Source organism: Paenibacillus glufosinatiresistens (genome assembly GCF_031470375.1).
GTDB classification, from domain to species: domain Bacteria; phylum Bacillota; class Bacilli; order Paenibacillales; family Paenibacillaceae; genus Paenibacillus_AQ; species Paenibacillus_AQ glufosinatiresistens.
In genome coordinates, this window is the sequence record NZ_JAVFHT010000003.1 from 230,245 (window position 1) to 287,915 (window position 57,671).

General features: G+C 57.8%; 46 protein-coding genes and 1 pseudogene (2 of these 47 only partly in view). 34 read left to right on the forward strand and 13 right to left on the reverse strand.

Annotated elements, in window-relative coordinates; translation table 11 throughout:
* The 9 genes from pdhA to RBI05_RS06085 form a co-directional block, all read left to right on the forward strand.
* On the forward strand, nt 1–533 hold the end of the coding sequence (pdhA, locus tag RBI05_RS06045; RefSeq protein WP_150457355.1) for a pyruvate dehydrogenase (acetyl-transferring) E1 component subunit alpha. 535 nt of this gene lie to the left of the window's left edge; the window shows 533 of its 1,068 coding nt (coding positions 536–1,068); its start codon lies beyond the left edge, outside the window; the stop codon is at nt 531–533.
* 15 nt (nt 534–548) lie between these two features.
* Nucleotides 549–1,526: an alpha-ketoacid dehydrogenase subunit beta gene (locus tag RBI05_RS06050; RefSeq protein WP_150457356.1), complete on the forward strand. Its 978-nt coding sequence runs from the start codon at nt 549–551 to the stop codon at nt 1,524–1,526.
* Nucleotides 1,527–1,565: 39 nt separating this feature from the next.
* Complete coding sequence (locus RBI05_RS06055) at nt 1,566–2,906, forward strand: dihydrolipoamide acetyltransferase family protein (protein WP_310550423.1); 1,341 nt, start codon at nt 1,566–1,568, stop codon at nt 2,904–2,906.
* A 4-nt stretch (nt 2,907–2,910) separates the two neighbouring features.
* Complete coding sequence (lpdA, locus tag RBI05_RS06060) at nt 2,911–4,323, forward strand: dihydrolipoyl dehydrogenase (RefSeq protein ID WP_150457358.1); 1,413 nt, start codon at nt 2,911–2,913, stop codon at nt 4,321–4,323.
* A 227-nt stretch (nt 4,324–4,550) separates the two neighbouring features.
* Entirely contained in the window at nt 4,551–5,345 is a 795-nt protein-coding gene (locus tag RBI05_RS06065) for a thymidylate synthase (protein ID WP_310550424.1), read from the forward strand.
* 45 nt (nt 5,346–5,390) lie between these two features.
* A complete protein-coding gene (locus RBI05_RS06070; protein ID WP_150457360.1) occupies nt 5,391–5,882 on the forward strand; it encodes a dihydrofolate reductase in 492 nt (163 codons plus the stop codon).
* 208 nt (nt 5,883–6,090) lie between these two features.
* Nucleotides 6,091–7,578 carry a glutamate synthase subunit beta gene (locus RBI05_RS06075; RefSeq protein ID WP_310550425.1) on the forward strand — a complete coding sequence of 496 codons (1,488 nt, stop codon included), beginning with the start codon at nt 6,091–6,093 and terminating at the stop codon, nt 7,576–7,578.
* A 461-nt stretch (nt 7,579–8,039) separates the two neighbouring features.
* Nucleotides 8,040–9,812, forward strand: a complete 1,773-nt coding sequence (locus RBI05_RS06080) for a proline--tRNA ligase (RefSeq protein WP_310550426.1) — start codon at nt 8,040–8,042, stop codon at nt 9,810–9,812.
* A gap of 55 nt (nt 9,813–9,867) precedes the next feature.
* Nucleotides 9,868–12,237, forward strand: a complete 2,370-nt coding sequence (locus RBI05_RS06085) for a type IA DNA topoisomerase (RefSeq protein WP_310550427.1) — start codon at nt 9,868–9,870, stop codon at nt 12,235–12,237.
* Between the two features lie 136 nt (nt 12,238–12,373).
* Here RBI05_RS06085 and RBI05_RS06090 read toward each other — a convergent pair whose 3' ends face one another.
* Nucleotides 12,374–13,147, reverse strand: coding sequence for an HAD family hydrolase (locus RBI05_RS06090; protein WP_310550428.1), 774 nt, complete (start codon nt 13,145–13,147; stop codon nt 12,374–12,376).
* A 40-nt stretch (nt 13,148–13,187) separates the two neighbouring features.
* On the reverse strand, nt 13,188–14,111 hold the full coding sequence (locus RBI05_RS06095) for an ArsR/SmtB family transcription factor (protein WP_310550429.1): 924 nt from the start codon (nt 14,109–14,111) through the stop codon (nt 13,188–13,190).
* A gap of 167 nt (nt 14,112–14,278) precedes the next feature.
* On the opposite strand from RBI05_RS06095, the gene RBI05_RS06100 reads away from it, so the two are divergent.
* From RBI05_RS06100 to RBI05_RS06120, 5 genes are read left to right on the forward strand one after another with little or no spacing between them, the layout of a single operon-like run.
* Entirely contained in the window at nt 14,279–15,007 is a 729-nt protein-coding gene (locus RBI05_RS06100) for a phosphonate ABC transporter ATP-binding protein (RefSeq protein WP_310550430.1), read from the forward strand.
* Between the two features lie 45 nt (nt 15,008–15,052).
* Complete coding sequence (locus tag RBI05_RS06105; RefSeq protein ID WP_191089495.1) at nt 15,053–16,348, forward strand: hypothetical protein; 1,296 nt, start codon at nt 15,053–15,055, stop codon at nt 16,346–16,348.
* Complete coding sequence (locus RBI05_RS06110; RefSeq protein WP_310550431.1) at nt 16,341–17,039, forward strand: response regulator transcription factor; 699 nt, start codon at nt 16,341–16,343, stop codon at nt 17,037–17,039. Before RBI05_RS06105 ends, RBI05_RS06110 begins: the two co-directional genes overlap by 8 nt.
* Nucleotides 17,036–18,475 (forward strand): sensor histidine kinase, encoded by a 1,440-nt coding sequence (locus RBI05_RS06115; RefSeq protein ID WP_191089503.1) that lies wholly within the window; start codon nt 17,036–17,038, stop codon nt 18,473–18,475. Before RBI05_RS06110 ends, RBI05_RS06115 begins: the two co-directional genes overlap by 4 nt.
* Nucleotides 18,472–19,563 (forward strand): GNAT family N-acetyltransferase, encoded by a 1,092-nt coding sequence (locus tag RBI05_RS06120; RefSeq protein WP_310550432.1) that lies wholly within the window; start codon nt 18,472–18,474, stop codon nt 19,561–19,563. The genes RBI05_RS06115 and RBI05_RS06120 overlap by 4 nt, the downstream gene beginning before the upstream one ends.
* Nucleotides 19,564–19,690: 127 nt before the next feature.
* On the opposite strand, the gene RBI05_RS06125 is transcribed toward RBI05_RS06120, so the two are convergent.
* Nucleotides 19,691–20,908 carry a glucose-1-phosphate adenylyltransferase gene (locus tag RBI05_RS06125; protein ID WP_150457370.1) on the reverse strand — a complete coding sequence of 406 codons (1,218 nt, stop codon included), beginning with the start codon at nt 20,906–20,908 and terminating at the stop codon, nt 19,691–19,693.
* Nucleotides 20,909–21,214: 306 nt separating this feature from the next.
* On the opposite strand from RBI05_RS06125, the gene glgB reads away from it, so the two are divergent.
* Both glgB and glgA read left to right on the forward strand, forming a co-directional pair.
* Entirely contained in the window at nt 21,215–23,242 is a 2,028-nt protein-coding gene (glgB, locus tag RBI05_RS06130; protein ID WP_310550433.1) for a 1,4-alpha-glucan branching protein GlgB, read from the forward strand.
* Nucleotides 23,243–23,278: 36 nt separating this feature from the next.
* The gene (gene glgA / locus RBI05_RS06135) at nt 23,279–24,793 is read left to right on the forward strand and encodes a glycogen synthase GlgA (RefSeq protein ID WP_310550434.1); all 1,515 of its coding nucleotides are present in this window, start codon (nt 23,279–23,281) and stop codon (nt 24,791–24,793) included.
* Nucleotides 24,794–24,920: 127 nt separating this feature from the next.
* On the opposite strand, the gene RBI05_RS06140 is transcribed toward glgA, so the two are convergent.
* Nucleotides 24,921–26,672, reverse strand: coding sequence for an alpha-glycosidase (locus tag RBI05_RS06140; protein WP_310550435.1), 1,752 nt, complete (start codon nt 26,670–26,672; stop codon nt 24,921–24,923).
* Nucleotides 26,673–26,868: 196 nt separating this feature from the next.
* On the opposite strand from RBI05_RS06140, the gene RBI05_RS06145 reads away from it, so the two are divergent.
* The 4 genes from RBI05_RS06145 to RBI05_RS06160 all read left to right on the forward strand — a co-directional run bounded on the left by RBI05_RS06145 (nt 26,869) and on the right by RBI05_RS06160 (nt 30,826).
* Nucleotides 26,869–27,696 carry a transporter substrate-binding domain-containing protein gene (locus tag RBI05_RS06145; protein WP_310550436.1) on the forward strand — a complete coding sequence of 276 codons (828 nt, stop codon included), beginning with the start codon at nt 26,869–26,871 and terminating at the stop codon, nt 27,694–27,696.
* Between the two features lie 89 nt (nt 27,697–27,785).
* Complete coding sequence (locus tag RBI05_RS06150; RefSeq protein WP_310550437.1) at nt 27,786–28,460, forward strand: amino acid ABC transporter permease; 675 nt, start codon at nt 27,786–27,788, stop codon at nt 28,458–28,460.
* Nucleotides 28,447–29,169, forward strand: coding sequence for an amino acid ABC transporter ATP-binding protein (locus RBI05_RS06155; protein ID WP_150457376.1), 723 nt, complete (start codon nt 28,447–28,449; stop codon nt 29,167–29,169). The genes RBI05_RS06150 and RBI05_RS06155 overlap by 14 nt, the downstream gene beginning before the upstream one ends.
* 127 nt (nt 29,170–29,296) lie before the next feature.
* Nucleotides 29,297–30,826 carry a Ppx/GppA phosphatase family protein gene (locus tag RBI05_RS06160; RefSeq protein ID WP_310550438.1) on the forward strand — a complete coding sequence of 510 codons (1,530 nt, stop codon included), beginning with the start codon at nt 29,297–29,299 and terminating at the stop codon, nt 30,824–30,826.
* On the opposite strand, the gene ppk1 is transcribed toward RBI05_RS06160, so the two are convergent.
* Nucleotides 30,774–32,900 (reverse strand): polyphosphate kinase 1, encoded by a 2,127-nt coding sequence (ppk1, locus tag RBI05_RS06165; RefSeq protein WP_310550439.1) that lies wholly within the window; start codon nt 32,898–32,900, stop codon nt 30,774–30,776. The genes RBI05_RS06160 and ppk1 overlap by 53 nt on opposite strands.
* A gap of 283 nt (nt 32,901–33,183) precedes the next feature.
* On the opposite strand from ppk1, the gene RBI05_RS06170 reads away from it, so the two are divergent.
* Complete coding sequence (locus tag RBI05_RS06170; RefSeq protein ID WP_310550440.1) at nt 33,184–33,846, forward strand: 3D domain-containing protein; 663 nt, start codon at nt 33,184–33,186, stop codon at nt 33,844–33,846.
* 97 nt (nt 33,847–33,943) lie between these two features.
* Here the strand turns inward: RBI05_RS06170 and RBI05_RS06175 are convergent, their stop codons facing one another.
* Nucleotides 33,944–34,807, reverse strand: coding sequence for a polysaccharide deacetylase family protein (locus RBI05_RS06175; protein WP_310550441.1), 864 nt, complete (start codon nt 34,805–34,807; stop codon nt 33,944–33,946).
* Nucleotides 34,808–34,992: 185 nt separating this feature from the next.
* On the opposite strand from RBI05_RS06175, the gene RBI05_RS06180 reads away from it, so the two are divergent.
* From RBI05_RS06180 to RBI05_RS06210, 7 genes are all read left to right on the forward strand, one after another.
* Complete coding sequence (locus RBI05_RS06180; protein ID WP_310550442.1) at nt 34,993–36,027, forward strand: NADH:flavin oxidoreductase/NADH oxidase; 1,035 nt, start codon at nt 34,993–34,995, stop codon at nt 36,025–36,027.
* A gap of 79 nt (nt 36,028–36,106) precedes the next feature.
* On the forward strand, nt 36,107–36,811 hold the full coding sequence (locus RBI05_RS06185; protein ID WP_310550443.1) for a dihydroorotate dehydrogenase electron transfer subunit: 705 nt from the start codon (nt 36,107–36,109) through the stop codon (nt 36,809–36,811).
* Entirely contained in the window at nt 36,804–37,742 is a 939-nt protein-coding gene (locus RBI05_RS06190) for a dihydroorotate dehydrogenase (protein WP_310550444.1), read from the forward strand. The genes RBI05_RS06185 and RBI05_RS06190 overlap by 8 nt, the downstream gene beginning before the upstream one ends.
* Before the next feature lie 38 nt (nt 37,743–37,780).
* Complete coding sequence (gene lpdD / locus RBI05_RS06195) at nt 37,781–38,122, forward strand: prenylated flavin chaperone LpdD (protein WP_150457384.1); 342 nt, start codon at nt 37,781–37,783, stop codon at nt 38,120–38,122.
* A gap of 70 nt (nt 38,123–38,192) precedes the next feature.
* Nucleotides 38,193–38,864, forward strand: a complete 672-nt coding sequence (locus RBI05_RS06200) for a PspA/IM30 family protein (RefSeq protein ID WP_150457385.1) — start codon at nt 38,193–38,195, stop codon at nt 38,862–38,864.
* A 24-nt stretch (nt 38,865–38,888) separates the two neighbouring features.
* Complete coding sequence (locus tag RBI05_RS06205) at nt 38,889–39,395, forward strand: DUF4178 domain-containing protein (protein ID WP_310550445.1); 507 nt, start codon at nt 38,889–38,891, stop codon at nt 39,393–39,395.
* A 128-nt stretch (nt 39,396–39,523) separates the two neighbouring features.
* Nucleotides 39,524–40,798 carry a molybdopterin molybdotransferase MoeA gene (locus RBI05_RS06210; RefSeq protein WP_310550446.1) on the forward strand — a complete coding sequence of 425 codons (1,275 nt, stop codon included), beginning with the start codon at nt 39,524–39,526 and terminating at the stop codon, nt 40,796–40,798.
* A 386-nt stretch (nt 40,799–41,184) separates the two neighbouring features.
* Here the strand turns inward: RBI05_RS06210 and xerS are convergent, their stop codons facing one another.
* Nucleotides 41,185–42,267, reverse strand: a complete 1,083-nt coding sequence (xerS, locus tag RBI05_RS06215) for a tyrosine recombinase XerS (protein WP_310550447.1) — start codon at nt 42,265–42,267, stop codon at nt 41,185–41,187.
* 161 nt (nt 42,268–42,428) lie between these two features.
* Between xerS and RBI05_RS06220 the strand changes: the two genes are divergently transcribed.
* A complete protein-coding gene (locus tag RBI05_RS06220; protein ID WP_310550448.1) occupies nt 42,429–42,938 on the forward strand; it encodes a GNAT family N-acetyltransferase in 510 nt (169 codons plus the stop codon).
* Nucleotides 42,939–42,954: 16 nt separating this feature from the next.
* Nucleotides 42,955–43,728 (forward strand): annotated as a pseudogene (locus tag RBI05_RS06225) (SDR family NAD(P)-dependent oxidoreductase).
* Nucleotides 43,729–44,039: 311 nt separating this feature from the next.
* On the opposite strand, the gene RBI05_RS06230 reads toward RBI05_RS06225, so the two are convergent.
* Nucleotides 44,040–45,290 carry an MDR family MFS transporter gene (locus tag RBI05_RS06230; RefSeq protein WP_310550449.1) on the reverse strand — a complete coding sequence of 417 codons (1,251 nt, stop codon included), beginning with the start codon at nt 45,288–45,290 and terminating at the stop codon, nt 44,040–44,042.
* Nucleotides 45,291–45,444: 154 nt separating this feature from the next.
* Between RBI05_RS06230 and RBI05_RS06235 the strand changes: the two genes are divergently transcribed.
* From RBI05_RS06235 to thrS, 3 genes are all read left to right on the forward strand, one after another.
* Nucleotides 45,445–47,238 (forward strand): ABC transporter substrate-binding protein, encoded by a 1,794-nt coding sequence (locus tag RBI05_RS06235; RefSeq protein WP_310550450.1) that lies wholly within the window; start codon nt 45,445–45,447, stop codon nt 47,236–47,238.
* Between the two features lie 367 nt (nt 47,239–47,605).
* Nucleotides 47,606–47,983: a hypothetical protein gene (locus tag RBI05_RS06240; RefSeq protein ID WP_310550451.1), complete on the forward strand. Its 378-nt coding sequence runs from the start codon at nt 47,606–47,608 to the stop codon at nt 47,981–47,983.
* Nucleotides 47,984–49,534 (forward strand): threonine--tRNA ligase, encoded by a 1,551-nt coding sequence (gene thrS, locus RBI05_RS06245; RefSeq protein ID WP_310550452.1) that lies wholly within the window; start codon nt 47,984–47,986, stop codon nt 49,532–49,534.
* A gap of 61 nt (nt 49,535–49,595) precedes the next feature.
* Here thrS and RBI05_RS06250 read toward each other — a convergent pair whose 3' ends face one another.
* The 5 genes from RBI05_RS06250 to RBI05_RS06270 form a co-directional block, all read right to left on the reverse strand.
* Nucleotides 49,596–53,690, reverse strand: a complete 4,095-nt coding sequence (locus tag RBI05_RS06250) for an S-layer homology domain-containing protein (RefSeq protein ID WP_310550453.1) — start codon at nt 53,688–53,690, stop codon at nt 49,596–49,598.
* Between the two features lie 125 nt (nt 53,691–53,815).
* On the reverse strand, nt 53,816–55,684 hold the full coding sequence (locus RBI05_RS06255; protein ID WP_310550454.1) for an ABC transporter ATP-binding protein: 1,869 nt from the start codon (nt 55,682–55,684) through the stop codon (nt 53,816–53,818).
* On the reverse strand, nt 55,672–56,166 hold the full coding sequence (locus RBI05_RS06260; RefSeq protein WP_310550455.1) for a MarR family winged helix-turn-helix transcriptional regulator: 495 nt from the start codon (nt 56,164–56,166) through the stop codon (nt 55,672–55,674). Before RBI05_RS06260 ends, RBI05_RS06255 begins: the two co-directional genes overlap by 13 nt.
* 144 nt (nt 56,167–56,310) lie before the next feature.
* Nucleotides 56,311–56,484: a hypothetical protein gene (locus RBI05_RS06265; protein ID WP_310550456.1), complete on the reverse strand. Its 174-nt coding sequence runs from the start codon at nt 56,482–56,484 to the stop codon at nt 56,311–56,313.
* Nucleotides 56,485–56,600: 116 nt separating this feature from the next.
* On the reverse strand, nt 56,601–57,149 hold the full coding sequence (locus RBI05_RS06270; protein ID WP_310550457.1) for a TetR/AcrR family transcriptional regulator: 549 nt from the start codon (nt 57,147–57,149) through the stop codon (nt 56,601–56,603).
* Nucleotides 57,150–57,319: 170 nt separating this feature from the next.
* On the opposite strand from RBI05_RS06270, the gene RBI05_RS06275 reads away from it, so the two are divergent.
* Nucleotides 57,320–57,671: the 5' portion of an NAD(P)H-binding protein gene (locus tag RBI05_RS06275; RefSeq protein ID WP_150457397.1), read on the forward strand. 236 nt of this gene lie beyond the right edge of the window; 352 of the gene's 588 nt are visible here — the first part of the coding sequence; the start codon lies at nt 57,320–57,322; the stop codon falls past the right edge of the window.

The window sequence follows — 57,671 nt, forward strand, 5'->3', positions numbered from 1 at the left end:
ACTATGCGGGCCGCTTCAAGCTGCCGGTTATTTTCTTTGTGCAGAACAACGGCTATGCGATCACCACTCCTTTTGCGAAGCAGACGGCTGCCAAGTCGATTGCTCATAAAGCGGTTGCCGCCGGCATCACGGGCGTTAAGGTGGACGGCATGGACGTGTTCGCCGTTATCCGCGCCGTACAGGAAGCCGCAGAACGCGCCCGCAATGGCGAAGGCGCTACCTTGATCGAAGCGGTTACCTACCGTTTCCGTCCGCACTCCCTCTCCGATGATGCGAGCAAGTACCGGACGAAGGAAGAAGAAGGACAATGGAGCGAGAAGGACCCGATCGCGCGTGTAGTCAAGTATCTGGAAGCCAAGGGCCTCTGGAGCGACGAAGAGACGCAGCGCGTGAAGGACGAAGCGAAAGCGACCGTGAACGAAGAGATCAAGAAAGCGGAGAAGACCGAAAAAATGACGATTGCCGGCCTGCTCGACTCGATGTTTGAAAAGACACCGCAGCATCTCGAAGAGCAGAAAGCCGATTTTCAATAAGGGGGATGTCTCGCAATGGCACAAATGAACTTGAAAGAAGCGATCCGCGACGCGATGCGCGTCGAATTAAAGCGTGACCCGAACGTTCTGGTCTTCGGCGAAGACGTCGGCAATGTCGGCGGCGTGTTCCGCGCGACGGAAGGACTTCAGAAGGAATTCGGCGAAGACCGCGTATTCGATACGCCGCTTGCGGAATCCGCGATTGGCGGCCTGGCCGTCGGTCTGGGCATTCAGGGCTTCCGTCCGGTTGCCGAGATTCAGTTTGTCGGTTTTATCTTTGAAGCCTTGGACCAGATCGTGGTACAGGCTGCGCGTCTCCGGTACCGTACCGGCGGCAAATATAACGCTCCGATCGTATTCCGCACCCCGTTTGGCGGCGGCGTGAAGGCGGCCGAGCTGCATACCGACTCCCTGGAGGGCCTGATTGCGCAGAGCCCTGGCATCAAGGTTGTCGTTCCTTCCAATCCGTATGACGCCAAGGGTCTGATGATTGCCGCCATCCGCGATAACGACCCGGTCTTCTTCATGGAACACCTGAATCTCTACCATGCTTTCCGCGCCGAAGTGCCGGAAGAAGACTATGTTGTAGAGATCGGCAAAGCCAATGTCGTTCGCGAAGGCAGCGACGTGACCATCATTGCCTACGGTCTGATGGTTCATACCGCAACCAAAGCCGCCGATGAGCTGGCCAAAGAAGGCATCAGCGCCGAAATTATCGACCTGCGCACGATCAGCCCGATCGACATCGACACCATCGTGGCTTCGATCAAGAAGACGAACCGTGCCGTAATGGTTCAGGAAGCGCAGAAGAGCGCCGGCGTTGCCGCCGAAGTGATTGCCCAGATCAACGAGAAGGCGCTGCTGCACCTCGAAGCTCCTGTGCTGCGCGTAACCGCGCCCGATACGGTGTATGCCTTTGCCCAGATCGAGGATGCCTGGCTTCCGAGTCCCGCCCGCGTCGTTGCAGGCGTGAAGAAAGTGCTGGAATTTTAATTATCCGTACTACCATTTATATAGAGGAGGTTGTCGAACGTGGCAAAATATAATTACCCGTTCCCGGAACTGGGCGAAGGCCTGCATGAAGGCGAAATTATTAAAGTGCTCATTAAAGCCGGCGACAAAGTAACAGACGAAGATATCATCATGGAAGTGCAGAATGACAAGGCAGTGGTGGAAGTTCCCTGCCCGGTCAACGGTACGGTGCTGGAAGTATTGGCGAAGGACGGAGACGTGTTCCATGTCGGCCAGACCGTAGCGGTTATCGACGCGGAAGGCGATCTGCCGGAAGGCGCGGAAGCGCCTGCCGAAGATCAGGCTCACGGCGCCCAGGAAGCGGATTCCTCCAAGGGCAACGTGGATACGACTTCTTCCCCGGCCGCTTCGAGTCCTTCGGATGCCAAAGCCGGCGAAGCTGGCGGCGCATCGGTACCGGCTCCGGACCATGATGTGCTGGCTACGCCAAGCGTGCGCAAGTTCGCCCGCGACAACAGCGTGGACATTTCCAAAGTGAACGGAACCGGCAAGGGCGGCAAGATCACCCGCGAGGATGTTGAAGCCTTCATGAACGGCGGGCAGACCTCCGCAGCACCGGCCGCATCCAGCGCGCCTGCAGCCGAGAAGTCTTCCGCTCCGGCCGCTTCTGCAGCTTCCTCTGCTTCCGGCAACGTCAGCCAGGAAGAAGAGCGCGTGCCGTTCAAGGGCATTCGCAAGGCGATCTCGAACGCCATGGTCAAGTCGGCGTACACCGCTCCTCATGTTACGATCATGGACGAGGTGGACGTTACCGAACTGGTGGCCTTCCGTTCCCGCATGAAACCGACTGCCGAGAAGAAGGGCATCAAGGTCACTTACCTGCCGTTCATCGTTAAGGCGTTGGTAGCCGCTTCCCGTCAATTCCCGGCCCTGAACGCCATGATCGACGAAGAAGCCAACGAAATTGTCTACAAGAAGTACTACAACATCGGTATCGCAACGGATACGGACAACGGTCTGATTGTACCGGTTATCAAAGATGCGGACCGCAAGAGCATCTGGATGATCGCCCAGGCGATCAGCGACCTTGCAGCCAGAGGCCGCGAAGGCAAGCTGTCTCCGAACGAAATGAAGGGCAGCACCATTTCCATCACGAACATCGGTTCCGCCGGGGGCATGTTCTTCACGCCGATCATCAACTACCCGGAAGTGGCCATCCTCGGAACAGGCCGCATCAGCGAGAAGGCAGTTGTCAAGAACGGCGAGATCGTAGCCGCTCCGGTTATGGCGCTGTCGCTGAGCTTTGACCATCGCCTTATCGACGGCGCTACGGCGCAGAACTTTATGAACTACATTAAATCGCTGCTCGCTAACCCTGAGCTGCTGGTTATGGAGGTGTAATCATATGGTAGTGGGAGACGCTTCACTCGATATTGATACATTGGTGATCGGTGCCGGACCTGGCGGATATGTTGCCGCCATTCGCGCCGCACAGCTGGGACAGAAAGTTCTGATCGTAGACAAATCCGAAGTCGGCGGCGTGTGTCTTAACCGCGGCTGTATCCCTTCCAAAGCGCTGATCTCGGCGGCTCATCAATATGAGTCCGCCCAGCACGGCGAAGCGTTCGGCATTTCGGCCGAGAACGTGAAGGTGGATTTTGCCAAGACGCAGGAATTCAAGCAGGGCGTTGTCAAGAAGCTGACCGGCGGCGTTGCCGGCCTGCTGAAGGGCAACAAGGTTGAAATCTTCAACGGTGAGTGCATGTTCATCAGCACAACGGAAGCCCGGGTATTCAACGATCACGAATCCCCGCGCTACCGCTTCAAGAACTGCATCATCGCTACGGGCTCCCGCCCGATCGAGCTGAAGCCGTTCCCGTTCGGCGGACGTATCCTCTCCTCGACGGAAGCTCTGGATCTGCCGGAAATTCCAAAGAGCATGATCGTAATCGGCGGCGGCTACATCGGCGCCGAGCTCGGCCAGATGTACTCCAAGTTCGGCACGAAAGTGACGATCATTGAAGGCATGGATACCGTGCTGCCGGGCTTTGACAAGGATATGACCCGTCTGGTTGCCAAGAACATGGCGAAGACAGGCATCGAGATCGTAACGAATGCGAAGGCCGAGAGCGCTACGCAGACCGATAAGGACGTTACCGTGAAATATTCGGTTGGCGGAGAATCCAAGGAAGTTACAGCCGAATACCTGCTGGTAACCGTAGGCCGCCGTCCGAACACCGATGGCGAGCTGGGCCTCGACCTTATCGGCGTAGAGCTGGACGAACGCGGTCTGATCAAGGTTGATCATCAGGGACGCACCAACATCCCGCACATCTTTGCTATCGGCGACGTAGTGCCGGGTCTAGCTCTGGCTCACAAAGCTTCTTATGAAGGCAAGATCGCAGCCGAAGCGATCTCCGGACATAAATCCGTTGTGGACTACAAGGTTATTCCTGCCGTTGTCTTCACGGATCCGGAATGCTCCAGCGTCGGTCTGACCGAGAAGGAAGCCAAGGAGAAAGGCTACAAAGTGAAGTCCGGCAAGTTCCCGTTCGCGGGCAACGGCCGCGCCTTGTCGCTGAACAGCCCTGACGGCTTCATTAAGATTGTCGCGAATGCAGACAACAACCTCGTGCTGGGCGCGCAGATTGTCGGTCTGGAAGCCTCTAACCTCATCGCCGAGCTGGGCCTGGCGATTGAGATGGGCGCTACTCTGGAAGACATCTCGCTGACGATTCATGCCCACCCGACACTGGGCGAAATCGTGATGGAAGCTGCCGAACTGGTAGAAGGCCATCCGATTCATGTCCTGAAATAATCTGACTGGCACAGCGGGCCCCGGGGGCCGCTTGCGGCCTGCAGGGAAAGAGCGAAGCGCCTGAAGAGGCGGCTTCGCTCTTTTTGCAAGAAGGAGAAGCTGCAAGAGGCTCTGCGTCCGGCTCCAAAAGGCGGAAGTTATTGTGGCAATTGTTCGCAGGAAGTTACAAGGCGCGTCCGGTCATGGTAAACTAGGATGAACCATATACAGAGAGAGGGGTGCTGCAAGTGCGCAAGTATCTGGATTTACTCCAGGATATTCTGGATTACGGCACAGAGAAGAGCGACCGCACCGGAACCGGAACGGTATCCGTCTTCGGACGGCAGCTTCGGTTCGATCTGTCGGAGGGATTCCCGCTGCTGACGACGAAGCGAATCCATCTGAAGTCGGTGATCCACGAGCTGCTCTGGTTCCTGAGCGGAGACACGAACATCCGGTACCTGAAGGAGAACGGGGTCACCATCTGGGACGAGTGGGCGGACGAAGAGGGCAACCTCGGCCCCGTATACGGCTCGCAGTGGCGGACTTGGGAGAGCGCCGACGGACGACGGATTGACCAGATCACCGAAGTGATCGAGGGGATTAAGCGGAATCCCGATTCGCGCCGGCATCTGGTCAGCGCCTGGAACGTAGGCGAGATCGAACAGATGAAGCTGCCGCCGTGCCATTATGCGTTTCAGTTCTACGTGGCGGACGGGAAGCTGTCGTGCCTGCTGAATATGCGGTCGGTGGATACGTTTCTCGGCCTCCCGTTCAATATTGCCAGCTATGCGCTGCTGACGCATATGGTTGCCCAGCAGACGGACCTGGAGCCGGGAGAATTTATCTGGTCAGGCGGCGATGTGCACATTTATACAAATCATCTGGAGCAGGTTCGTACACAGCTGGCCCGCGAGCCTTACGAACTGCCGCAGCTCCATATCCGGCGGAAGCCGGACAGTATCTTTGATTACGAATACGAAGACTTCGAGTTTCTCAATTACCGGCATCACCCGGCCATCAAGGCGCCGGTGGCGATCTAGCCGCCCGACAGGCGTCCGGCCGGATTCGGGACTGGAGGGATGAATATGGAGACGACGCTGATTTGGGCGATGGACCGAAACGGTCTCATCGGACGGGAGAACGGAATGCCTTGGAGCATTCCCCGGGATTTCGCTTTTTTCAAGGAACGGACAATGGGCAAGACGATGCTGATGGGCCGCAAAACCTGGGAATCGCTCGGAAGCCGGCCCCTGCCGGGCCGCCGCTCGATTATATTGACCCGGGACCCGGACTACCGGGCGGAGGGAGCCCAGGTGGCTGCAAGCACCGAAGAAGCGCTGAAGCTCGCCAAGGGATCGGATGAACTGATGGTCATTGGCGGAGCGGAGATCTACCGCTTAACCCTGCCGTACGCTGACCGGCTCGTCGTCACCCGCATCGACCATGAGTTCGAAGGGGATACGTATTTCCCGGAAGTGGACTGGAGCGAGTGGAAGGAAGTCTCCTCGGAGCAGGGAATTCGGGATGAGAAGAATCCGTATGATTACCGTTTTATGGTGTATGAACGTTCGGAGTAAGCGTTTTAACCATAAACGATATTAATCACCACTGATAGCTTTTTTTGCTGACATGACATGTTAAATAGTGCAAACAATGTGCAGAAAAGTCCATGCAGCTAAGGTGGTGCGAATGCTACTATAATTAAAATTAGTATTGTACAAATTAGAAATGTACGGATTTGGCAGCTACAGCTATAAGAAGAGAACGGATGGGGGATACAAGCAGATGTCTACACCTACGGGGTTTATGGAGTACAAGCGGCAGCTCCCGGCCGACCGCGATCCGCAGCAGCGCGTTAAAGATTGGGAAGAATTCCACCTTCATCTGTCCGAGGAGGAGCTGCGCACGCAGGGCGCACGCTGTATGGACTGCGGCACGCCTTATTGTCATACGGGGATCGACATGGCGGGCGGCACGTCGGGCTGTCCGGTGCACAATCTGATTCCGGAATGGAACAACCTGGTCTACCGGGGCCTGTGGAAGGAAGCGCTGGAACGCCTCCACAAAACCAATAACTTCCCGGAATTCACCGGGAGCATCTGCCCTGCACCGTGCGAGGGTTCCTGTACCGTCGGCCTGATCGGCCAGCCGGTGACGATCAAGACGATCGAGCTGGCGATTATCGACAAAGGTTTTGAGGAAGGCTGGGTCGTTCCGCAGCCGCCCGAGAAGCGTACCGGCAAAAAGGTTGCAGTCGTCGGCTCCGGCCCTGCCGGCCTCGCCGCCGCCGCTCAGCTCAACAAGGCTGGTCATACCGTGACCGTCTACGAACGGGCCGACCGCATCGGCGGTCTGCTGACCTACGGCATCCCAACCATGAAGCTCGACAAGCGCGTCGTGCAGCGCCGGGTCGATCTGCTCGCGGCGGAGGGTGTGAACTTTGTCGTGAATACCGAGATCGGGAAGGACATTCCTGCCCAGCAGCTTGTAGACGAATACGACGCCGTCGTTCTGTGCGGCGGCGCGACCAAGGCCCGCCGCTTCACGGCTGAAGGAAGCGATTTGAACGGGGTCATGTATGCAATGGATTATCTGAACGGTACAATCCGCAGTTATCTGGACTCGGGTCTTGAGGACGGCAACTATGTGTCTGCGGAAGGCAAGGATGTCATTGTGCTCGGCGGCGGGGATACCGGCTCCGACTGCGTGGCAACGGCCCTCCGTCACGGCTGCAAGAGCATCACGCAGTTCGGCACGCATGAGAAGGCGCCGCTGACGCGCGATACGGTCGCCAATCCGTGGCCGCAGTTCCCGAATGTCTACCGTCTCGATTACGCCCAGGAGGAAGCCAAGGCGGTCTTCGGCGAAGACCCGCGCGAGTTCTCCATCATGACGACCAAGTTCGTCGGCGATGAGAACGGCAATCTGAAAGAGCTGCATACGGTCAACATTCGCCGGACGGTCGACGAGAACGGCCGGAAGATCTATGAGCCGATTCCGGGAACGGAAGCCGTCTATCCGGCTCAGCTGGCCCTGGTTGCGATCGGCTTCGACGGACCGGAGCAGGAACTGATCCGGGAGCTGAAGCTGGAGACGGACCGCCGGACGAACGTCAAGGCCCGCTACGGCAAGTTTGCCACGAATGTGGACAAAGTATTCGCGGCCGGCGACATGCGGCGCGGCCAGAGTCTGGTGGTATGGGCCATCAACGAGGGACGCGAGGCCGCCCGTGAAGTAGACAAGTATTTGATGGGTTCTACCGTGCTGGTCTAGTCCGAACTTCTGTGATCCGCCTAATCCCATGCAATTTTAGCGTCCGCGGCCGAAAGGCCGCGGTTTTTTGCGTCGGGCAAGGCTGCTTAAGCCAGCAGTCTGCTGCTGCCCTGCGGCCCTGCCGGGTTGACGAATCCGGACAGATCGGGTACAGTAGTCTAAATTCATGAGCTGACACAGCGTTGACCAAGGAACGCCTTTCGTCCAGCGTCCGTACAGAAAGGGAATCCACCGGCTGAGAGATTCCCCATGGGCAGACGGAAGGTTCCCCCGCCTTGCGAGCTGCGGCGGGAATTAACCGCCGCCGTCCTGCCGGACGTTATCCGGCTGAAGGATCGTTTCCGGCGCGCTAAGCAAGGCCCGCACCGAATCGGTTGAATTAGGGTGGTACCACGGCACATTCGTCCCTGACGAATGTGCCTTTTTGCGTTCCCATTCCCTCCCCAGAAAGGTGGATTTCCATGAAACAGAGCCAAATGCTGATCCGCACCCTCCGCGAGCAGCCGGCCGAGGCCGATACGAAGGGCCATGCCCTGCTGCTGCGGGCAGGCTATATCCGGCAATTGGCAGCCGGCGTCTACTCCTATCTGCCGCTTGCCCAGCGCGTGCTGTCACGGATCGAGCGGATTATCCGGGAAGAGATGGAGGCCGCAGGTGCAGCCGAGCTGCGTCTGCCTTCGCTTCATCCCGCAGAGCTCCTGCGGGAATCGGGCCGATACGAGCTGTACGGCCGGGATCTCATGCTGCTGGAAGACCGGCACGGCCGCGAATTTGCACTCGGTCCGACCCATGAAGAGGTCGTTACTGCACTGGTCGGCAGCGAAGTCTCCAGCTACCGTCAGCTTCCGGTCAGCGTGTATCAGATCGGAACGAAGTTCCGCGATGAGCGCCGTCCCCGGTTCGGTCTGCTGCGGGGACGCGAATTTCTGATGAAGGATGCGTATTCATTCGGCCGCTCGGAACAGGAACTGGACGCTGCGTATCAGAGCATGTTCGAGGCGTACCACCGCATCTTTACGCGGTGCGGCCTGAATTTCCGGGCGGCAGAAGCCGACTCGGGCGCAATCGGAGGCAGCGGCAGCCATGAGTTCATGGCCTTGGCCGCCATCGGAGAGGACGATATCGCCGTCTGCAGCTGCTGCGGCTATGCGGCCAACGTAGAGCGGGCAGAGACCCGGTCTCTGAAGAATGACCGCCGGACGGACGGGGAAGCGGCCGCCTCCGGTGTTGCGGGAGCAGGCTCAAAGGAAGCTCCAAAGGCCGCTCCGAAGGCCGCTCCCGAGCGCTTTGCAACCTCGGGCATCCGCACGGTGGAGGAGCTGCAGGATGCCTGCGGTCTGCGGGCGGAGGACGTCCTGAAGACGCTGATCTACGCAGCGGACGGCCAGGTGATCGCGGTGCTGGTCCGCGGCGATCATGAGGTGAACGAGCTTAAAGTGAAGGCGTTCCTGAAGGCCGACACGATTGAGCTTGCGGATGAAGAGACGGTCCTGGCCGCAGCGGGAACCCGTCCGGGCTTCGTCGGTCCGGTCGGCCTGTCGCTGCCGCTCCTTGCGGACCATGCGGCGATGGCGATGGCGGAAGCGGTAGCCGGGGCGGGCGCTCCGGATGAACACTGGCGGCATGTCGTGCCGGGACGGGACTTCCGCGCCGACCATACCGGCGACTTCCGCTTGATCCGGGCCGGAGACGCCTGCCCGCGCTGCGAATCGGGATCTGTCGACCTGGTGAAGGGCATCGAAATCGGGCATGTATTCAAGCTCGGCACCCGGTACAGCGGAAGACTACGCGCAACCTTCCGGGATGAGCGCGGTCAAGAACAGCCGCTGATTATGGGCTGCTACGGCATCGGCGTATCCCGGCTGCTGGCAGCCGTGGCCGAGCAGAGCGCCAGGGAAGACGGGCTGTGCTGGCCTCCGTCCCTGGCCCCGTTCACGGTCCATCTGATTCCGGTTGCGGCTCAGGACGGGGTTCAGATGGAGCTTGCCCGCCGGCTGTACGAGACGCTTCGCTCGCAGGGAATGGAAGTGCTGCTGGACGACCGGGAAGAGCGGCCTGGCGTGAAGTTCAAGGATGCCGAACTGATCGGCATTCCCTGGACGCTCATTGTAGGCCGGGGGGCGGCAGAGGGCAGGGTGGAGCTGCGCAGCCGGTCCGTGGGGACGGGCAGAGAGCTTGCGGCGGAGGAAGCGCTGGCGGAAATTATGCAGCCCGGCCCGGACTTAATGCTATAATAGAATTTCAGGGTTGGGACTGAGCTGAAATTTGAACGAAGCGGAGCGAGGGTACTTGAAGACACTGATCATTGCGGAGAAACCCGATATGGGACGGAATATTGCGGCTGCGATCGACCCCAAGGCCCGTAATTTCCGGACCTATCTGGAAGGAGATGAATATATCATCACCTGGGCGATCGGCCATCTTGTCGAGCTGGCAGAGCCCGATCTGTACGATCCCAAGTACAAGAAGTGGAACATCGGCGACCTGCCGATTATTCCCGCCGAATTCAAGCTGGTGGCGAACCGGAGAACGGCCGATCAGCTGAAGGTCATTCAGGAGCTGGCGCAGCGCAGCTCGCTTCTGATTAATTCCTGCGACGCCGGACGGGAGGGACAGCACATTTTCTCCCTCATTCAGCGGCATTTGAAGCTGACCCAGCCGGTGAAGCGGCTGTGGATTTCGGACTTGACGCCCGAGACGATACGCCGAGGGTTTCAGGAGCTGAAGGACGGCGCGGAATACGACAATCTGACCAGAGCGGCCCGGGCCCGCAGCGAAGCGGACTGGCTGATCGGCATGAACGGTTCGCGGGCGTTCACGACCCGGCATAATGTGCTGCTGTCGGTCGGACGGGTGCAGACGCCGGTGCTGGCTCTTATCTATGACCGCCAGAAGACGATCGAGGCGTTCTCTTCGCTGAAGTATTTTGAGGTGGAGGGCCAATTCAGGCAGTCGGAGCTGTCCTACCGGGGAATGTGGCAGGGCGAACGCATGACGGACCGGGCCAAGGCGGAAGCGATTGCGAACAAGGTCAAAGGGAAGCCGGGCCGGCTTGCCTCTTATGAGGTGAAGGAGACGAAGGAGTATCCCAACAAGCTGTACGACCTGACGCTTCTGCAGCGGGAGGCGAACGGCAAATTCGGATTCTCGGCCAAAAAAACGCTCGATCTTGCCCAGGCGCTCTACGAGAAGCACAAGGTCATTTCCTATCCGCGGACGAATTCCAACTACGTCACCGAGCAGAACATTCCGGAGATGCACAAGACGCTGTCTTCCCTTCAGGGCACGGCTTATGATACCTGGGTCCAGGGCGCGAACCGCAGTCTGGTTCACAAAGGGAACAAGTTCGTCTGCAATCCGGCGAAGGTAGAGGATCACCATGCGATCCTGCCGACCTACCGGAAGGCGAACGGTCTGAATCCCGACGAGGGCAAGCTGTACGACCTGATCGTAAAACGATTCCTGTCCCAGTTCTATCCCGCTGCCGAATATAAGCAGCACGCGGTTCTGACCGAAGTCGAGGGAGAGACGTTCAAGACGAACGTCAAAGAGCTGCTCAGCCTCGGCTGGAAGGCGCTGTATGCCGGCGAGGGCCCGGCAAAGCCGTCCCGGGGGAACAAGAAGGGCAAGGAAGAGGAGGAACCGGAGGAGATCGAGGTCAGCGAGCCGTTCTCTGTCGACCGGAACGCTCCGGCGGACTGCCGGGATGCGTCCGTCAAGGAGAAAGAGACGCAGCCGCCGAAGGCGTTCACCGAAGGGACGCTGCTGAAGGCGATGGAGAGCGCGGGCAAGCAGATTGAGGACGAAGAGCTGAGGGACGCCATGAAGGACTCGGGTCTGGGCACACCGGCGACGCGGGCGGCGACGATCGAGCGGCTGAAGAAGGTCGGCTATATCGATATGCAGGGCAAAAAAATTGTCCTGACGCCGAAAGGCCGCACGGCCGTCGAGCTGGTCCGGGAAGCCGGCGTGGAGCTGCTGACTTCGCCCGAGATGACCGGGCAGTGGGAACGCCGGCTGAACGAGATTGCCCGCGGAACGGCTTCGGACGAGACGTTCATGGCGAACGTGAAGCGGTTCGCCGCCATGATCGTCGAGAAGGTCCGGGCGCAGTCGCGGGCGGACCGGACCGCCTTTGAAGGCGGCGGTCCCAAGGAGACGGGAGCGGCCCGCGCATCGGGCCGCGGCCGCTCCGGCGCCGGGTCAGGCGCCGCCGGAGGCAGCGCGCGCGGCCAAGGCGCCGCGGCCCCTGCGATTCCCGCAGCGCGCAGCGCTTCTGCGGGGACGCGGCGGACCGGCGCCCGCGCGGCCGGCGCTGCGGCGGACGCAGGCAATCCGGCCCGCAAGGCCGCACCGGCAGCGGCGGGGGAGCAGGGGCCGAAGATCGTCGGCCCCTGCCCGCGGCCGGGCTGCGGCGGCCACATCTTCATGGGCCGCAAAGGCTACGGCTGCTCCCGCTACCGGGAAGGCTGCCGGTTCGTCATCTGGCAGGAGCAGGAGGAATTTGGCCGGAAGCTGACCGAGTCCCAGGTGAAGGCGCTGCTGGAGAAAGGGCGCACGGCCAAGCTGAAGCTGACAGGGCCGGACGGTTCACCGGCGGAGGGGAGACTGGCGCTGGCCGACCTGCAGACCGGAGGGCTGAAGCTGGAGCGGTTGTAGAACTCGGAGCAGCGGGAACGACGCCCGGACACCGGACCTACCTTGGATACGACAGGAACCGAAGAAGACCGGCTTCGCCGCATGCCGCGGCGGGGCCGGTCTTCTTGTTCCTGTGCAGGCCGCACGGGAAGAGGGTTCACCCGTGGTTCTTCTTCCGGTGCGAGGCGGCGCCGCGAATGACCGGCACGACTTCCTCTACCTTCGTAATGGTGATAACGGACTGATGAAGCTCGCGCTGCAGCTCGATCATGTTATAGAGCCACTCATTCTGCTGCTTCAGATAGATGCTCTTGATCCCGGCCGTGACGGCGGGAAGGACATCCGTTCTCAGCGAGTTGCCGATCATCCAGGTGCGTTCGCGGTCGAAGCCGCCTTGGACCAAAATATCTTCCAGCGCTTCGACATTCTTATGCTGGCGGATGAAGATCCGGTCATCGAAATACAGGTCGAGCTTCATCTGCTCGATCTTCCGCTGCTGGATCACGGCGTCGCCGCCCGTATACAGATACAGCTCATGTCCGTCGCTCTTGAGCGCGTCCAGGGTCTCTACCATGCCCGGATAAGCTTCGATCTCCTGGTCATAGACGCTCAGACCCAGCTTCATCAGCTGCTCTTCCTCAAAGGGTTCGGCCGGTCGGCCGTATTTTCCGCAGAAATGCCGGTAAGTGGCAATGAGCGATTTCGGGAAATTATCGCTTGCCAGGCCGCTCGCGCTGACCGTCTCCACATCAATCTCTACTTGCTTGGCGCGCATTTCGGCAGTCGTCGGGCCGTAGGCACGGAACCAGTCGCCCATGGTCTCGAAGAACTGGCCGAGAATCAGGTCGAAATACTTGTTGCAGTGGACGAGCGTGTCATCCAGATCAAAAATGACTTGCTGGGCCTTATAGGGCGGTGTCCAATAGTTCATCGCTCATTCACTCCTTGTGTCCAATCTCTGTATTGTTCTTTTAACCCTGACGATGAACGTACGACTCAAGAAAGAGCTGCAGCTCCGAGGCGCCGTCGGGCCGGATGCTGAACCGCTCCCCGTCCGGGTCGGACAGGTGGATGCGCAGCAGCCCCGCCACCCGGAGCATCATCAGATGATGCATGAGCATATCGCCGGACTGGCCGAGATCGTTCTTCATCTCCCATAGCGACTTCGGCTCGTTGGCCAGATAGCGCAGCAGCCGGAGCCTGACGGGATCGGAGAGCGCCTTGGTCATCCGCAGCAGCTCGGTGGGAGGGTCGTCGTCATTGTCGACGGGAATGTCGACAGGGTACTGCACCATAATCAGATTCCGGTACTGACAGTACGTATTGATCGGACGGTTATGAACCGTCGGAAGCAGCACGATTGTCGAAAGGCCCGGGATCTCCTCGATCACGACGCCGCCGGAGGCATACTCGACGAGGGCGACGGAATCCATCTTGCTCTGAAGGAGCTTCTTCTCGTTCCCGTCCTCGATCAGCAGCGGGAGCATCTGATTCTCTACACGCCGAAAATAGGATTCATGCCAGATCCGCAGCAGCGGAGCGTATCCGCGCTGAATCCGCCCGCTCTCCTGCGCCGTCAGCGAAGGAACAAATTCCAGCGCGCGGGCGTGCCACCAGGCTTCCTCTTCGGAGTCCAGCTCCTCCAGGAAGCGTGAAATGTTGGCGGCCGGTCCCGAGCTGTACGCCCAGGCGTACAGAATATCATAGTCGTCGATGGGCCAATCGGCGGCGCTCATCAGAGCGGCGGTCTTCTGGGGCGGAATCTGGTCGTCCACCTGCCGGACCCAGTCCGGGCCGATGTCCAGATTCGAGATCCATTTGCGCGTGACGTACAGCATGAAGCTGTCCAGCAGCTCGTACACCGGCGATACGTCGATGATGACTTTATAATCCATGAAGCATGCAGTCCTCCTACAAAGCACACTCTTTCACAGTGTTTGGCGAAAACCCGATTTCTATTTATTATCCCTTGTTTTGATTGTCGTTGTCCACTATAATGTTGGGATGAAATCTCAGGGGAATACGATATTATTATAGGTACGGAAATGGAGAGGCTTCGCTTATGGTAATCGTAGAGCATTTGGCCAAATCGGTCGGACCGGAGAAGGTTCCGGTGCTTCGCGATATAGGCTTCCGGCTGGACCCGGGCGAATTTGTGAGCGTTCTCGGAGAGAGCGGCAGCGGGAAGAGCACGCTGCTGCGCTGCCTGGCGCTTCGCGACCGGTGGGACAAGGGCGCCTTCCGGATTGACGGCAAGGACATTCTCAAGGGCGGCTGGTCCGGTAAGCGGAACGTCCGCCGGGAGTGGGCTTTTCTTGAACAGAACGTCACGCTGGACCCGAACCGGACGGCGCTCAAGAATGTGCTGATCGGGCAGGCGGCCCAGACGCCGTGGTGGCGGCGGGCAACCGGAATGGTCCGCTCGGACGATTACATGGGCGCGATGGACGAATTGGAGCGGCTCGGCCTTCTGGACAAGGCCAAGCTGAAGAGCGGACAGCTCAGCGGGGGCGAGCGGCAGCGGATTGCGATCGCGCGGGCGCTGGTGCACGGCGCCCGGTATATTCTGGCCGACGAGCCGGTAACGGGTCTCGACCCGAGATCCGCCGAGAAGGTGCTGGAGACGCTGCGCGACCTCTGCAAGACGACCGGGCTGACGGTTATTGCGGTGCTGCCGCTGGAACTGGCAGAACGCTTCAGCACCCGGCTGTGGGTGCTCAAGGATGGGATCATCAAGCACGATGTCACCGGCCGGCGGCTGACTTCCCAGGAACGGGCCGGCCTTCTATGAGCGGGAGCGGAAGCTGCCTATTTTACGTGAAATGAGTGATGATTCGTGAGGAGGATCGGGCCGAGACGGCTGGCGGCGGGACTAATGCTGATTCTGCTGCTGCCGGGCTGCAATTATATCAACGATCCGGTGTCCATGATGAAATCTCCCGCACTCCCGCAGGACAAGGCGACGCTGATGACCGCCATCAACGCGCTGAAACCGGCCGGTTCGGTGCTGATTCGTCCGACGAACGACGACGACAGCTCCATTCGCACCGAGGATCTCAACAAAGACGGCATACCGGAGACACTGGTGTTCTATGAGACACCCGGCGAAGCGGTGCAGATCCATGGCATGATTCTGGAGAAGCAGAAGAACGCCTGGGTTCGGAAGCTGTCTTTTGACGGGGAAGGCACGGTGCTGGAGACGGTGGAGATCCGCGACGTGACCGGCGACGGCCGTCCCGAGATCATTGCCGGCTATTCCCGGGGAGACGAGGGGCTGCAGAAGGGGCTTGTCATCTACAGTTATTCGGGCGGACCGCTGGAAGAGCTGCTGTCGCTGTCCTATACCCGTTATGTCATCGACGACCTGAACGGGGACGGCAAGCCCGATATTTCCGTGGTCTCGCTGAAACGAAATGAAGCAGCGACGCTTACGGCGTACCAGTTCGACGACGGATTCAAGGAGCTCGACCGGCTCGATAACCTGGACCCGTACATCAACAACTATTACAACGTCATCGCGGGCCGGGTAGCCGAAGGCAAGGAGGGCATTGTGCTGGATGCGGCGGTTAACTCGCATTCCGCTTACAGCTATCTGGTGGTGATGGAGAACAACCGCTTCCGCATCGCGCTGCCGGGCGATGACCGCACCTTCAAAGACAGCCGGATTCCAAGCACGGATATCGACGGCGACGGCATCATCGAGATTGGTCTGCTGGAGCGGCCGGCGGGCTGGGAGTTTTTTGACACGGCATCCGTTCCCTGGTTCACCTCCTACTACAAGTGGGACGGCAAGGAAGGGCTGGATTTCACGCTCCAGCAGTACCGCGATCCGTCCAATCGGTTCTTCATGAATTTCCCGCCGGAGTGGCACGGCAAAGTAACGGTGGATACAAAATCGGTGCAGAACGAATATTTGAAGTTCATCATGCAGGAGACTGGCGAGACGGTAGCCGAAATTTCGTTCTTCTCGCCCCAGGAGTGGGAGCGGGCGAAGAACAGCGGCGGCTGGGAGCTCTGGGGAAGAGACCAGGACCGGATCATCGGTTATCGGGGCAAGCTGGAACAGAACACGGCAGGAGGAAGAACGGGCGCTTCGGGCGCCGCCGCGGAGAGGAAGGGTATGGATGAGTAAAGTGTTGATTCTGGAGGATGAAGAGTCCATCCGCAGTTTTATCGTCATCAATTTGAAGCGCAACGGCTTTGAGGTGCTGGAGGCGGGAGACGGGAATGAAGCGCTCCGGATTCTGACCAGCGTTTCGGATATCGACATTGCGCTTCTGGATGTTATGGTGCCGGGGATAGACGGCTTTGAAGTATGCCGGAGAATACGCGAGAAGAACGAGCGGCTCGGCATTATTTTCCTGACCGCCAAAGTACAGGAGCAGGACAAGGTATATGCCCTTTCGGTAGGCGCCGACGACCATGTCAGCAAGCCGTTCAGCCCGACGGAGCTGATTGCCCGCATCCAGTCGCTGCTCCGCCGGGTCAACGTCCACCGGGAACCGGCGGCCAAAGTCTCCTTCGAGTCGGGACCGTTCACGCTGGACCTGATCTCCAAGCAGTTCAAGCGGCGCGGAGAGATTATTGAGCTGACGCCGACCGAGTTCTCGCTGGTTCAGTTCTTCCTGGAGAAAGAGAATACGCCGCTCAGCCGCGATGTGCTTCTGGATCATGTCTGGGGCAAAGAATACATGGGCGATCCGAAGATCGTGGACGTCAACATCCGCCGGCTGCGGCAAAAAATCGAGAGCAACCCGTCTGAACCGGAGTACCTGCAGACGGTATGGGGGCACGGCTACAAGTGGAAAGGCCAGGGACAATAATGAAGAAGGGGATGCGCAGACAGATCGTCCTGCACTATATTCTGGTCGTGTTCCTGGCGCTTCTCCTCGTGGAAGTTATTTTTCTGCTGGCCATCCGGACTTATTATTACGACAGCGTCTACAACAGTATTACGACGCATATCAGCGCAGCGGAGGAGTTCTACCAGAAATACCAGCTGACGAACGAGAATTCCCCGTTCGCGCTGGAAGAGCTGCTCGACAGCTTCGAGCTGAGCAATACGGAGCTTCAGGTGCTGACGCTCGACGGCAAAATGATTACCAATTCAACCGGCTTTCAGCCGGACCGGACAATTACGACGAGCGACGTTCCGGAGGCGGTGGGCGGCAGCATCGGCCGCTGGGTCGGCCGGCAGCCGGGTACCAACGAGAACGTGATGGCCGTCTCCAAAGTTCTCCAGATCGGCGGGCGGGACGCCTATGTGCTCCGCTACCTGACCTCGGTTGAAGGCATTAACAGCAACCTCTTTAACGTCACCCTGCTGGCCATCGGGATCGGGGGCGCGGTGATGGCCGTAGTCGCTTCCTTCAGCTTCGGGCTGGCGAATTCCATCGTTAAGCCGCTGAACAATATTACGGCGGTCTCGGCCCAGATGGCGAAGGGTAAATTTGACGTCCGGATCAAGGGGAACTACCGCTACGAAATTGCAGATCTGGCCTCGACGCTGAATTACATGGCGCAGGAGATCGTCCGCAGCAACCAGATCAAAGATGACTTCATTTCTTCCATCTCGCACGAGCTGCGCACGCCGCTGACCAGCATCAAGGGCTGGAGCGAGACGCTGATCTCAGGCGGATATGATCCGGAAGAGACGAAGCTCGGCGTCGGCATTATCTCCAAGGAGAGCAACCGGCTGATCGGGCTGGTGGAGGAGCTGCTCGACTTCTCGAAGCTTCAGCAGAACGAAATGCGGCTCTCGATGGGGGCGGTCGGCATCAAGGAACTGCTGCAGGAGATTGTGCTGAACGTCTGGGCCAAGGCGGAGAAGAAGCAGATCCGGCTCGTGCTCGATGCCGAGGAAGGACTGGTGGTCTACGGAGACGCCAACCGGCTGAAGCAGGTCTTCCTGAATATCGCCGACAATGCCATCAAGTTCTCGCATGAAGGCTCGGATATTATGATTCATGCCTACCGGCTCTTTGAGGATCAGGTCGAGGTGGTCGTCAGCGACACCGGAATCGGGATCAGCGAAGAACATCTAGCCCGGGTGAAGGACCGCTTCTTCCAGGTCGATTCCCTCAACGGCGGCACGGGTCTGGGGCTCGCGATCAGCCAGCAGATTATCGAGCTGCACGGAGGGCTTCTGGAGATGGAGAGCGAACTTGGCCAAGGCACGCGGGTACGCGTTCAGCTCATGCTGGCGGACGCCGCCTCCGGCACGATTAACACCGAAGAGAAGATGGAGGGGACGGAATGAGCCGAAATGACAGCGAAGAGAGGGCGCCGGGGAAGAACGGACCGGGCATCGTCATCCGGCAGGCCGGACCCGAGCGTGCCCGTGAGGTGCTGGAGCTGCTGCGCGGCGCGGCGGAATGGATGAGAGAGAACGGGCTGACGCAGTGGAAGCCCGAACAGTTCACAGAAGCGGGCGTAGCGTCGTATTTCGCGGAGCGTGAAGTGTATGTAGCCGAGGATGAAGACAAGGCGGCCGGAGTCTTCACCCTGCAATTCAGCGATCCGGAATACTGGGGTCGGCGCAACGACCCGAGATATGCTTATCTGCATCGTCTGGCCGTGGGACAGGCTTACCGGGGCGGAGGGCTGGGTGCGGCCATGCTTCAATACGCCGCCGATCTGGCCCGCCACCGCGGCTGCTTGGGGCTGCGCCTGGATACTGTAGCGAACAATGTCAAGCTGAACCGATATTATCAGACCCGCGGCTTCCGGCTGATGGGAATGAACGAGATAAGCGGCGGCAAGAAGGTCAACCTGTATGAACGGCTGCCGGAGCAGGCCGGTGCGAACGGCATCGGGGTCCGCTTTTTTGCCCCGGATGATTTTGAGGCCTTCACCCGATGGACCGAGCCTCCCGAATTTCTCAAGCAATGGGCCGGTCCCTGCTTTCAACATCCGGTAACGGCATCTGCCTTGAGCGCCTATCTAGAGGGGGCGAATCATACAGTTGAATCCGACAAGCTGGTCTTCAGCGTCTTCCTCCGGCAGACGGGGGAGACGGTCGGACACTTCCGCCTGGCGGCAATCGACCGCGACAACAGTTCGGCCCGTATCGGAACGGTCGTGCTGGATGAAGCCTGCCGGGGACGCGGTATCGGCCGCCGGATCATCGCGGAGGCGCAGCGGATCGGCTTTGAGGTGCTGGAACTGCACCGGCTCTCGCTGGGCGTCTTCGACTTCAACCGGCAGGCCAGGGCGACCTATGAAGCCGCCGGGTTCCGGACCGAGGGATGCCAGCGCGAAGCCGCATTGTTCGGAGAGTCCTACGTCGATCTGATTGAGATGGGCATTCTGGACCGGGAATGGAAAGAACGCTCGGAGAACAATTAGCATCGGAAAGACAGACAGCATAAAGAAGGGCGACCCCTTATCAGGGATCGCCCTTTGTTTATACCTAAGAATGCTTAAGAATACTAATGAGAAGAGAATAGCGGGGCTGCGGGTAAGGTCAGCCGAATCAGGAGGGAAGCCCTTCCGCCCGGAGACGGCCGGTCTTCTCGTAGACTTCCTGCAGCAGGCGTGCCGGCTGGGTGCGGATGACCGGTTTTGCGGCCACTACTTCCTGCGGGCCAACGACCACAATCTTGCCGACGCTGCCCTTGATTACCGCGCCCTCCTTCACGAGTGCGCCTTCTCCGATGATGGCGTTCTCGACGACGGCTCCGCGTCCGACATGGGCTCCGGGCATGATGACGCTGTTCTTGATAAGCGCCGACTTGCCGATTTCGGCTCCGGCGAACACTACCGAGCGCTGAACGAATCCGGTCTCGGTTACCGCATAGTCGCTCACGAGGCTGTCCGGGAAGGTGGGACGAAGCCGCGGCTTCGCCGATGCATACGAGCCTGCGCCAAAACGGCTGTACATCGGCCAGCGGGCGTTGTCCAGTCGGAAGCCGCCGTCTTCACGCAGCAGGTCCATATGGGCATCCCACAGGCTCTCCACGGTGCCGACATCTCTCCAATAGCCTTTGAACCGGTAGGCGAAGAGCGGGTCCTGGCTGTTCAGCATTGCCGGGATGACGTCTTTGCCAAAGTCGTGGCTGGAGTCGGGATTGGCAGCGTCGCGAAGCAGGTGTCCGCGCAGATAATCCCAGCGGAAGAGATAAATGCCCATGGAAGCGAGATTGCTCTTGGGCTGCTTCGGCTTCTCCACAAATTCGGAGATGCGCAGGCTGTCGTCGACATTCATCACACCGAAGCGGCTGGCTTCGTCCCACGGCACCTCCATGACGGAGATGGTCGCCTGGGCGCCTTTTTCCATATGATAATTCAGCATTTGCCGATAATTCATGTGATAGATATGATCCCCCGAAAGAATCAGGACATTCTCGGGAGCGTGGCGGTCGATAAATTCAATATTCTTATAAATGGCATCGGCCGTGCCTGTGTAGGTATTGTCGCCCGAAGGCAGAAGTTGAACCCCTCCGTCCGGTCTGTTCTGCAGACCCCAGGGTTCGCCTTGGCCGATATGGTTATGAAGGGATTCTGCTTCATATTGGGTTAGTACCCCGACCGTATCAATCGCCGAATTAACACAATTGCTGAGGGGGAAGTCGATTATTCGGTATTGTCCGCCGAACGGGACGGCCGGTTTGGCCATCACAGAAGTAAGCGGCGCAAGACGACGGCCTTCTCCTCCCGCCAGCAGCATGGCTATGCAATCTTTTTTACTCATAAAATGTCCCCTCCAAAAGTGTGTACAAAAGTGTGTAATTGCCAATGTGTTGTCAATGCTTGTTATTTAAACGAACAGTCTGTGAATGAAACGTGAATTTGAAGTGTGAATGAAATATACTCCGAATTTTTTAGGAAAATTACACGAAATAATGAGTGGACGCCATTTTTCTTTCTTGCGATTTTCAAACCCTTGGAATTGGGGTAATGTTAATAATGAATACTGTCCAAAAACATCTCATCGACCTTGGACTTCCGGCCTATCTCCAATAACGCACAAAAAGGTGGTAATCAATTGGAAGAGCGAATGAAGACAAACGGTTCGCCGACTTCGGAGGATGTGTATCTGTTTCATGAAGGCACCCATTACCGCAGTTACCGCTTTATGGGCGCGCATCCCGCAGTTGAAGACGGCGTTGCCGGGTTCCGTTTCACCGTCTGGGCTCCCCATGCGCTGTATGTAGGACTGGCTTGCGACCGCAACGGCTGGGATGGAAGCCGCGAAGAGGACTCGCTATATAAGATACCCGATTCGGGAATTTGGAGTCGGTTTTTCCCGGGAATCGAAGAGGGAACCATTTACAAATACAGAATGGTCGGGCAGGACGGAAGCAGCTTCCTGAAAGCCGATCCTTACGCCTTCTCCGCTGAAGTCCGTCCGGCTACGGCCTCCGTGGTCCGCCGCATCGACGGCTACCGTTGGGGCGATTCGGCCTGGCGGCGCCGCAGCGCGTCACCCTATGCCAAGCCGCTCAATATATATGAAATGCACCTCGGCACGTGGCGGCAGAAGGAGAACGGAGACCTGTACAGCTATACCGAACTGGCGGAGATGCTTGTCCCTTATCTGCTGGAAATGGGATATAATTACGTGGAATTCATGCCGCTCGCCGAACACCCGTATGATCTGTCGTGGGGGTACCAGGGAACGGGATATTATGCGCCGACCAGCCGGTACGGAGAGCCGCGGGAACTCATGCGGCTGATCGACAGTCTGCACCAGAACGGCATCGGCGTAATTCTGGACTGGGTACCTGCGCATTTTGCCCGCGACGCCCACGGTCTGCGGCTGTTCGACGGTTCGCCGGTGTTCGAGTACGCCGACCATCTGAAAGCCGACAAACCGGGCTGGGGAACGCTCTCATTCGATTTCGGCAAGCCTGAAGTCCAATCGTTCCTGATCTCCAACGCTCTGTACTGGTACGAGATGTTCCATATCGACGGCATGCGCGTCGACGCCGTGACCAGCATGCTGCGGCTCGACTTCGAGAAAGGCGAGCATCAGTACCGGCGGAATCAGCACGGCGGGCTTGAGAATCTGGAGGCGATTGCTTTTATCCAGAAGCTCAACAGCGTCGTCTTCGGCGAATACCCGAACGCGCTGATGATGGCGGAAGAATCGAGCGCCTGGCCCGGGGTTACCGCGCCTTCGCATGACGGTGGGCTCGGCTTCAACTACAAATGGAATATGGGCTGGATGAATGATACCTTGTCATACATAGAGAAGGATTTCGGGGCCCGCCCCCATCATCACAACCTGCTGACCTTCCCCATTGTCTATGCCTATTCCGAGAATTATACGCTTCCGCTGTCGCACGACGAAGTGGTGCACGGCAAGCGTTCGCTGCTGAACAAGATGCCGGGCTCCTATGAGGAGAAGTTCGCGGGTCTGCGTCTGCTGAAGGCGTATCAGCTCACAAGTCCCGGGAAGAAGCTGATCTTCATGGGCGCGGAGTTCGGACAGTTCATCGAATGGAAGGATCAGGACCAGCTGGATTGGCTGCTGCTCGATTATGAGACTCACCGCCAGGCCCTTGCCTATACGGCGGCGCTGAATCGTTTCTACCTGGGCGAGAAGGCGCTGTGGGAGCAGGACCATACTTGGGAGGGCTATCAGTGGATCAATGCCGAGGACCGCGGGCAGAGTGTGATCTCGTTCATCCGCCGGGGCCGGAGACCTTCCGACGAGCTGGTAGTCGTCATCAACTTCCAGCCGCGCCATTACGAGAAATACCGGATCGGCGTGCCCAAGAGCGGCGTGTATGAAGAAGTATTCGGCTCCGACTGGGCGGAATTCGGCGGCTCCGGGCTCCGCAACGAACCGATCAAGACAGAGAAGACGGCCTGCAACGAGCAGCTTCAGAGCCTGGAGCTGATGCTGCCGCCGCTGAGTGCGGTCATTCTGAAGAAAAGCGCCCGGCGCGGAAAAGGCGCCGCAGTGAAGAAGACGGCGGCCGATGCCGCCGCCGAACAGACCCTGCCCGCCGGCGGCGAGACGACGGCTGCGTCCGATCAGCCGAAGCGACGTACGCGAAAGGCTGCGACCCAGAAATAAGAAGGCATTCTATTTATCCACGGGGGGACATGAACCATGAAGATCCTGTTTGCTGCTGCGGAAGGCCATCCGTTTATCAAGACAGGCGGGCTGGCCGATGTCATCGGCGCCCTGCCGAAGGCGCTGAGAGCCGCAGGTATGGATGTGCGCGTCATTTTGCCAAAATATAAAGGCATCGCGGAGAAGTACCGCCAGGCCATGCAGCCCGTTGCCGTCACGACCGTTCCGGTCGGCTGGCGCAACCAGTACTGCGGCGTGGAGATGCTGGTGCATGACGGCGTACCGGTCTATTTTATCGACAATGAATATTACTTCGGACGCGACGGAATCTATGGATACATGGATGACGGCGAACGGTTCTCCTTCTTCAACCGCGCGGTTCTGGAAGTGCTGCCGTCGATTGATTTCCAGCCGGACGTCCTGCACTGCCACGATTGGCACGCAGCCGTTATTCCGATGCTCCTCGAAGGGCACTACCGGCACAATCCGTTCTACAGCGGGATGCGGACGGTGTTCACCATTCACAACCTGCTGTATCAAGGGGTATTTCCGTATGAGGTGCTGGGCAACCTGCTGGGGCTGGACAGCCGCTACTTCAACGGGGTGGAATACTACGGCAATGTCAACTTCATGAAAGGCGGGATCGTCTTCAGCGACTGGATCACGACGGTAAGCCCGACTTACGCCGACGAGATCCGCACCTCCCATTATGGTTACGGACTGGACGGGCTGCTCAATGCCCGTGCGGATCGGCTGAGCGGCATTGTGAACGGCATCGACACGAAGATGTACAACCCGCAGTCCGACAGCCAGATCTATGTCAAATACCGCAATAACCTGGCCAAGAAGACCGAGAACAAACTCGGGCTTCAGCAGGAACTGGGCCTGCCCATTGCGCCGCATATTCCGCTGATCGGCATGGTAACCCGGCTGGTCGATTCCAAGGGACTGGACCTGGTGACCCGGATTCTGGATGAGCTGCTGTACTTCGATACGCTTCAGTTCGTCATCCTCGGGACCGGAGACGAGCATTATGAGCGCTGGTTCCGGGAGGCGGCGTGGCGGTACCCGACGAAGCTCTCTTCCCAGATTACGTTCAGCGATGCCCTCTCCCGCAAAATCTACGCCGGCAGCGATCTCTTCCTGATGCCGTCAAAATTTGAGCCCTGCGGCATCAGCCAGCTGCTTGCCCTGCGGTATGGCAGCATTCCAATCGTGCGGGAGACCGGCGGCCTGAATGATACGGTGCATTCGTACAACGAATTCACCGGGGAAGGCAACGGTTTCACCTTCCACGACTACAACGCCCATGACATGATGTACACCATCCGTCGCGCGGCATCGTTCTATGCCCAACCGGAGCATTGGAAGAAAGTAACCCGCAACGCATTCGCCGGCGATTACAGCTGGGGCGTCTCGGCGCAGCAGTACATCGACATTTACGATCACATTACGGGGCGGACGGAGACGGCGCTTGCGCCTGAGAAGTCGGAGGCTCCTGATGCTGCGGTCGTTCCGCAGCCGGAACAGGAAGTGCCGGGCGAGATCTAGGTGCCTCGCTAATGAGGTACACCATAACGCATATAAGAAAGCGGTCCTCCGCCGGATTTCCGGCAGCGGACCGCTTCTTTGTTGCTCTGGGAGGCTTAAGAAGAGACGAAGGGAGAAGCAGCCGCCGTCAGGCATTCTGCACCTCTCGGTGCAGAATGCGGAAGCCGAACGGCTCAAGCGTGACGGACAGCCCGTCTTCGCCGCCTGCGACTTCCTCCCCGGAGAAGGCGTCCTTCCAGCCTTCGGCGAGGTCCGGCAGCGACAGCGTCTGTTCCTCGTCGGAATTATTCATCCAGATCAGGAATTGCTCGTTCCCCTCGGAACGTTCGTAGACGAAGCAGGGAGTGTCGGCGCAGGCCTGATGAATCCGGTAGCGGGAACTGCGCAGCGCAGGGTGTTCCCGGCGGAGGCGAATGACCATACGATAGAAATCATGGAGATCGCGGTCCTGCTTCTCCGGGTCCCATTCCATGCACTGGCGGCAGTCCGGATCGCCTTCGCCCTCAAGGCCGATCTCATCGCCGTAGAAGAGACAAGGCGTGCCGATGAACGTCATCAGGAACGTGACGGCCAGCTTCATCTTCCGCTTGTCGCCTCCGAGACGGGTCAGAAGGCGCGGCGTATCGTGGCTGCAGAGCAGGTTGAAGATCACTTCATTCGTCTGCTGCGGATAGCGCATCAGCAGAGCTCCGATTTTGTTGCTGAAGTCAAGGCTGTTCATCTCGCCGTTGAAGTAGGACAGTACGGTATCCGAGAACGGATAGTTCATGACGGAATCGAACTGGTCGCCGGTCAGCCAGGTCAGGGAGTCACTCCAGACTTCGCCGATAATATAAGCCTCCGGATTAATCGACTTGACGACGTTGCGGAAATCCCGCCAGAACGCGTGGTCGATCTCGTTGGCCACATCCAGACGCCAGCCGTCGATCCCCACTTCTTTGATCCAGTATTCGGCCACTTCCAGCAAATAGTTCTTCACATCGGGATGCGCCGTGTTGAATTTCGGCATTTCTTCGAAGAAGCCGAACGTGTCGTAGCTCGGAATGCCGTCTTTGACCTCGACCGGGAAGGAACGAACATGGAACCAGTCCTGGTAGACGGATGCTTCGCCATTCTCCCGGACATCCTTAAAGGCAGGGAATTCCGTACTGCAATGATTGAACACTGCATCGAGAACCACGCGGATGCCCCGGTCGTGACAGGCGCCGATCAGCTTTTTGAGCAGTTCCGTATCTCCGAAATGCGGATCGATCTTCTTGTAGTCCACGATATCGTATTTGTGGTTGGACGGAGACTCGAAGATCGGCGTAAAATAAATGGCGTTCACGCCCAGGTCTTCCAGGTAATCCAGATGGTCGATTACGCCTTGAAGGTCCCCGCCGAAGAAATTCTCGCGCGTCGGGACGCCGCCCCAGTCTTCGGTTCCTTCGGGATCGTTGGAAGGATCGCCGTTCGCGAACCGCTCCGGCATAATCTGCATAAAGACAGCTTCCTTGGCCCATTGGGGCACCTTGAACAGATCGACATCGTGGATATAGGCGAATTCATAGTAACTGCCCGAAGGTTCAGGGAACTCCTCGACAATGCCCCGGTCGGTCATATAAAGGGTCTCCTCCTCCGACTCTACCCGGAATATGTAGGACATCCGGCGGTAAAAGGGAGAAACGGCGGCTTCCCAATAATCGAACAGTTCGTCCGAAGTCACAATCTCAAGGGCGGTCTCATCGTGGAACCGGTCCCAGTCATACTTATCGCCCCACTGCGCCACGACGCGGCTGACGTCGCCGCGTTTGGTCCGCACACGCAGCCGCACGGTATCGGTATCGTAGGCATAGGCCCATTTATAGCCGGGAATATGGTACAAAGCTTCTTTCTGCATGAGAGCACCTCCATGAATTCTGGTAGTTCTGTCCCTTAATACCCTTGTTGTTTGTCCGCTGAAACCAAAGCTTGTCTTTTGCGAAAAAACTCTTTGCATATTCATGCGTCGTCGTTTATAATAAATCGGTCTGAAAATTCCGTTTATTAATTCACATAAGGTCAATTCATGCATGCAGAACAGGAGAGAGAATACGATGAACAAGTGGATCAAAGGTTCGATGGGGATGATTCTGGCAGCGGCACTGCTGTCCGGATGCGGTCAGAACAATAATAATGAGAAGGGGGGCGCCTCCGCTTCGGCTCCGGCTTCTTCGGGCAGCGAGGCGTCCGGCAAGACGCTGACGCTGGGCACGAGCGCCGATTACCCGCCTTATGAATTCCATAAAGTCGTCGACGGCAAGGATACGATTGTCGGCTTTGATATCGAGATTGCGAAGGATATTGCGGAAGATATGGGAGCGAAGCTGGAAGTGAAGGATCTTCCGTTCGAATCGCTGCTGAACGAGCTGGCCAGCGGCCGTGTGGATATGGTAATCTCCGGTCTCAGCCCGACTCCGGAGCGCGCCAAGGCAGTGGATCTGTCCGACATCTACTACAAGGCAGAGCAGGCGGTTGTTGTCCGCGAAGAGGACAAGGACAAGTTCGCTACGATGGATGCGCTGAAAGGCGCGAAGCTCGGCGTCCAGACGGGATCAATTCAGCAGGATATCGCCAAAGGCATCGAAGGCGCGAAGCTGACCTCGCTCGGCAAAATTTCCGAAATCGTGCTTCAGCTGCAATCGGGCCGGGTAGACGCTTCCATTATGGAAGGGCCGGTCGCGAAATCGTTCGTCCAGAATGTGAAGGGCCTGGCCATCGCCGACGCCAAGCCGCCGGTTGAGGATGACGGCTATGTCATCGGAGTGAAGAAGGGCAACAAGGAACTGCTGGATTCCGTCAATCAGACCATCGCCCGTCTGTCCAAGGACGGGAAGATTGACCAGTACGTGACCGAAGCCAACGAGCTTGCCGAGAGCAAATAAGAAGCGCTCCAAGCCTACTTCTCAGAAAATGGCGGTACTTACCCGCCGTTTTCTGTTTTTTTGATTAGAAGAGAGGAAGTGAAGAAGGAATGAGCTTGATGGATATTCCGATCCTCCGGATGGCCTATGATTACCGCGATTTTTTCCTGACAGGCCTCAAATATACGCTGCTGCTCTCGGTAATCGGCGTCTTCTGCGGTTTTGTACTTGGAATTATTGTGGCGCTGATGCGGATGTCGCCTTGGCGGGTGCTTCGCTGGATTGCAACGCTGTGGGTAGAGTTTCTGCGGGGTACCCCGATGTTGGTGCAGCTCTTCCTGATCCATTACGGTCTGACCAAGTACGGGATTGAGTTCACGGCCGTACAGTCCGGCGCGATCACGCTGTCGATTAACAGCTCGGCCTATCTGGCGGAGACGTTCCGGGCCGGCATTCAAGGCGTAGACCGCGGCCAGTCGGAGGCGGCGCGCTCGCTCGGCATGCGTCCCGCGATGACCTTCCGCTACATTGTGCTTCCCCAGGCGATCAAAGCGGTGCTGCCGGCCATCGGCAACGAATTCATTACGATTATCAAGGAATCTTCCATTGTATCCATGATCGGCGTCTACGATTTGATGTTCCAGTCGCGTTCGATTACGACCATTACGTATGAGCCGATGAACCCGCTGATTATCGCGGCGCTGCTGTATTTCATCCTGACCTTTACGCTGTCTCGTCTGCTGGGCCGTTTTGAAAGGAGGTTGAACGCGAGTGATAACCGTTAAGAATCTGCACAAAAGCTATGGCAAGCTCGATATTCTGAAGGGCATTGATCTGGAGATCCGCAAGGGAGAGGTCGTCGTTGTCATCGGACCGAGCGGTTCCGGCAAAAGCACTTTCCTGCGCTGCCTCAATCTGCTGGAACAGCCGACCGACGGCGTGATCGAATTCGAAGGCGAATCCATCACGGACCGCAAGCACAATATCAATGCCACCCGCGAGAAGATGGGAATGGTATTTCAGCAGTTCAATCTGTTCCCGCACAAGAACGTGCTCCGGAATATTACGCTTGCGCCGATCAAGGTGAAGAAGCAGAAGCCGGAAGAGGCGGAGGCCATTGCGGTCGATCTGCTTCGGACGGTAGGACTTGAGGACAAGAAGAGCGCCTATCCGTCGCAGCTTTCCGGAGGACAGAAGCAGCGCATTGCCATTGCGCGCGCGCTGGCGATGCAGCCTCACGTGATGCTCTTCGACGAGCCGACATCGGCGCTGGACCCGGAGATGGTCGGCGAGGTTCTGGAAGTCATGAAGAATCTGGCGGAGCAGGGAATGACCATGGTTATCGTCACCCATGAGATGGGCTTTGCCCGGGAAGTGGGCGACCGCATTCTGTTCATGGACGGCGGAAATATCGTGGAGGAGGGGACGCCGGAGGAAGTGTTCGGCAGTCCGAAACATCCGAGAACCCAGGACTTCCTCAGCAAGGTGCTTTAAAGACACAATCGGCCGCGGGGCAAGCCCGCGGCCGATTTTTGTAGGAGGCGGTCCGGTTAAATTTGCCGGTCCGGTGTAAAATGGTAGTAGACCCTGTCCATCCTGACAAGCAAAGGAGCACCGTCCTATGAGCGACAACTTGAAGCGAATCGGCATTATAGACATCGGGTCCAACTCGATCCGTCTGGTCATCTACGATACTACGGAGGAAGGCGGCTACCGCATTGTGAAGGAATGCAAGTATTCCGCCCGCCTGAGCGAGAAGATTACCGCCGAAGGGCGGCTGGAGCGGGAGCGGCTGGAGGCCATTCTGCCGGTGCTGCGGCAGTTCGTCCGCATCTGCGGCGTATTCGGCGTCGGCCAGATCCGCGCGGGCGCTACGGCCGCGATCCGCAACGCCGCCAATTCCCGGGAGATCATTGCGTTTCTGTCCGAAGAGTCGGGCATCCGGATTGAGCTTATCAGCGGCAGCCAGGAGGCTTATTTCGGCTTTCTGGGCGTCATCAACGCCTTTGACGTGCAGGACGGCTTTGTCATCGACATCGGCGGAGGCAGTACGGAGATCACGCTCTTCCGGGGCAGAGAGTATATCAGCAGCGTCTCGTTCCCGTTCGGAGCGGTCAATATGAATGTGAGGTTCGGACAAGGCGGCAACTGGACCGAGGAACAAGTGCGGAAGCTGAAGGCCTATGTCATGGGACGCCTGGTTGAGCATGACTGGCTCAGCACCGGCTCGGGCCTGCCGCTGTACGGCCTCGGCGGAACGCTGCGCACCCTCGGCAAGCTGGATATGAAGCAGCACGATTACTCGCTGCCCAACACGCATGGCTATACGCTCTCTACCGAGACCGTGCGGCGGTTCGCGGAGACGCTCCCGGCCATGCCGTACGACAAGCGCAAGGACCTGGAGGGACTGTCCAAGAGCCGCAGCGATATTATTGTATCGGGTGTGGTTATCTTTCATACCGTCTACGAATATCTGGGTGCGACCCGGGCCGTCATCAGCGGAGAAGGCTTGCGGGAAGGCATGCTTCACGATCTGCTTGATCCCGGGCATCCCGTTCGCAAGAGTGCGCTGGAATACAGTCTCGGGACAATTCTCCGGCTGGATGCCGGCGCGTCTTCCGAACACCTGCTCCGCGTGCACGAGCTGGCCCTGGAACTCTACGAGGGGCTGCTCGGAGACGAAGGGACGGATGAGCAGCGGATGCTGCTCTATGTCTCGTCCCTGCTGCACCGGATCGGCTCGAACGTCAACTATTATCAATCGAAGCGCCATACGCGCTACTGGCTGATGAACGCTCCGGTTCGCGGGCTCAGCCACCGCCAGCTCGTTCTGTGCGCGTTCATCGCCTCCTACAGCACCAAAAGCCGGAAGCAGAAGCTGGCCCTTCTGCATAGAGACATTCTTCTGCCTTCCGACGAGGAATGGATTCACCGGCTGGGCTCGCTGGTCCAGCTCGCGGCCGCGCTCGATGCCGGCGAGACGGGGCAGGTTACCGGGCTAAAGGCCTCACGGCACGGCGCCAGCCTGGATATCAAGCTTCAGACCGAAGAACCTCTGCTTCTGGGTCAGGAAGAGATCGAGAACGCCCTTAAGGCGTTCAGGAATGCCTGGGATCTGAAGGTGAAGCTTGAGGCTCCTTCCATCGGCTGACTTCCATCGCGGCGAACTGGCTCCGGAACGGAGCCTTTTTGTCGTCCGCCCGTTCGTAATATCCGCCGGGCAGCAGGAAGCTGGCCTTAACATTGTCCTGAAGGGACAAGCCGAGAATATTGACGATCTGGCCGCGGATAACCGGGTCCTGCACCGGACACATCAGCTCCACCCGGCGCGTCAGATTCCGGGTCATCCAGTCCGCGCTGGACAGATACACCTCGGGCTTGCCCCCATTCTCGAAATAATAGATTCGGGAATGCTCCAGGAAGCGGTCGACAATGCTGCGCACCGTAATCCGCTCGCTGAGCCCGGCGACGCCGGGCCGGAGACAGCAGACGCCCCGCACGATCAGATCAATCGCCACGCCGGAGCCGGCGGCTTCGTAGAGATCGTCGATCACCTGCTGGTTGGACAGGGAATTCATCTTGCCGATGATGCGGGCGGGCCGCCCCGCCGCAGCATGGGAGGCTTCGCGCTGAATCAGCTTCTGCAGCGACAGACTCATGCCGGAGGGAGCGACGATGAAGGCGTTCCAGTCCTTTTGCTCGGAATAGCCGGTGATCTGGTTGAACAGCTCCGAGGCGTCGAGACCGATGTTCTCCCGGGCGGTGAACAGACTCAGGTCTGTATATACCTTGGCGGTGCTGTCGTTGTAGTTCCCGGTTCCGATATGCACATAGCGGCGAAGCTCGGGACCCTCCTGGCGGACGATCAGGGTAATCTTGGCATGCGTCTTGAGGCCGACCAGCCCGTAGACGACATGGCAGCCCGCCTGCTCCAGTTGGCGCGCCCAGGCGATGTTGCGCTCCTCATCGAACCGGGCCTTCAGCTCCACCACAACCGTGACCTGCTTGCCGGATTCGGCCGCTCGGGCAAGGGCGGCGATCAGCGGCGAGTTGCCGCTGACGCGGTAGAGGGTCATCTTGATGGCCATCACCTGGTCGTCCTCGGAAGCCTGCGTAATGAAATCAACCATGGCGTCGAACGATTCGTAGGGGTGATAGACGAGCACATCGCGCTGGCGAAGCACTTCGAAGAAATCCTCATTCTCCGCGAATTCGGCAGGATAGACCGGGTTGACCGGCGGATAGTTCAAATCATGATATCCCTTGAGGCTGTTGGCAAAATGACGCAGGAACCCGAGGTCCAGCGGCCCGTCGATTTCGAAGACGAAATCTTCCAGTTCAAACTCTGCCTGAAGCTGTTCCAGCGCATAGGGATGAATGTCTTTCTGGACTTCCAGCCGGGCCGGAATGCCGCGGCGGCGTTTGCGAAGCTCCTTCTCGATCTCTTCCAGCAAATCCTCTGCCCCTTCCTCGTCGATCGACAGGTCGGAATTGCGCGTCAGCCGGAACTCGTTGACCGCAATCGGCCGATAGCCGCTGAACAACGTATGGATATGCCGGCGGATTACTTCCTCAATGAACACGAACTGCCGCTTCTTGCTGTTGGCCCGGTGGGGAAGAGGGATCAGGCGCGGCAGGCTTGAAGGAATTTGCAGAATGGCAAAATACGGTTCCGTGCCGTCCTCGGCTTCGTCTTCGCGCTCCAGAAGAACGGCCAGGTAGACATACTGGCTGTGCACGAGCGGGAAGGGACGGCTCTGGTCCACGGCCATCGGGGTAAGTACCGGAAAAATAATATCCTGGTAATAAGTCTCCATGGCAGCTTCCTGCGAATGGCTCAAATCGTCGTAGCGGGTCAGCACGAGCCCTTCTTTCTGAAGTTGTCGGGCGATCTCCCGGTAGGTGCGGTACTGCTCGCCGATCATTTTGCCTACCCGTTTGAACAGGCGCTTATACAGGCCGGACGGCGTGTAGCCGGTAAAATCCTTCTTGGTGTAGCCGGCCCGAATCTGGTCCTGAATGCCTGCGACGCGCACGCTGATGAACTCGTCCAGATTGCTGGAGACAATGCTCAGGAACCGGGCGCGTTCCAACAGCGGATTCTCGGGGTCTTGGGCTTCCTGAAGAACCCGGCGGTTGAATTCAATCCAGCTCAAATCCCGGTTCAGATAGGGAATGGCGGGAGCGGGGGCGGTATTCGGCTTCTTCTTGTCGTCGGCGTTCATGGGGTTCTCCTCCATAAATTCTATAGTATGTAGGCGGCCAAACTCTCATTCTATCAGATTAACCTGCTTCTATTAGTTTACCCGTTTGCGCCACCGGTTTTGTTAACGGAATGTAAAATATATTTAGGTTAACATATTCTTTAATATGTAACCAAAATCTCTTGGCTACAACCTGTGGTTTCAAAGTGGTAACAATTACATAGGCATAGGTTACAAAATTGTGATATATTCAGAGCTGTGAGGAATTGGTACCCTACATAGAAATTTGTCTGAGGAGGAAGAAATGAATTTGCAACGTATATGGAAAACGGCAGCCGCTGCGGCTGTCAGCCTGTCCGTTCTGCTGACGGCGCTTCCGGCGCAGGCCGACCGGATTCATGTTGCCCAGGAGGGCACTACCTACTATCGTATCGCTCAAAAATACAGCGTAAAGCTGGATTCGCTGCTGAAGGCGAATCCGTCCATTGCTCCGAACAATATTTACCCGGGCCTGCGGATTGTTGTCCCGGTTGCCGAAGCCGGCGCGGCATCCCGTGAGACCCTGCCCGCAGGCGGAGCAACCGCGCTTCATGCCCTTTCAGTCACCCCTGCGGAGAAGACGGTTGAAGCATGGGGAAAGACGTTCAATTACTCCGGAACGCTTCAAGTAAAAGCAACGGCGTATTCTTCGGCGGCAAGCGAGAACGGCTGGGGACCCATCGACTACTTTGGCAATCCGCTGAAGCTTGGCACCATCGCGGTCGATCCGAGCGTGATCCCGCTGGGCACCAAGGTGCTGGTGACGGGGCATTCCCATCCGGGACTGCCGAAGACCGCATTTGTTGCAACGGCAACCGATACGGGCAGCGCCATCAAGGGCAACCGGGTGGATATCTTTATTCCGGGGAGCCAGAGCTTCGTGTCTGAATTCGGCTTCCAGTACGTTACGCTCTACTTCATTGATTGAGCGTCTTCATCATGACCCTGAACAGCAGAAAGCTCCGTCCCATCCGGGAACGGAGCTTTCTGCTGTTACTCAGGGGCGGCACACGGAGTATCTTGGCTTACCGCTCGGGCAGATCAAGCAGTTCAGGCACTGTCACCAGCCGGTAGCCCCTGGCCCGAAGAGTTCCGATGATCTCGGGCAGCGCCTTGATCGTTCCGCTCAGGTCGCTGCCGACTCCGCCGCCCCCATGCTGAAGAACGATGGAACCTCTGGCTGCCCGGGAGAGCACATTCCGCTTGACCTGCGCTTTGCTTAGCCCCCGCCAGTCCTGGGAATCCACGTTCCAGTTGATGATCCGGTAGCCGTTGGACCGGGCCCAATGAAGCTGCTTCTCGGTAATTTCTCCGTAAGGCGGCCGGATCAGTCTCGAACGGTACCCTGCCGTCCGCTTCAGGACAGCGTCCGTACGCAGAATCTGGGAGCGGAACCCCGCAACCCCCATTTTGGTGAACAAAGGATGGTTGTAGGAATGGTTGCCGATGCTGTGTCCGTCCCTGACGATGCGGGCGACCAGATCCGGATGCTTCTCCGCTCTGCTGCCGACGATAAAGAAGGTCGCCTTGACCCCCGAACGCTTCAGAACGTCAAGAATAGCCGGTGTGAACCGGGGATCGGGAACATCGTCAAAGGTAAGGGCTATCTCCCGCGTCCGCGGACCGCGGGCACGAATGATCTCCGGATAGCGGCGGATCAGTTGGGACAGGGTCAGCGGCGGTTCGGCCTTCTCCAGGGAAGCCGCCGGCCGCTGGCGGCCGGCCGGTTGCGAAGCGGGCGCCGGAGCCGTCTCCGAGTCCGAGGCCGCCGGAGAACGGGCACTCCACCGGGCGGCTTCGGCGCCCGCTCTCCGGAAATCGGCGTTCCCCGGGAACGGACTCAGCAGGAGCAGAGCCGCTGCAAGGATCAGAAACAGGCGATGAAGCATATTCAAGACTCCCTTCCGGCATATTCCTTGGTTTGCCCCGGCTCCGGAGGATTTATCCGCCGCGAAGAGTTCCTTACTTTTCTTAAGAGGGTGAAGAGGTGTATACTAGCGGATAGCAAAGCCGGGGACCTTACCCTATGCAAATACAATAAAAAGCCGGAAGCGGCGGAAGGATGGAGAAAACAATGGCTCAGCTGTTCACGCCTTATGAAATCAAGAACCTGAAGCTGAAGAACCGGGTGGTGATGCCCCCGATGTGCCAATACAGCGTCGTGGCCGAAGACGGAATTCCCAACGATTGGCATTATGTTCATTATGTCAGCCGTGCGGTCGGCGGCACGGGACTGCTGATCGCCGAGATGTCGGGCATTGAGCCGGACGGACGGATTACCAATCAGGACACAGGAATCTGGAGCGACGACCAGATCCCGGCCTGGAGACGGATCACGGAGGCTGTGCACAGCTACGGCGCGAAGATCGGTATCCAGCTCGGCCATGCGGGCCGCAAGGCGCAGGACGCGGAGCCGCCGGTCGCTCCGTCGGCCATCGCGTTCGACGGAAAGTCGAAAGTTCCGGCCGAGCTGTCCACCGAGGATGCCGAGCGCCTCGTTGCCGCGTATGCGGCGGCTGCCCGCAGAGCGGTGGAGGCCGGGTTTGACACCGTCGAAATTCACGGCGCCCACGGCTACCTGATTCATCAATTCCTGTCGCCGCTGTCCAACCGGCGGGAGGACCGTTACGGACAGGACCGTCTGCTCTTCGGAGAAGAAACCGTACGCGCCGTAAAAGCCGTACTGCCGGAAGACATGCCGCTCCTGATGCGGGTCTCCGCGCGCGAATACGTGGACGGCGGCTACGGTACGGACTATGCGGTGGAGTTCTGCTCCCGCTATCATGCGGCGGGCGTTGACGTCTTCCATATCTCTTCGGGCGGCGAAGGCCCGATCGGAGCAGGCGGACTTCCGACTTCCGGCCCCGGTTACCAGGTGGGGCTTGCGGAAGCAGTCCGCCAGGGTGCCGGTGTGCCGGTTATTGCGGTGGGCCGCCTGGAGGACCCCAAGGAGGCAGAAGCGGCGCTGGCGGAGGGACGGGCCGATCTTATTGCCGTCGGCCGCGCCATGCTGAGCGATCCGTACTGGGCGCTGCATGCCCAGGAAGCGCTCGGCGGCGTATGCGATATTCCCGAAGCCTATGTCAGAGGCGTGTGGAAAAAAGCCTGACCGATGTGAACTAAATCACAGAAATCCGGCTCCTTCTACGGCATGTTTAATAAGATAAAATTTGAAGGAGCTTGATAACGTGGGGACGGTATTGTTTAACGAGCGATTGAACGACGGGGTGTATCATCTCCGGGTCGGAGGCGCCTACGGAGGAGCGATGGGACAATTCTATATGGTAAGAGCCTGGAGCTCTTACCCGGTGCTGTCCCGCCCGCTGAGCATTCATGACGTAGGGGAGGACGGCATCGACTTCCTGTACCATGTGGTCGGAGAAGGGACGGAGCTTCTCAGCCGTCTGAAGCCGGGAGACCCGATATCCCTGGAAGGGCCGCTCGGAACCGGATTTCCCTCCGTTCAGGGACGCGTTGCCCTTGTCGGCGGCGGCATCGGCATCGCCCCGCTGTATTACTGCGCACGGGAACTGGGACCAAGCGACATTTACCTGGGCTTCAGCCGCGCACCGTTCCGGACCGAAGCGTTTGAACCGTTCGCCTCGCGTCTGACCGTCGATGTCGGCGGATTGATTCTGGACCGGATCGACTTTGCGGATTACGACCATGTCTTCGTCTGCGGTCCGCATCCGATGCTGAAGGCCGCCCAGCTCAAAGGCATAGCGGCCTCCTCGTCGGGAAGCTCCTCTACGGTCTATCTCTCGCTGGAGAACCGGATGGCGTGCGGCATCGGCGCCTGTCTCGTCTGCAGCGTCTCCTGCCGGGACGGGCAGCGCAAGGCATGCGCGGACGGCCCCGTATTCCTGTCGGAAGAGGTGATCTTCCATGACTGAAGTGAATATGAGCGCCGTCATTGCCGGTGTGCGCTTCAAGAATCCGGTCGTTATGGCATCCGGCACGTTCGGCTTCGGCCATGAATACGGGCAGCGCTATGACCTGAATCTGCTGGGCGGCATCTCCGGCAAAGGTCTGACGCTGAATCCGAAGGCCGGCAATCCGGGAACCCGGGTGTACGAGACGCCGTCCGGCATGCTCAACAGCGTCGGTCTGGAGAATCCCGGCATTCCGGCCTTCCTGGAGAAGGAGGCGCCCTATTGGGCGGCGCTCGACACCGCCCGGATTGTCAATCTGGGCGGCGGGACGCTGGACGACTATGTCCGCGGCGCGGAGCTGATTCAGGCCGACAACGCCCGGCGGGAGGCCGCCGGTGCCAAGGCCGTCGATATGATTGAGCTGAATATCTCCTGCCCGAACGTCAAGGAGGGCGGCATTGCCTTCGGCGTGCGCACGGTAGCGGCCCGGGAAGTCCTCCGGGCCGTTCGGGCGGCGACCTCGCTGCCGCTTGCGGTGAAGCTGTCGCCGAACGCCGAAGACATCGCCTCGATGGCGGCGATGTGCGAGGAGGAGGGAGCGGACGCCGTCTCCCTCATCAACACAATCAGCGGAATGAAGATTGACATCCGCCGCCGCGCCAGCGTTTTTCACAATCTCTATGCCGGTCTGTCGGGCCCGGCGGTCAAGCCGGTTGCGCTGCGAATGGTGCATCAGGTAGCCCGGGCTGTCCGGATTCCCGTCATCGGCATGGGGGGGATCGCCAGCGCGTCCGATATTCTGGAATTCATCATGGCAGGTGCGGCCGTCGTCCAGGTGGGGACGTATAATTTCATGAACCTGGATGCGGGACGGGACCTGGTTGCAGATCTCGAAGCGCTGATGCTGTCCGAGAATATCCGGACACTGGATGAAATTCGCGGCATCGTTTAGAATGTGGGTATAAATTAGGATAGGGAAGGGGACTGAACTTGCCTTCGCAGCGCTTTAACCCGGATGACATCACCTTGGTCGAATCCGCCGTCGGCGACGATCTGCTGCTGCTGATTACCGGCGGCGTCCGCCATATCGGGGCCTGCAGCACAGCCTATCTGGCCGATGACGGCTCCGTACAGGTATTGACCCAAGGGCTGCCGCATCACAAAGAGCATACGATCAGCGAGTCGGTGGCGGTTCGCGCAGCGCGGGAACTGCAGACGACGGTAACCGTGGTCATGGGCATCCACTACGATAATCTGACCCGCGCCGAGATTGAAGAAGTGGTTCAGGTGGTCGGTGAACGGGTCAAAGAATATTTAGTGGGTAAAATTTGAAACGTCCAACCCCGTCCTGCGTAATACTAACCAAACGCGTTTCCCAAACTATTCTTGGAGGAATGAACCCATGTCGATTTTCAAAAGATTGCGCGATTTAACGATGTCCAACATTAACTCTATTATTGACAAGGCCGAAGACCCGATCAAGATGACGGATCAGTATATCCGCGATATGACGGAAGATCTGGAAGACGCCGAGAAGGCGGTTGCCGCCCAGATCGCCATCGAGAAGAAATTCAAACAGCTCTATGAAGAGCAGGAAGCGCTGGTAACCAAGCGCAACCAGCAGGCCCACGCAGCAGCGCAGGCCGGCAATGCGGATCTGGCCCGCCGCGCGCTGGAAGAGAAGAAGACGGCCGAAGGCAAGATGGCGGAGTACAAGACCAGCTACGACCAGAACAAGGCTTCCGCCGACAACCTGCGCGCGAAGCTGGAAGAAATGCGCAAGCAGCTCGGCCAGATGAAGAGCAAGCGTGAGACGCTGGTCGCCCGCTACAATGCGGCCAAGGCCCAGACCGAGATCAACAAGGCCATGAGCGGGTTCAGCTCCGATTCGGCTACAGCCGGACTCAAGCGGATGGAGGAGAAGATGCTGCAGGCGGAAGCCCATGCCGAAGCCAGCAACGAGATGAACTCCGGACGCAAGTCGCTCGACGACGAGTTCGAGCAGCTCGGCAAAGATCAGGGCGTAGAGGACGAGCTGGCCGCCCTGATGAAGCAGTACGACAAACAGCAATAACCGGAACCGGGAGGAACGGCCTCAATGAGCGTATGGAAGCGTATCGGCAATCTATTCTCGAAGGCTCCGGCGCCCGTAGCCGAGAAGAGCGTCCTGCAGCTGTCGCCGGGGGATATCTGCGAAGTGTCCCTCGTCACCTATGAAGTGACGGGCCGGGTCAGCAACCGCAGCCGCAACGCGGTCCTGCTGACGCTTCGCGACGGGGCTGACATCGCCTATCTCCACATCGAACAGAGGGAGCAGCTTCAATTCGCGCTGTACCGCTCAATCGATGGGCGTATGGACAGTCTGACCGAGGTTCCGGCCACAATGGTGCTGGATGACGAGACTTACTATCTGGAAGAAGAATACGAAGGATACGTGGCCGTCAGCGGGCAGACGCCGTTCATGAATGCGGGAGAACAGCATGTCTGGCAGTTCCAGGCTGACAACAGCCGGCTGCTGCGAATCGAGTGGCAGAACGGCCGGTTCGTCCTCTACGAAGGCGAGAAGACAATCCCGGGCGATGTCCGGGTCATCCGGGCATCTTGACCGGAAGGCATCCGGCGTTCTAAGGTTAAGGGGTATTCCGTACGGCGTGCAGCCGGCGGGATATCCTTTTTTGATCGTTGCAAGTAGCACTGCCAAGTCCCTAAGGAGCAGGAAGGGAGAGAAGAAGCATGGGTGAAGAGAAGGAACGGACAGGCCGGTTCGAGCGGCAGGCGCTGCCGCTAATGGAAGCGCACCGCCTGCTGATGGAACAGGCGGTGCAGGGCGGCAGCGAGAAGGTGCCGCTGGCGCAGGCTGCGGGACGGGTGCTGGCCGAAGAAATTCGGGCGTCTCATCCTTTTCCGGCGTTTGACCGTTCGGCAATGGACGGCTACGCGATCCGGGCCGCCGATACGGAGCGTTGCCAAGCGGGAGAAAGCCTCACGCTTCGGATTGTCGAGGAGATTCCGTGCGGCTCGGTGGGAACGGTGCCGATTGTGTCCGGTACGGCAGCGCGGATAATGACCGGAGCGCCGATCCCGGAAGGCGCCGATGCGGTGGTGATGCTGGAGATGACCGAGACGCCGGAGACCGGCGGGAAGGACGGCGGCGGGGGAGCTGTCCGGATTCAGGTCCGGGCCGAACGGGGCCAGCACATTACGCGCCGCGGTCTGGAGCTGGAGGAAGGAGAGGCGGTCCTGCTTCCCGGGACCGATATAGGTCCCGGAGAAATCGCCATGCTCGCCGCTCTGGGAATCCCGGAAGTTCCGGTTATCCGCAGACCGCGGGTAGCCGTATTCGCCACCGGCAGCGAGCTGCTGGATGCCGGCGAGCCGCTGGAGCCCGGCAAGATCAGAGACAGCAATTCGCCGATGCTTACGGCGCTTCTTACGCAGTGCGGCGCAGAGGCTGTGCCGCTTGGCGTCATCGCCGATGATCTGGAGCAGGCCCGCAGCCGGATTCAGATGGCGCTGGAGCTGTATGACCTCGTTCTGACGACCGGGGGAGTGTCGGTGGGCGATTATGACATTATGGGCGATCTTGTGCGCGAGAGCGGCGCCGGCATGCTCTTCAACAAAGTGGCGATGCGGCCGGGCAGCGTCACCACGGCGGCTGTCCGGGGCGGCAAGCTGCTGCTGGCGCTCTCGGGCAACCCCGGGGCTTGTTACGTCGGCTTCCAGCTTCTGGCCCGTCCGCTGATCGGCCGTATGCTGGGCCGCCGGCAGCCCGATCTGCCGGAATGGAAGGCGGTGCTGGCGGAGGATTACCGGAAGAAAGGAAACTTTACCCGCCTGGTGCGTGCCCGGCTGGAAGCCAGGGAAGGCCGGCTATATGCGGTCCCGGCAGGCATAGACGAGTCGAGCGTGACGGTCACGATCATGAAGAGCGACTGCCTGATCGTCGTGCCCGAGGATCAGACCCGCCTGGCCGCCGGTTCAGAAGTGACGGTGATTCGGCTTCCCTGAGGAGGGGATCTCCGAGAAGCTTCGGCAATAACGGACGACTGAGAACGGCCGCCAGCTTAACAGCGCCTTGCACGATTCGCCCAGAACGGCCAATCGCCCAGAACGGCGGCAGCCAAGAAGAGCCGCCGTTCATTTACGCTACTTATTATCAAATTACAACATATGAAAAATTCACACAAGGAATATCACGCTTCTTTCTCTTTCGTTATTCCCGCCGACCCTCCGCAAGAGCCGTCTTTATCACTCCGCCAAACTTGGCTCAAAAAGTAAAAAGGGCGGCCGTCCTCCCGAACGGGCCCCCTTGTACCTTCTTGCAGCTCCGGAGACCTCCGCCATTCGAGCGCTGCTTGCCGTCCGGGCATCGCGTGCCGAAGAGCAAGCCGAGCCTAGTTTCCGTTTCGCCGCTCGATGGCCTCGGACATGGTCTTGTCCGTCAGATGCGCATAGACCTCCGTGGTCTCCGTAGAGGCATGGCCGAGCTGCTCCTTGGTCTTGTAAATATCATTCTGGAGATAATAATCCGTCGCGAACGAATGTCTTAGCTTGTGCACGGTCAAAAACGGCTTGCCGAAGCGTTTGGCATACTTGATAATCATCTCTTGAATGGCCCGTTTGGTCATCCGCTTGCCTTCGGAAGCGCCGTTGGGAAGCGTGATGAAGAGGGCCTTCTCGCGTTTGGGCGTACGGTACCGGGCCTGGCGGACAGCCAGATAGGCGGACAGCTCATCCTTGGCCTGCTCGCGGAAATAGACCGGTGTCTTGAAGGTCTCATCATTGTTGCCCTTCCGGTAGACGTAGAGCAGCTTATTGTTCAGATCGAGATCGTCCAGGTTGAGGTTCACCACTTCCGAGACGCGCAGCCCGGAATTCAGGATCAGACTTGCAATGCAGGCATCGCGTTCCCGGTTCTGCAGATGGGCATAATGCGCCTGCTTGTTGCGTTCGACGTCCCGGCCGTAGCCGTCCAGAATATAGCCGACAAATTCCAGCAGTTCCTCCTCCTCCAGAATTTTGCCCTTCAGCTTGGCGGCCGTATCCTTCGGCTTGTGGATGCGTTTGATTTCGACCTTGGCCATTACATTGCGCTTGAGGAGCGGGTAGAAGTGCTCGTCCTCGGCGATCTGGCTCAGATAATGGAACAGAGAGCGGAGGGCGGACAGCTTGCGGGAGACCGTCGTCCGCGAGTTGGTTCCTTCCATTCGTGTGGTCAGGTACAGACGGTAGCCGACAATGCTGTCCATGTGGAGGCGCTCCAGATCCAGCAGTGTAATGTCGGCGTTCTTCCCGGCCTCGGACAGCCCCTCCATGCGAAGGTAGCCGAAGAAGGACTCGTAATCCCGGACATACTCCAGCAGCGAAGAGGGGGAGAGGTCAGGCAGCTTGTAATCAATGAATTGCTGTACGAACCACGGAAGCGATGGAAGATGCTCTTCCAGCTTCCTGCGGTCGCTTGTTTTCTGAATGCTCACGAAGGTTCACCTGCGCTTAAGTAGAATCAGACCGATCAATCTTCATTGTATCACAGGCAGGGGCAGAGGAGAGGACGGTCCGAGACCGGGCCGCCTTGCGGCAGGAGAAGCAAAGCGCTATGATGTTTAACAGAATATGGCGAACATACAGAGGTGACTACATGGAACTCGGACTTGAACGGGTCCCCTACGAGCGCAAGACCGTGATTTCACGGCTGATGCAGTTCTATCTGTACGACTTTACCCGGTACCTCGATATCCATGTCGACCGCACCGGGGCATTTCCCGAGTATCCGGGGCTGGAAGCTTACTGGAACAGCGGCAGCAACAAGTATCCGTACTTGATTACATGCGACGGCCATCCCGCCGGTTTTGCGCTGGTGGATCGGCTGCTGAGAAGTCCGGAGGGCGACTTTTATATGACGGAATTTTTTGTCATGCAAAAATACCGCCGCTTCGGCGTCGGCACCTGGGCGGCCCACCGGCTGTTCGATATGTTCCCCGGAGACTGGAAAGTCTCCCAGGTGCGGGCCAACACGCCGGCGCGCACCTTCTGGCGGCGCGTAATCGGAGAATATACGAACGGAATCTATGAAGAACGGTATGACCATCGTCCGGGCAACCCCAGCCAATATTTTAGTACATTAAAAGTTAATAATGTTAACGATTAAAAAGGAGATGAAAGGCTTGTATTTGCCATCCTTTCAGTTGACGGGCAAGACCGCGCTGGTTACCGGCGCGGGGAAGGGCATCGGCCGGGCGCTCGCTGTCGGCCTTGCTGAAGCAGGCTGCGACGTGGCGCTCGTGTCGCGGACAATGGCCGATCTGGAACAGACGTCGGCCCTGATCGAACAAGTATAGAGCGCCCGCAGCTTCCGATATGCCGCAGATGTCAGCGACCGTGCAGCGATGGAGAAGACGGCCGCACAGGCCTTGGCCGATCTCGGGCGGCTGGACATCTGGATCAACAACGCCGGCATGAACATACGGACGCCAGCCCTTGAAGTCACGGATAGCGAATGGGAGACCATCGTCGGTACGAATCTGAAATCGGCGCTGATCGGTTCGCAGCAGGCTGCCCGCTTCATGAAAGAGCAGGGGGGAGGGAGCATCATCAATATCGCTTCGGTGGCGGGTGTGACCGCTCTGCGGACCGGGGTCGTCTATGGAGCGACGAAAGCCGGGATGATTCAGATGACCCGGAATTTGGCGCTGGAATGGGCGCCTTACGGAATTCGGGTCAACGGAGTGGGGCCGTGGTATTTCAAGACTCCGCTGTCGGAGAAGGTGCTTGCGGACGAAGCGTATCTGAGCCGCATTCTGGACCGGACACCGATGGGCCGGATCGGTGAGCTTCGCGAACTGGTCGGTCCTGTCGTGTTCCTGGCATCCGAGGCTTCGTCCTACATGACGGGCCAGACTTTGATTGTTGACGGGGGAATGAGCATCTTCGGCTTTTAGTGGACAGATATAATAAATATTATGTAAACTTAGCCCGTTGGATATCCCGGTTATCCGCTCCGGTTGAACCCAAAGATTGACTTCCCAATTGACGTCCCAATTTAATATAGGGAATTTCCGGCCCAACAAAACAAATTTTCAACATATGAAAAATTCAAAATAAAAAATCCATTCTATCCTCACCCGCCGCCACAATTCAGCAAACGCAACCAACGAACACCGAACTCCTAAAAGCCGTGAAAAAGCGGACCCTGCCAGGCCCGCTTCTGCTTCAACCAGAACCGCATATGTAAAAAGGATATGTAGGACATTCATCCTGCGATTGTGTCGCAGGGCTGCTCCTCGTTCGCTTCCGCGGCCTCCCGCGCCGTCAACCGGCGGTGAGCCAGCCACAGCAGCGGGAGACCGAGCGCCGTTGTAATTGCCAAGGGGATGAAGAGCGCCGGGCCGCTGCCCGCGCCGAGCTGATCGAGCATCATGCCTCCCATTACCGGAGCCAGGACGTAGCCGAATCCGTTGAAACCGATCGTGCCGAAGTAGGTGCCTTTCCACTGCGGTTTGGCGATCCGGTCGATCAGCATGTCCATCATGGTGAAGATCAGCACCTCGCCGACGGTGAACACGACAACGCCTGCCATCAGCAGAGCAACTCCCTGAGCCGCTCCGAACATCAGCATGGAGCCGCAGATGCACAGATTGCCGATCATCAGCGGCACCACGGGTGGAAGATTGCGCGTGCTGCGAACAAGCGGGAACTGGACAACCAGCACAATTACAGCGTTAAGGGAGAGCATGTAGGAGAACAGCTTCCCGCCGTTGGTGAAATGCGGACTGAGCACCAAATACTGCGACATGGTTGAGCCGAAATGCGCATAGCCGAGAACGCAGAAGACGGTCCCAAGGAGCACCGGCAGGAAGACCGGGTCGCGTCCGGTAATTGCCATGGCTTCCCGGAGGCGGGGCGCTTCAACCCGTTCCGGCACAGGAAGCGTATCCCGGTTGCGCGAGAATTGGAGAATCAGAACGAGTCCATAGAGCACATATACGATGCCGCCCAGAAGAAACGGGGAAGTATTCTCCGTTGACCCCAGCTGCGCCCCCACCAAGGGACCAAAGACCACCCCGATATTGATCGCCGCATAGCGCAGATTGAAGATCAGAAGCTTCTTGTCAGGAGAGGTAATGTCGGAGAGCAGCGCCCGGGAAGTCGGTTCGAACAGCGCCCGGCACAGACCGTTCAGCGTGTTGACGACGAAGAACATCCACAGAACCGTCGAACCCGAGAAAGCGACGAATACGGAGGCCCAGCCGAAGATAGAGAAGAGCATGACTTTCTTGCGTCCGATAATATCTGAGATGTACCCCCCGTAGAAAGAGACCAGAACGCCTGCGAGGGAGCTGACTGCGATGGTCATCCCGGTCTGTGTGGTGGATGCGCCCAGATGGCGAACCAGGTAGATGGAGAGAAAAGGAATGCTCATGGATGAGACGAGACGGCCGAACAGCGTCCCGAGAATGATGGTCCAGGCCAGGGGGTGAATCCCCCTAAGATGGCTTTTCATGGCTACCTCCTTTGAGATTAGAAGAAATTTGGAAGATCAGGGATTGTAAACCTAATGTAAACCCCGCTATAATTGTACCTGATAAAAGGGGAAGGAAAAGTGTAAGGAACATTCATTCCTTTTCACCTTAAAGATTATGGAAGGAGGAACGCCATTGGAGCCGGGAATTGCCCACTATCTGCGTCTTGCCGACCTGCTGGAAGGTTCGGAAGCCGAACCGGAGGGTTGTCCGGTTACGATCGAGCAGTTATCGGACTTCCTCTACTGCACGCCGCGCAATGTGAAATTTATACTTCGCAAAATGGAGGAGCGCGGCCTGATTGCCTGGCGCCCCGGACGGGGAAGAGGCAACCGATCGCGGTTGCAGCTTCTCAAGAGCCGGGAAGACGTGCTGGAGGGAAGCCTGGATCAACTGCTGGCCAAAGGGAGAATGAAAGAAGCGGCTGAGCTGATCGGCCAAATCACGGAGGAAGTTCATCTCCGGGAGCGCCTGTGGCGGCGCCTCAGCTCGGAAATGGGCTTCCGCAGCGAAGCGAACGTCTCCGCCGAACAGGATGTGCTGCGGATGATGCGCAACCGCAGGCTGGAGAAGCTGGAGCCGGGCTTTCTGTTCACTGCCTTTGAAGCCTATCTGCTGAGCCAGATTTGCAGCACGCTTGTGGTCTACAACGGACAGAGAAACGGCTTCGAGCCGGGACTGGCGCATACGTGGGAATCAGCCGAAGACGATCGGATCTGGACCTTTTACCTGCGCAAAGGGGTCAAATTTCACCATGGCCGCACCTTCGTCGCCCGGGATGTCGCCTTCACGGTTGAACGGCTTCGGGATATGGGAAGTCCGGCCTTCTGCCACTATGAGGACATTGAGGAGATTCGGGAAGACGGCGACTATACGGTCTCGTTCCGTCTTCGCCGGCCCAACCGCTTCTTTCTTCATCTGGTTGCCTGCTTTCACCTCGTTATTGTCCCGCATGATGCCGATTTTGCGAGAAAGCCCGTAGGGACCGGACCGTTCCGCATTGCGCATCTGGATGAGGATATCCTGTCTCTGACCGCATTTGATACATATTACGGCATGCGGCCGCTGCTTGACCGGGTGGATATCTGGTTTCTCCCCGACCAGCATACCCATACCCGGTTCTACAATCTGCCCGGGGACGAGGAGAAGGCGGATGCGGGCGACCTGCTGGCGGACGGGCTGTACGGGAGCAGCGTCGATTATCCGGCGCTCGGCTGCCGGTATTTGCTGTTTAATATGCGCAGGGAGGGTATTCAGCGCAGCCGGGAACTCAGGGAAGCGATTGCGCTTCTCTATCACCCGCAGGGTCTGATCCGGGAGCTGGGCGGGAACCGCTATTTGCCGGCTGCGAGCTTCTTGCCGTGGAAGAGCCGGGCGTTCGTACTGCCGGAAGAATCGCCGGAACGGGTAAGAGAGCTGCTGCGTCTGGCCGGATACCGGGGTGAGTCTGTGTCGGTGGGCTTCAAAAACAAGCAGAGCGAGCTGGAGGAGATCGCCTGGCTTAAGCGCCGCAGCGAAACGGTCGGCCTTCGTCTGGAGCCCGTACCGCTGCCGGCCCATCTGCCGGAGGAAGCCATTTTGGAGACGGATATGCTCCTGTCTGAAGAAGTGCTGGAGGATGACTGGCAATGGGGCCTCCTGAACTTCTACCGGGGCGGGGGCAACCATTTCAGCCTGCTGATTGACGATGAGGGAAGCGGACTGCTGGAGGAGCTGTTCCGGGACTTTTGCCAGAAAGAAGAAGGAGCGCGAATCGCCGTGCTGGACGCTGCCGAAGAGCTGGCGCGGGAGAACCGGTGGCTGGCCTATGGCTGTCACGTCAACAAGAAGGCGCAGCTCAGCGACGGTCTGCTGGGATTGTCTCCGGGCGCGTTCGGGTTCATGGATCTCAGCAAGCTGTGGGTGAAGCGCTCTTCATCCAGGACTTGACGGAAGGGTTGTCTATCTTGTAATGTAAGGGACAACAAATTCATACCGGCGATGACAGAGACATGATATCCGGCCAAGGGCCGTTCCAGAGAGAGAGGCGAACGCTGCAAGCTTCTTACGGAACCGGACGGATGTTACCCCTCTGAAGCCGTGGCTCTGAACCCGTCTTCCCGTGAAGACGGCGGTAACACCGACCGATCCCCGATACCGGATTCCAATTAAGGGCCTTCCGCGTGCATGAACCTGCATGGCTGAAGCGCCGAATTAGGGTGGAACCACGAGCGCAAGCGCACCTCGTCCCTTCGGACGAAGTGCGCTTTTTTGCGATGACACAAGGTTAGGATGACGAAAGGAGGAAGTCGCAGTTATGGAAATTTACGTAGAACTGCCGGGATCGGAGAATGGAAAGGTGGAGCGGGGAACGACGGCGGGCGTAGCTTTGGGCCTGCTCAAGCCGGGCAGCCGCAAGACGGCGGTAGCGGCCCGGGTGAACGGAGAGCTGACCGATTTGGCCTCTCCGCTTGAGTCGGACAGCCGTCTGGAGCCGGTCCCGGGAGACAGCCCGGACGGACGTGAGATCTGCCGCAGAAGTGCTGCCGTCCTGCTCGCGCAGGCCGCTGCCGCTCTGTACGGAGACCGCAGCCTGCAGGTGGCGGAGATGCGGGTCACAGAGGACGGTTTCGTCGTCGATCTCCATTTGGACGGCAGTCTGTCGGAAGCGGACCTCCGCGAACTGGAAGCGTAGATGCGAAGATTGGCGGAAGCCAATCTGCCGATGATCGGGCAGAAGGTCAGCCGGGAGGAAGCGGCCGCCTTCCTGGAGACCGGCGGACAGACGCTGAGGCTGGAAGCGCTGCTTCAGGACCCGGAGAAGAACGCGGCCGGTCTGCTGTATCCGCACGAAGGCTTCGCGCTGCTCTGCCGGGGGCCGCTGCTCCCGAGAACAGGGATGCTGAAGGCGGTCAAGCTGCTGGGCGTAGCCGGCGCGTATTGGCAGGGAGATGCCAAGCGTCCGATGCTGCAGCGCATTCACGGCACGGCGTATTCGAGCGGAGCCGAGCTTGCCGGGCACCTGCAGCGGCTGGAGGAAGCCAGACGGCGGGATCACCGCAAGCTTGGACGCGAACTGGAACTGTTCCTGTTCTCGGAGGAAGCGCCGGGCATGCCGTTTTATCTGCCGAACGGAATGGTGCTCCGCCAAGAGCTTCAGAACTTATCCCGCCGCCTGATGCGCCGGTCCGGCTACCAGGAAGTGCTGACTCCGCTGATGATGAACAACCGTCTGTGGGAGAAGTCGGGACATTACGATCACTACAAAGCGCATATGTACTTTACGAACGTCGATGAAACGCCGTATGCGCTCAAGCCGATGAACTGTCCGGGTCATATGCTGATCTACAAAAGCGCGCTGCGCTCCTACCGGGATCTGCCGATCCGCCTGGCGGAGTTCGGCCAGGTGCACCGCCATGAATTCTCCGGCGCTCTGGGCGGCATGACCCGGGTGCGTTCTTTCTGTCAGGATGACGCCCATCTGTTCGTTGCCCCCGGTCAGATTGAGGAAGAGATCGCTGCAATTATCGCGCTGATCGGAGAGGTGTACGATCTGTTCGGACTCTACTACCGGGTTGAACTGTCCACCCGGCCCGAGGATTCCCTGGGCTCGCCGGAGCTGTGGGAGCAGGCCGAGCAGGGCCTGCGCCGCGTCCTGGAACGGATGAAGCTGGACTACCGGCTGAATGAAGGGGACGGCGCCTTCTATGGACCCAAGATTGATTTTCATCTGCAGGATTCGCTGGGCCGAAGCTGGCAGTGCGGGACGATCCAGCTGGATTTTCAGATGCCGGAGAAATTCGATCTCGCCTACATCGGCGAGGATGGAGAAAGGCATCGTCCGGTAGTCATTCACCGGGCGATCTATGGAGCGCTGGACCGGTTCATCGGCGTGTTGACCGAGCATTACGGCGGCGCTTTTCCGGCATGGCTGTCACCTGTGCAGGCGGTGCTCCTGCCTGTATCCGTCTCGACCGGTGACTATGCGCATGCGGTGCAGGTTAAGCTGGAGAGGGAGGGCATCCGGACGAAGCTGGACAGCCGGTCCGAGAAGATCGGATACCGGATCAGAGAGGCGGCGCTTCGTCAAACACCGTATATATTGATAATCGGAGAGAAAGAGAAGGAATCAAATTCAGTCACCATCCGGCTCCGCGGCGGGGAGAGCCTGGAGCAGCTTCCGCTTGACTCAGCCGTGAAGTTGATTGCGGAGGCGGCTCGGCCGGATCATTCATCTCGAATTTAAAGAACAAAAAAGCCGCTGCGCATCCGTACATGCGCAGCGGCTTAGCCGTGTCTAAATGGAGTTAAATCATTTTAAGCGTCAGCAGCATGCGATAGATCAGCAGCGCGCTCTCGGCCCGGGTCGTTGTTTTGCCGGCTTGAAGAGCAAATTCTTCAGCCTGTGCTCTCAGGACCCCCGCGTTCAACAGCGTTGCAACAGCTTCGCTGGACCAGGCTTTGTAGCCCGAACTGGCTGGAAGTGCGGCGGAAGGAGCGGAAGCGCCGGGTGAATAATTGGCATATGCCAGGGCGTTGCTGATGATGCTGACCATTTCCTGCTGCGTAATCGTCTGATTCGGCCGGAACGTGTTGTCCGGATAACCTTTCAGCAGCCCTGCCTGTACAGCAGCAGATATCGGGCCTGAGTACCAGGCGGCGGACGCAACATCCTTGAACCCGCCACTGCTACCGGCGAACAAAGACGGATCAAGTCCGAGCGCTTTTACCAGCAAAGATGCCGCTTCTGCCCGGGTTATGGTACCCTCCGGCTTGAAGCTGCCATCGGCGTAGCCGGCAATGACTCTTCTGACGCCCAGCTTGCCGATTGCATTGCTGGCGAAGTGAGAAGAAGGCACATCGGTAAACGAAGCGTCTCCGATTACTGCGGCATAGGTCGAGTTGCCTTGACGGTAGGCAGTCACCTTGATCTTGTCGCCTTCTCTGACAAAGGTAGCCGGAACAGTTATCCATTCACCCGAGGTTTCATCAACCATTACAGCAGACAAGTTGTTCTCCGTTACGCCATTCTGGACCGGAAGATAGAATACATGGCCAATATATTGATTGACGCTTGTATACTCCATATTATTGTGGCCGTCGGCTGACATCTTCGTAAGCGAATATCGATAAGGCTGACCGGCTAGATTCAAGGAGGATTTGCCCAAAAGGGTCCGTATGGATTCGCTCATGGAAGCGCTAGCGGCAGATACGGTCAACGACAGCGAAGAACTGTTATCGATTCCCATATTCATAAGAATACGAACGGGCAGAATGAGGCCTTTATCGGTACCTTGAATATCAATAACGGCTGATTTATCTCGGCCGGAAATCTTGTCAAGCTGGGATCCCTTTACGGTTAGAGTCATGGTCTCAGCAGATTCGACAATCGGAATGACAAGTCTGTTGTCGTTGCCGGACCATTTGGATAAAGCGGCACTGAGCGCTTCATCACTGAGAGTTGCCGTAACGATGGTAGGGAAATTGGGGATTTTCACAAGGCTGGTTACGGCTAATTTGCCGTTTGAATCGGCAGTTTTGCTCGGAATTCCAATAGTAGAACCACCACCGCCGCCGCCGATACCTCCACCGATACTGCCGCCGCCGCCACTGCCTCCTCCTCCGCCAGCGCTGCCCCCTCCCGGGTTGCCGCTGAATGAAGCTTTGTACTCGACATAGACATAGAAACTTGGCAAAAGCGGAGGTGTCGTGACGGAGACCACCACCAGCGGATAATTATTATTCAGCGTTAACCCATTAAATAGAACAGAACTGGCAGCGGCTCCAACCTTCAGCTCGCCCAAGAGTTTTCCCTGATAATCGTACAGATGAACCTGATCACCGGGAGTCAAGCCCTTGACCTCCACCTGATCAGGTCCGCTGGCATTGTTGGTCACCGTAATTTGCGAAAGATCAGGGGTCTTGGACATACGGTCCAGAACTTCGGTGATCATGCTATCGGGAGCTTCTATCCCCGCATCGTCCGCCAGTACGACTCCAAGCGCGTATGCACCTTGAGGAATCGGAGTACCTTGCGGAATGTCGAACTGGTAAGACGATTTGCCTCCGTTCAGTACGGCAAGGGGTTCGCCAATGAAGCCCTCATCGCCAAAGAAATAAATCCGATAGGTGTAGGAAGGCGAATTATCGCGGGCGGCTCCAAAGGTAACCCTTCCGCCAATGCTATCCTTCGATGGATCGGAATCAAATAAAGCAAGGTCCTGGACAAAGTAATCATCCGCTTCCCAGATATGGGTCATGCGTTCTAAATCGGTTCGGACAAAATCCCCATCAGCATTGGAAATCACGGGAATTACGCCGATCTTTACAGGTCTCTGACTTAGGGAAGCATAGATCTTTGTCAAAAAGGAACCGTCAGACTGGCGGTTACTGTTATATGCATACGCGCTGTACCGGTCAACGCCCTGGGCGTCATAGAGTTTGATGATGTAATAAGATGCCGACAGGGCGGCAACTCCGGGTTCAAAGTATACGGCGCCTTCGAAGCGGAGCGGATTGGAATTGTCGTCATAGGCGTACAGGTGGGACGGAGCTAAGTTTTTCTGGACATTGTCGCGCATTTCTTCAAGATTTCCATAGTGAAAGATATGGGTCTGCGGATTCGAAGCATCCCCGTTAAAGGTTCCGACAAGCATTGATCCATCGCCGAGCAGAAGCCCTGAGGTGATTTTGAAAGGAGGCGCATACAGTTGCTGGAAGGTATCCCGGTCGTAAATTCCTTTCATCCCCAGCACGATATTTTCATTGGCATCCAGAATCACATCGCGCTCATACGTATTGGGGCCGTATTTATATTCACCGTACTTTACGGAAAGCTGCTCCGCCGAATAGCGGGCTCCACCGTAATAGACATAATTGCCGTCGTGGATCGCTTTCTGTCCCGAATTCGCCAGGTAGGAGCTGGACTCGATCACTCGATTATTATGGGTGTCCCACTTGCTTAGACGGTCGGACTCACCAATCCACAGCCATTTGTCGTCCGGTCCCGCCGACAATTTCGGGGAGTACTGGAAGTAGGAACTTAGAATCGCGTAGGTAGAGTCCACGACTCCCAAGTGCTTGTTCCGGGCTACAGTTGAAGAATAGTAGACCTTATTCCCGATTAAGGCGATATTCTCGGTCTGCTCACCGACCTCGATAGGTTGAATGCGGGCCATGAATTCACTTTCGTTGCGGGTATCAATCTTCGCAATATAAGAAGAGCCATATAGTGAAATATAGAGCACGCCGTTCTTCATGACGATATCCGTCGGCTGCGAACCGACAAAACGGTCTGCGATAATCTGCATTTGTTCCGTGTCGATTTGCAGCAGGCGATTGGATGACCGAGAGATGGCGTACACATACCGTTCTCCTTCTCCGGCAGCCCATGCCGTAATCTCCTGGTTCAAGTCAATCCGACTATCCGAGGAGGAGTAGGAGACCGCTTGCGGATTTGACGGCGGCATAAAGGCCATCCGGCTAATCGAGCTATCCCCGGACCCTACCTTATATACATTCCGGGCTGCGTCCACCTGAATGAGAGAGTGTCCGTTCCGTCCGGAAGACGAATAGACTTTCACTTGCTCGTCCCGGGTGTAAATATCACCGTTGTTAAGGTAGACGTAGCCCGAGTCCAGTGCAGCGACCGATCCGCCTCTCCACATTTTCAGAATGCTGTGATCGGATGGATTGAGGGAATAGACACCATAGAACAGAGTCCCCTCCTGATAGAGAATACCGCTGTCATATCCCCCAACCGGCTCATAGGTCCAAAGCTGTTCTCCATAGACCGAAGAATAGGCGGATACCTCACCCTGCGAAATGCCAATGGATCCTACGAACAGCCGGTGATTCTCGCGGTCTATTGCAAGGCGGGGGCTGTAGACATTGCGTGAGCCGATAATGGTATCCGACAAATTAGTTAGATTCAGCAGCCGGATGTTGCACCATTGGTCGCCGTTCGAATAGAACAGCGAGTTGCCGTCGACGGCAACTACTGTAGGTCTATCTTTCGTCACCCAATTCCGGCTAACCTGCCGGGTATCCAGGTTGACTTCGGCAATCAGGGTAGCCCCGCTCAAGGCTACGTATAATTTATTTCCCTCTTGATCCATGTCGGTCGGCTGCGACCCTACGGCAAGCTCCTTTACAACCGACATCGAGACCGGGTCGATGAACAAAAGCTTGTTCTTGCCGGGAATGGTGGCATAAATCACCTTCCGGCTCTCATCCAAAATCATGTCCCGGATCGGTGACCCCACATCCAAGGTTGCTTCCGTGGCCGCCGGCTCAGCCGATGCCACACGGCCTCTTTCTGTCTCTCCCCACGGTGCAATCAGCGAAATGCACATCGCGATAAGGCTGGCATAAATCCATTTCTTCTGTCTTTTGCGATACATATGTATCCCCTTCCCCCAAGTAAGTGGTGCTCGAATCCTATCATATCGTGCAACCACCAACTGGAAATAGAGGATAATCAAATAAAGGTTGGGGATTTCTTCGCTCTTTCATAATTTGTACAAAATTAGGGCTGCGGTACTGCCTGTCCGAACTGCTTGTCGTACAGCTCCCGGTAGATGCCCCCTCGATCCAGCAGCTCGGCATGGCGGCCGCGCTCGGCAATCTCGCCGCCGGAGACGACGAGGATCTGATCCGCCGCCATGATAGTCGAGAGCCGGTGGGCAATGACGATGCCGGTCTTGCCCCGCAGCAGTTCGGCCATGGCCTGTTGGACATAATACTCGGATACGGTATCAAGCGACGAGGTGGCTTCATCCAGAATAACGATGGACGGATTCTTGAGCAGAACCCGCGCGATGGCGATGCGCTGCTTCTCTCCGCCGGACAGCTTGATTCCGCGGTTGCCGACAACGGTATCATAGCCTTCAGGAAGCGACGCAATAAAGTCATGGATATAAGCGGCGCGGCAGGCCCGGATCAATTCTTCTTCGCCTGCCGTCTCCGAGGCGTACAGCAGGTTCTCGCGGATGGTTCCGTTGAACAGGTACGTATCTTGCGTCACGAGACCAATCTGCGAACGGAGGGAGTGGAGCGTATAGGAAGTAATATCCTGCCCTGCAACCCGGATCTGCCCGGAGGCGGCCTCATACAATCTTGGAATCAGGTTGGTGATCGTCGTCTTCCCTGCGCCGCTGGGTCCGACCAGAGCTGTCATGGTTCCTGCCGGTGCAGTGAACGAAATGTTCCGGAGCGACGGCTTGTCCGATTGATAAGCAAAGCTGACCTCGCGGAATTCAATTTCGGCGGCCGCCGGCGTGTTGGAGTCACCCGAAGCCTGGGAGCTCCCGTAATTTGCGCCTAACCGGAGAGGCGAAGCGCCGGGCCGGTCGACAATCTGCGGCTCCATATCGAAGTAGGCAAAGATGCGCTGAAACAGTGCCACCGAGCGTTTGATCTCGACGTACAGGTTCGTCAGCGCGCCGGCCGGCGCATACAGACGGCCAAGAAGCGCCACGAAAGTCAGGATAGCGCCGACCGAAATCTCGCCCTGGATGAACAAGTAACCGCCGTAGAGATAAATCAGCATCGGACCGATGGAGGCAAAAGTGTTCACCAGCATCATGAACCAGCGTCCTGCCATGGATTCCCGGATCTGCAGCGAAGTCGTCTCCGCATTGGCTTCCCTGAACCGGTTCCACTCCCGCTGTTCGCGGGTGAACAGCTTCATCAGCATATAGCCGCTTAAGGAGAGCGTCTCTTCCACAATGTGGTTCTGCTCGGCCGTCTTCTCCTGGGTCCGCTTGGCAAGCTTCCACCGGATGCTGCCCATCCGCCGGGTGGGAGTAATGAACAGCGGGATAATGATCACACTGACCAAGGCCAGCTTCCAGTTCATCCAGAACAAGGTGCCCGCCGTGGAAGCCAAGATAAGCACATTGCTGGCTACGCTGACTACCGTACCGCTAAAGACGCCCTGAATCCCGGCGATGTCGCTCGTCATCCGGGTGATCACTTCACCCTGCTGAACCGTCGAGAAGAACTGCAGCGGCATCCCCTGAAGGTGGCGGTACATCTGGTTCTTCATGTCATACACAATATTCTGCGAGATGTAGGAATTCAGATAGCTCTGGAGCACACCGAGCAGGCCGGAGGCCAGCGTGGCGGCGAGCGATGCGCTTACCAGCCAGACCAGCAGAGACATATCTCCCTTGGGCAACGCCCGGTCCACAATCTGCTGAACGAGCAGAGGAGGGAGGAGTCCAAGCACAGAGGTGGCCAGAAGGACGAGAAGAACACATGCCGTCTGTTTCCAGTAGGGGGCAAAATACCGGCCGATGCGCAGCAGCATCGCCCGAGAGAGATCCGGCTTCTCCGTCAGGTCGTCGAACTTCATCTTGCCCATTCCCATGCCGTGGCCGCTCATTCGGGACATGAAGCATCACCTTGCTGGCGGGCATGTTCTTCCACAGCCAGTCCTTCACGAATCTGTCCCAGGAGACGGATCAGCGTGTCGATATCGCCATCGTCCATACGGCTGAGAACATCGGACAGCGCTTGGCGGGACAGGTCTCGATCGCGAATCGAAGCTGCGGATTCCGATCCCCGGGGAGTGGGCTGAAGCACAGTCTCTCTTCGGTCCACCAGAGAGCTCTCGCGGAGAACAAGGCCTTTCTCCGTTAACTGGTCGAGATGGAGGCTGACCCGGCTCTTGGACAGACGAAGCCGTTCGGCGACTTCCTTCTGGGACAGACCGGGGGAAGCGGAGACCAGGGACAGAATCTCCAGCTGATGAACCGTAAGCTCATGGTCCGCAGCGCTGCGGTGGGCCAGGCGTTTAAGCTGCCGGGCGGCAGTGAATATGGCGGAGAATACTTCGCCGGAGCGGGAATGGTCGTGAGAACAGTGTTCGTGCATAGAATAGCTCCTTATGGATATTAGTTATCTTCGTTAACAGTTTACATGGATAACCAATGAAAGGCAAGTTCCTTCCCCCGAAACGATACGACCAGCGCATAAAAAAAGAGACGGCGAGTGAAACCCGCCGTCTCTAGGCACTTCTTACTGCCCGGCCGCCTGTTTGCCGTCGCATTTCTTGCAGACCGTCAGATTGCCACCGCCGGCATTCTTGGCGGTGTAGAGCAGCTTGATCCGTGTGCTGCCGCAGAGCGGGCAGGTGCCTCTGGCGCGCGAGGGCATCCGCCAGAGCGCTTTGCCGCGCTTGTTCTTGGACATCTTCTGTTCCCACCTTTGCCGATGTTGATTGAGCTGTAACTTATCCTATGCCGGCGGACCGGGATAATTGCCTGCCAGCCTAAACGTCTGTCAAGTTTGTAAAATCGGACACGGATTCAGCCGCAGTTCCTCTCCAACAACGCCCCTAGTTGCTCCGCTAAAGCTTGATGCGAGATTGGTCGTTCATTCATAAACCACCATTCCACCACCCCTACATAAGCAGAAGCCACAAAGCGGATCAGCATTTCCTCATTCAGGCCCTTATTTTTTCCCTGGGTAACGTCTACTTCATCTGTAAATTCTTCAATTAAAAAATCGAGGAACCGGCTGCGGAAGTAAGAGGCTCCTTTGCTTGCCAACATCATCGAGAAGAAGGGGGAGTTCTCATCAAAATATTCGGTCCAGATAAGTGATCCTTCCCCGAAATCCAAGTCAGCTGCAGCCTTGCATCGATCCCCGAGTTCGTTGATATGTGATTCAATCAGCTTGTCCAGCAGGTCGTACTTATCGAGGTAGTGAAGGTAAATGGTACCCCGACTGACGTTGGCCCGGTCAGACAGGTCTTGAATCGTAATGTCATCAAAGCTCTTTTCGACCATCAGTTCTAATAAGGCATTTTTCAAGGCATCTCGGGTTTTCTTTATTCGTCGATCAACTTTAGCCATAGGTGAACACCTCATTAATTATAGTTAGACAATAATGCTCCATTTGTTCATAACTTAACAAACCGAATGGATCTAACCATTGCAGACTTACTGTATCTGTTTATAATTTTAGACATAAGTTCATTAATGTATCAAGTGTTATTTTTCTAATATTAGAAGGAGCGATGATCATGCAGAAGGTTCTGATCCTCGGAGCGAACGGAGGAATTGCCCGTGTGGCCATTGATTTGTTCCTCCGTCAAACAGACGCGCAATTAACGCTTTATTTGCGCAATGCACGAAGACTGAAGCACTTGGAATCTGATCGAGTCAAGGTCATGGAAGGCAATGTACTGAATCTGGATGAACTGAAAGAAGCCATGACCCAGCAGGATGTGGTATATGCCAATCTGGCCGGCCCATTAAAGCAAATGGCTGAAACTATTGTCGATGCGATGCATGCAACGGGATTAAGACGTCTTATTTTTATCAGTTCCATGGGGATTTATGGGGAAGTCCCCGGAGAGGAGTATAGGAGCATAT

Excerpts from the sequence above, each read along its gene's own strand:
- RBI05_RS06050 (WP_150457356.1), top strand. The coding sequence starts at position 549 with ATGGCACAAATGAACTTGAAAGAAGCGATCCGCGACGCGATGCGCGTC.
- lpdA (WP_150457358.1), top strand. The coding sequence starts at position 2,911 with ATGGTAGTGGGAGACGCTTCACTCGATATTGATACATTGGTGATCGGT.
- RBI05_RS06070 (WP_150457360.1), top strand. The coding sequence starts at position 5,391 with ATGGAGACGACGCTGATTTGGGCGATGGACCGAAACGGTCTCATCGGA.
- RBI05_RS06075 (WP_310550425.1), top strand. The coding sequence starts at position 6,091 with ATGTCTACACCTACGGGGTTTATGGAGTACAAGCGGCAGCTCCCGGCC.
- RBI05_RS06080 (WP_310550426.1), top strand. The coding sequence starts at position 8,040 with ATGAAACAGAGCCAAATGCTGATCCGCACCCTCCGCGAGCAGCCGGCC.
- RBI05_RS06090 (WP_310550428.1), bottom strand. The coding sequence starts at position 13,147 with ATGAACTATTGGACACCGCCCTATAAGGCCCAGCAAGTCATTTTTGAT.
- RBI05_RS06095 (WP_310550429.1), bottom strand. The coding sequence starts at position 14,111 with ATGGATTATAAAGTCATCATCGACGTATCGCCGGTGTACGAGCTGCTG.
- RBI05_RS06100 (WP_310550430.1), top strand. The coding sequence starts at position 14,279 with ATGGTAATCGTAGAGCATTTGGCCAAATCGGTCGGACCGGAGAAGGTT.
- RBI05_RS06110 (WP_310550431.1), top strand. The coding sequence starts at position 16,341 with ATGAGTAAAGTGTTGATTCTGGAGGATGAAGAGTCCATCCGCAGTTTT.
- RBI05_RS06120 (WP_310550432.1), top strand. The coding sequence starts at position 18,472 with ATGAGCCGAAATGACAGCGAAGAGAGGGCGCCGGGGAAGAACGGACCG.
- RBI05_RS06125 (WP_150457370.1), bottom strand. The coding sequence starts at position 20,908 with ATGAGTAAAAAAGATTGCATAGCCATGCTGCTGGCGGGAGGAGAAGGC.
- glgB (WP_310550433.1), top strand. The coding sequence starts at position 21,215 with ATGAAGACAAACGGTTCGCCGACTTCGGAGGATGTGTATCTGTTTCAT.
- glgA (WP_310550434.1), top strand. The coding sequence starts at position 23,279 with ATGAAGATCCTGTTTGCTGCTGCGGAAGGCCATCCGTTTATCAAGACA.
- RBI05_RS06140 (WP_310550435.1), bottom strand. The coding sequence starts at position 26,672 with ATGCAGAAAGAAGCTTTGTACCATATTCCCGGCTATAAATGGGCCTAT.
- RBI05_RS06145 (WP_310550436.1), top strand. The coding sequence starts at position 26,869 with ATGAACAAGTGGATCAAAGGTTCGATGGGGATGATTCTGGCAGCGGCA.
- RBI05_RS06150 (WP_310550437.1), top strand. The coding sequence starts at position 27,786 with ATGAGCTTGATGGATATTCCGATCCTCCGGATGGCCTATGATTACCGC.
- RBI05_RS06160 (WP_310550438.1), top strand. The coding sequence starts at position 29,297 with ATGAGCGACAACTTGAAGCGAATCGGCATTATAGACATCGGGTCCAAC.
- ppk1 (WP_310550439.1), bottom strand. The coding sequence starts at position 32,900 with ATGAACGCCGACGACAAGAAGAAGCCGAATACCGCCCCCGCTCCCGCC.
- RBI05_RS06170 (WP_310550440.1), top strand. The coding sequence starts at position 33,184 with ATGAATTTGCAACGTATATGGAAAACGGCAGCCGCTGCGGCTGTCAGC.
- RBI05_RS06175 (WP_310550441.1), bottom strand. The coding sequence starts at position 34,807 with ATGCTTCATCGCCTGTTTCTGATCCTTGCAGCGGCTCTGCTCCTGCTG.
- RBI05_RS06180 (WP_310550442.1), top strand. The coding sequence starts at position 34,993 with ATGGCTCAGCTGTTCACGCCTTATGAAATCAAGAACCTGAAGCTGAAG.
- RBI05_RS06190 (WP_310550444.1), top strand. The coding sequence starts at position 36,804 with ATGACTGAAGTGAATATGAGCGCCGTCATTGCCGGTGTGCGCTTCAAG.
- RBI05_RS06200 (WP_150457385.1), top strand. The coding sequence starts at position 38,193 with ATGTCGATTTTCAAAAGATTGCGCGATTTAACGATGTCCAACATTAAC.
- RBI05_RS06205 (WP_310550445.1), top strand. The coding sequence starts at position 38,889 with ATGAGCGTATGGAAGCGTATCGGCAATCTATTCTCGAAGGCTCCGGCG.
- RBI05_RS06210 (WP_310550446.1), top strand. The coding sequence starts at position 39,524 with ATGGGTGAAGAGAAGGAACGGACAGGCCGGTTCGAGCGGCAGGCGCTG.
- RBI05_RS06220 (WP_310550448.1), top strand. The coding sequence starts at position 42,429 with ATGGAACTCGGACTTGAACGGGTCCCCTACGAGCGCAAGACCGTGATT.
- RBI05_RS06230 (WP_310550449.1), bottom strand. The coding sequence starts at position 45,290 with ATGAAAAGCCATCTTAGGGGGATTCACCCCCTGGCCTGGACCATCATT.
- RBI05_RS06240 (WP_310550451.1), top strand. The coding sequence starts at position 47,606 with ATGGAAATTTACGTAGAACTGCCGGGATCGGAGAATGGAAAGGTGGAG.
- thrS (WP_310550452.1), top strand. The coding sequence starts at position 47,984 with ATGCGAAGATTGGCGGAAGCCAATCTGCCGATGATCGGGCAGAAGGTC.
- RBI05_RS06250 (WP_310550453.1), bottom strand. The coding sequence starts at position 53,690 with ATGTATCGCAAAAGACAGAAGAAATGGATTTATGCCAGCCTTATCGCG.
- RBI05_RS06255 (WP_310550454.1), bottom strand. The coding sequence starts at position 55,684 with ATGTCCCGAATGAGCGGCCACGGCATGGGAATGGGCAAGATGAAGTTC.
- RBI05_RS06260 (WP_310550455.1), bottom strand. The coding sequence starts at position 56,166 with ATGCACGAACACTGTTCTCACGACCATTCCCGCTCCGGCGAAGTATTC.
- RBI05_RS06265 (WP_310550456.1), bottom strand. The coding sequence starts at position 56,484 with ATGTCCAAGAACAAGCGCGGCAAAGCGCTCTGGCGGATGCCCTCGCGC.
- RBI05_RS06270 (WP_310550457.1), bottom strand. The coding sequence starts at position 57,149 with ATGGCTAAAGTTGATCGACGAATAAAGAAAACCCGAGATGCCTTGAAA.